Origin of the sequence: Enterobacter sp. 5-4 (assembly GCF_000612205.1) — a bacterium.
In the GTDB taxonomy this organism is placed as follows: Bacteria; Pseudomonadota; Gammaproteobacteria; order Enterobacterales; family Enterobacteriaceae; genus Enterobacter; species Enterobacter roggenkampii.
The window spans coordinates 114,413-170,806 of sequence record NZ_JFHW01000009.1 but is presented as its reverse complement, the minus strand read 5'-3'; the positions used below and the strand labels follow the sequence as shown (position 1 = coordinate 170,806).

57 protein-coding genes (2 of these 57 only partly in view) are annotated in these 56,394 nt (G+C 56.2%); 19 read left to right on the top strand and 38 right to left on the bottom strand.

Features of this window, described 5'->3' with window-relative positions; translation table 11 throughout:
- On the bottom strand, positions 1-655 hold the 5' portion of the coding sequence (gene punC / locus AA74_RS0105215; protein ID WP_025911596.1) for a purine nucleoside transporter PunC. 545 nt of this gene lie to the left of the window's left edge; only the first 655 of its 1,200 coding nucleotides appear in the window; its start codon is at positions 653-655; the stop codon falls past the left edge of the window.
- A 114-nt stretch (positions 656-769) separates the two neighbouring features.
- Here punC and punR point away from each other — a divergent pair, with 114 nt between their 5' ends.
- Positions 770-1,681 carry a DNA-binding transcriptional activator PunR gene (punR, locus tag AA74_RS0105210; RefSeq protein WP_008500598.1) on the top strand — a complete coding sequence of 304 codons (912 nt, stop codon included), beginning with the start codon at positions 770-772 and terminating at the stop codon, positions 1,679-1,681.
- A 17-nt stretch (positions 1,682-1,698) separates the two neighbouring features.
- On the opposite strand, the gene purR is transcribed toward punR, so the two are convergent.
- Positions 1,699-2,724, bottom strand: a complete 1,026-nt coding sequence (purR, locus tag AA74_RS0105205; protein ID WP_014883552.1) for an HTH-type transcriptional repressor PurR — start codon at positions 2,722-2,724, stop codon at positions 1,699-1,701.
- Positions 2,725-3,021: 297 nt separating this feature from the next.
- On the opposite strand from purR, the gene AA74_RS1000000123335 reads away from it, so the two are divergent.
- Entirely contained in the window at positions 3,022-3,111 is a 90-nt protein-coding gene (locus AA74_RS1000000123335) for a YnhF family membrane protein (RefSeq protein WP_008500596.1), read from the top strand.
- 163 nt (positions 3,112-3,274) lie between these two features.
- Complete coding sequence (locus tag AA74_RS0105195) at positions 3,275-4,441, top strand: MFS transporter (protein WP_025911593.1); 1,167 nt, start codon at positions 3,275-3,277, stop codon at positions 4,439-4,441.
- Positions 4,442-4,479: 38 nt separating this feature from the next.
- Here the strand turns inward: AA74_RS0105195 and sodB are convergent, their stop codons facing one another.
- Positions 4,480-5,061 carry a superoxide dismutase [Fe] gene (gene sodB, locus AA74_RS0105190; protein WP_023292633.1) on the bottom strand — a complete coding sequence of 194 codons (582 nt, stop codon included), beginning with the start codon at positions 5,059-5,061 and terminating at the stop codon, positions 4,480-4,482.
- A 122-nt stretch (positions 5,062-5,183) separates the two neighbouring features.
- Positions 5,184-5,957 (bottom strand): C40 family peptidase, encoded by a 774-nt coding sequence (locus tag AA74_RS0105185; RefSeq protein WP_023327204.1) that lies wholly within the window; start codon positions 5,955-5,957, stop codon positions 5,184-5,186.
- A 338-nt stretch (positions 5,958-6,295) separates the two neighbouring features.
- On the opposite strand from AA74_RS0105185, the gene grxD reads away from it, so the two are divergent.
- The gene (gene grxD, locus AA74_RS0105180; protein WP_003832760.1) at positions 6,296-6,643 is read left to right on the top strand and encodes a monothiol glutaredoxin 4; all 348 of its coding nucleotides are present in this window, start codon (positions 6,296-6,298) and stop codon (positions 6,641-6,643) included.
- Between the two features lie 75 nt (positions 6,644-6,718).
- On the opposite strand, the gene rnt is transcribed toward grxD, so the two are convergent.
- From rnt to eptA, 5 genes are all read right to left on the bottom strand, one after another.
- Positions 6,719-7,378: a ribonuclease T gene (gene rnt / locus AA74_RS0105175; protein WP_008500592.1), complete on the bottom strand. Its 660-nt coding sequence runs from the start codon at positions 7,376-7,378 to the stop codon at positions 6,719-6,721.
- 95 nt (positions 7,379-7,473) lie between these two features.
- The gene (gloA, locus tag AA74_RS0105170; RefSeq protein ID WP_025911584.1) at positions 7,474-7,881 is read right to left on the bottom strand and encodes a lactoylglutathione lyase; all 408 of its coding nucleotides are present in this window, start codon (positions 7,879-7,881) and stop codon (positions 7,474-7,476) included.
- 100 nt (positions 7,882-7,981) lie between these two features.
- Positions 7,982-9,079 carry an alkene reductase gene (locus AA74_RS0105165; RefSeq protein WP_021241129.1) on the bottom strand — a complete coding sequence of 366 codons (1,098 nt, stop codon included), beginning with the start codon at positions 9,077-9,079 and terminating at the stop codon, positions 7,982-7,984.
- Between the two features lie 54 nt (positions 9,080-9,133).
- A complete protein-coding gene (locus AA74_RS0105160; protein ID WP_025911581.1) occupies positions 9,134-9,733 on the bottom strand; it encodes a TetR/AcrR family transcriptional regulator in 600 nt (199 codons plus the stop codon).
- Between the two features lie 41 nt (positions 9,734-9,774).
- Positions 9,775-11,400: a phosphoethanolamine transferase EptA gene (eptA, locus tag AA74_RS0105155; protein WP_025911578.1), complete on the bottom strand. Its 1,626-nt coding sequence runs from the start codon at positions 11,398-11,400 to the stop codon at positions 9,775-9,777.
- 149 nt (positions 11,401-11,549) lie between these two features.
- On the opposite strand from eptA, the gene AA74_RS0105150 reads away from it, so the two are divergent.
- The 3 genes from AA74_RS0105150 to sodC all read left to right on the top strand — a co-directional run bounded on the left by AA74_RS0105150 (position 11,550) and on the right by sodC (position 13,333).
- Positions 11,550-11,789, top strand: coding sequence for a DUF1289 domain-containing protein (locus AA74_RS0105150; RefSeq protein ID WP_008500587.1), 240 nt, complete (start codon positions 11,550-11,552; stop codon positions 11,787-11,789).
- Positions 11,790-11,837: 48 nt separating this feature from the next.
- The gene (locus tag AA74_RS0105145) at positions 11,838-12,734 is read left to right on the top strand and encodes an aldo/keto reductase family oxidoreductase (RefSeq protein WP_021241132.1); all 897 of its coding nucleotides are present in this window, start codon (positions 11,838-11,840) and stop codon (positions 12,732-12,734) included.
- 80 nt (positions 12,735-12,814) lie between these two features.
- The gene (sodC, locus tag AA74_RS0105140) at positions 12,815-13,333 is read left to right on the top strand and encodes a superoxide dismutase [Cu-Zn] SodC (RefSeq protein WP_008500584.1); all 519 of its coding nucleotides are present in this window, start codon (positions 12,815-12,817) and stop codon (positions 13,331-13,333) included.
- On the opposite strand, the gene AA74_RS0105135 is transcribed toward sodC, so the two are convergent.
- The 3 genes from AA74_RS0105135 to AA74_RS0105125 are packed head-to-tail and all read right to left on the bottom strand — an operon-like array spanning position 13,312 to position 16,444.
- Positions 13,312-15,345: an FUSC family protein gene (locus AA74_RS0105135; RefSeq protein ID WP_023292628.1), complete on the bottom strand. Its 2,034-nt coding sequence runs from the start codon at positions 15,343-15,345 to the stop codon at positions 13,312-13,314. The two genes, sodC and AA74_RS0105135, sit on opposite strands and share 22 nt — an antisense overlap.
- Positions 15,345-16,205 carry an HlyD family secretion protein gene (locus AA74_RS0105130; protein ID WP_023292627.1) on the bottom strand — a complete coding sequence of 287 codons (861 nt, stop codon included), beginning with the start codon at positions 16,203-16,205 and terminating at the stop codon, positions 15,345-15,347. The genes AA74_RS0105135 and AA74_RS0105130 overlap by 1 nt, the downstream gene beginning before the upstream one ends.
- A gap of 2 nt (positions 16,206-16,207) precedes the next feature.
- Positions 16,208-16,444, bottom strand: coding sequence for a DUF1656 domain-containing protein (locus tag AA74_RS0105125; protein WP_008500581.1), 237 nt, complete (start codon positions 16,442-16,444; stop codon positions 16,208-16,210).
- 186 nt (positions 16,445-16,630) lie between these two features.
- Here AA74_RS0105125 and slyA point away from each other — a divergent pair, with 186 nt between their 5' ends.
- Positions 16,631-17,071 carry a transcriptional regulator SlyA gene (gene slyA / locus AA74_RS0105120; protein ID WP_021241135.1) on the top strand — a complete coding sequence of 147 codons (441 nt, stop codon included), beginning with the start codon at positions 16,631-16,633 and terminating at the stop codon, positions 17,069-17,071.
- A 35-nt stretch (positions 17,072-17,106) separates the two neighbouring features.
- On the opposite strand, the gene AA74_RS0105115 is transcribed toward slyA, so the two are convergent.
- Both AA74_RS0105115 and slyB read right to left on the bottom strand, forming a co-directional pair.
- Entirely contained in the window at positions 17,107-18,468 is a 1,362-nt protein-coding gene (locus AA74_RS0105115; protein ID WP_025911574.1) for a GGDEF domain-containing protein, read from the bottom strand.
- 199 nt (positions 18,469-18,667) lie between these two features.
- A complete protein-coding gene (gene slyB, locus AA74_RS0105110) occupies positions 18,668-19,135 on the bottom strand; it encodes an outer membrane lipoprotein SlyB (RefSeq protein ID WP_008500578.1) in 468 nt (155 codons plus the stop codon).
- A 255-nt stretch (positions 19,136-19,390) separates the two neighbouring features.
- Here slyB and anmK point away from each other — a divergent pair, with 255 nt between their 5' ends.
- The 5 genes from anmK (at position 19,391) to pdxY (ending at position 23,973) form a co-directional block, all read left to right on the top strand.
- Complete coding sequence (anmK, locus tag AA74_RS0105105) at positions 19,391-20,515, top strand: anhydro-N-acetylmuramic acid kinase (protein WP_025911573.1); 1,125 nt, start codon at positions 19,391-19,393, stop codon at positions 20,513-20,515.
- A gap of 87 nt (positions 20,516-20,602) precedes the next feature.
- Positions 20,603-20,932: a C-type lysozyme inhibitor gene (gene mliC, locus AA74_RS0105100; protein WP_085930290.1), complete on the top strand. Its 330-nt coding sequence runs from the start codon at positions 20,603-20,605 to the stop codon at positions 20,930-20,932.
- Between the two features lie 57 nt (positions 20,933-20,989).
- Complete coding sequence (gene pdxH, locus AA74_RS0105095; protein WP_008500575.1) at positions 20,990-21,646, top strand: pyridoxamine 5'-phosphate oxidase; 657 nt, start codon at positions 20,990-20,992, stop codon at positions 21,644-21,646.
- A 125-nt stretch (positions 21,647-21,771) separates the two neighbouring features.
- Positions 21,772-23,046, top strand: coding sequence for a tyrosine--tRNA ligase (tyrS, locus tag AA74_RS0105090; RefSeq protein WP_023335449.1), 1,275 nt, complete (start codon positions 21,772-21,774; stop codon positions 23,044-23,046).
- Positions 23,047-23,112: 66 nt separating this feature from the next.
- On the top strand, positions 23,113-23,973 hold the full coding sequence (gene pdxY, locus AA74_RS0105085) for a pyridoxal kinase PdxY (RefSeq protein ID WP_025911567.1): 861 nt from the start codon (positions 23,113-23,115) through the stop codon (positions 23,971-23,973).
- A 76-nt stretch (positions 23,974-24,049) separates the two neighbouring features.
- Here pdxY and gstA read toward each other — a convergent pair whose 3' ends face one another.
- From gstA to blr, 12 genes are all read right to left on the bottom strand, one after another.
- Positions 24,050-24,655, bottom strand: coding sequence for a glutathione transferase GstA (gene gstA, locus AA74_RS0105080; RefSeq protein ID WP_008500572.1), 606 nt, complete (start codon positions 24,653-24,655; stop codon positions 24,050-24,052).
- Between the two features lie 105 nt (positions 24,656-24,760).
- A complete protein-coding gene (dtpA, locus tag AA74_RS0105075; RefSeq protein ID WP_008500571.1) occupies positions 24,761-26,269 on the bottom strand; it encodes a dipeptide/tripeptide permease DtpA in 1,509 nt (502 codons plus the stop codon).
- A 592-nt stretch (positions 26,270-26,861) separates the two neighbouring features.
- On the bottom strand, positions 26,862-27,497 hold the full coding sequence (gene nth / locus AA74_RS0105070) for an endonuclease III (protein WP_008500570.1): 636 nt from the start codon (positions 27,495-27,497) through the stop codon (positions 26,862-26,864).
- Positions 27,494-28,180: an electron transport complex subunit E gene (locus tag AA74_RS0105065; RefSeq protein ID WP_008500569.1), complete on the bottom strand. Its 687-nt coding sequence runs from the start codon at positions 28,178-28,180 to the stop codon at positions 27,494-27,496. Before AA74_RS0105065 ends, nth begins: the two co-directional genes overlap by 4 nt.
- 2 nt (positions 28,181-28,182) lie before the next feature.
- Complete coding sequence (rsxG, locus tag AA74_RS0105060; protein WP_023327216.1) at positions 28,183-28,803, bottom strand: electron transport complex subunit RsxG; 621 nt, start codon at positions 28,801-28,803, stop codon at positions 28,183-28,185.
- 10 nt (positions 28,804-28,813) lie between these two features.
- The gene (gene rsxD / locus AA74_RS0105055; protein ID WP_008500567.1) at positions 28,814-29,866 is read right to left on the bottom strand and encodes an electron transport complex subunit RsxD; all 1,053 of its coding nucleotides are present in this window, start codon (positions 29,864-29,866) and stop codon (positions 28,814-28,816) included.
- Positions 29,867-31,888, bottom strand: a complete 2,022-nt coding sequence (gene rsxC / locus AA74_RS0105050; protein WP_025911562.1) for an electron transport complex subunit RsxC — start codon at positions 31,886-31,888, stop codon at positions 29,867-29,869.
- Positions 31,881-32,459 (bottom strand): electron transport complex subunit RsxB, encoded by a 579-nt coding sequence (gene rsxB, locus AA74_RS0105045; RefSeq protein WP_008500565.1) that lies wholly within the window; start codon positions 32,457-32,459, stop codon positions 31,881-31,883. Before rsxB ends, rsxC begins: the two co-directional genes overlap by 8 nt.
- Entirely contained in the window at positions 32,459-33,040 is a 582-nt protein-coding gene (gene rsxA / locus AA74_RS0105040; protein WP_008500564.1) for an electron transport complex subunit RsxA, read from the bottom strand. Before rsxA ends, rsxB begins: the two co-directional genes overlap by 1 nt.
- A 76-nt stretch (positions 33,041-33,116) precedes the next feature.
- Complete coding sequence (locus AA74_RS0105035; RefSeq protein WP_021241142.1) at positions 33,117-33,557, bottom strand: DUF2569 domain-containing protein; 441 nt, start codon at positions 33,555-33,557, stop codon at positions 33,117-33,119.
- Positions 33,558-33,643: 86 nt separating this feature from the next.
- Entirely contained in the window at positions 33,644-33,859 is a 216-nt protein-coding gene (ydgT, locus tag AA74_RS0105030; RefSeq protein WP_006174966.1) for a transcription modulator YdgT, read from the bottom strand.
- Positions 33,860-34,090: 231 nt separating this feature from the next.
- On the bottom strand, positions 34,091-34,216 hold the full coding sequence (blr, locus tag AA74_RS0105025; protein ID WP_168112406.1) for a division septum protein Blr: 126 nt from the start codon (positions 34,214-34,216) through the stop codon (positions 34,091-34,093).
- 243 nt (positions 34,217-34,459) lie between these two features.
- Between blr and AA74_RS0105020 the strand changes: the two genes are divergently transcribed.
- A complete protein-coding gene (locus tag AA74_RS0105020) occupies positions 34,460-35,500 on the top strand; it encodes an oxidoreductase (protein WP_025911557.1) in 1,041 nt (346 codons plus the stop codon).
- Positions 35,501-35,555: 55 nt separating this feature from the next.
- Here the strand turns inward: AA74_RS0105020 and add are convergent, their stop codons facing one another.
- The 3 genes from add to malX all read right to left on the bottom strand — a co-directional run bounded on the left by add (position 35,556) and on the right by malX (position 39,467).
- Positions 35,556-36,557 carry an adenosine deaminase gene (add, locus tag AA74_RS0105015; RefSeq protein WP_025911554.1) on the bottom strand — a complete coding sequence of 334 codons (1,002 nt, stop codon included), beginning with the start codon at positions 36,555-36,557 and terminating at the stop codon, positions 35,556-35,558.
- Positions 36,558-36,653: 96 nt separating this feature from the next.
- Positions 36,654-37,826 carry a MalY/PatB family protein gene (locus AA74_RS0105010; RefSeq protein ID WP_025911551.1) on the bottom strand — a complete coding sequence of 391 codons (1,173 nt, stop codon included), beginning with the start codon at positions 37,824-37,826 and terminating at the stop codon, positions 36,654-36,656.
- A 48-nt stretch (positions 37,827-37,874) separates the two neighbouring features.
- A complete protein-coding gene (gene malX / locus AA74_RS0105005) occupies positions 37,875-39,467 on the bottom strand; it encodes a maltose/glucose-specific PTS transporter subunit IIBC (protein ID WP_025911550.1) in 1,593 nt (530 codons plus the stop codon).
- A 179-nt stretch (positions 39,468-39,646) separates the two neighbouring features.
- Here malX and AA74_RS0105000 point away from each other — a divergent pair, with 179 nt between their 5' ends.
- The gene (locus tag AA74_RS0105000) at positions 39,647-40,675 is read left to right on the top strand and encodes a Mal regulon transcriptional regulator MalI (RefSeq protein WP_021241148.1); all 1,029 of its coding nucleotides are present in this window, start codon (positions 39,647-39,649) and stop codon (positions 40,673-40,675) included.
- A 114-nt stretch (positions 40,676-40,789) separates the two neighbouring features.
- Here the strand turns inward: AA74_RS0105000 and AA74_RS0104995 are convergent, their stop codons facing one another.
- Positions 40,790-42,322, bottom strand: a complete 1,533-nt coding sequence (locus tag AA74_RS0104995; protein WP_008500557.1) for a YdgA family protein — start codon at positions 42,320-42,322, stop codon at positions 40,790-40,792.
- A gap of 99 nt (positions 42,323-42,421) precedes the next feature.
- Positions 42,422-43,597, bottom strand: coding sequence for a mannose-6-phosphate isomerase (gene manA, locus AA74_RS0104990; RefSeq protein ID WP_023618540.1), 1,176 nt, complete (start codon positions 43,595-43,597; stop codon positions 42,422-42,424).
- 199 nt (positions 43,598-43,796) lie between these two features.
- Between manA and fumA the strand changes: the two genes are divergently transcribed.
- Positions 43,797-45,443: a class I fumarate hydratase FumA gene (fumA, locus tag AA74_RS0104985; protein ID WP_025911544.1), complete on the top strand. Its 1,647-nt coding sequence runs from the start codon at positions 43,797-43,799 to the stop codon at positions 45,441-45,443.
- A gap of 183 nt (positions 45,444-45,626) precedes the next feature.
- Complete coding sequence (gene fumC, locus AA74_RS0104980) at positions 45,627-47,021, top strand: class II fumarate hydratase (protein WP_025911542.1); 1,395 nt, start codon at positions 45,627-45,629, stop codon at positions 47,019-47,021.
- On the opposite strand, the gene tus is transcribed toward fumC, so the two are convergent.
- The 4 genes from tus to rstA form a co-directional block, all read right to left on the bottom strand.
- Positions 47,022-47,951: a DNA replication terminus site-binding protein gene (gene tus / locus AA74_RS0104975; RefSeq protein WP_025911540.1), complete on the bottom strand. Its 930-nt coding sequence runs from the start codon at positions 47,949-47,951 to the stop codon at positions 47,022-47,024.
- A gap of 73 nt (positions 47,952-48,024) precedes the next feature.
- Positions 48,025-49,323, bottom strand: coding sequence for a two-component system sensor histidine kinase RstB (rstB, locus tag AA74_RS0104970; RefSeq protein ID WP_008500552.1), 1,299 nt, complete (start codon positions 49,321-49,323; stop codon positions 48,025-48,027).
- Positions 49,324-49,398: 75 nt separating this feature from the next.
- On the bottom strand, positions 49,399-49,659 hold the full coding sequence (locus AA74_RS0104965) for a hypothetical protein (protein ID WP_008500551.1): 261 nt from the start codon (positions 49,657-49,659) through the stop codon (positions 49,399-49,401).
- Positions 49,660-49,903: 244 nt separating this feature from the next.
- Positions 49,904-50,620 (bottom strand): two-component system response regulator RstA, encoded by a 717-nt coding sequence (gene rstA, locus AA74_RS0104960; protein WP_021241154.1) that lies wholly within the window; start codon positions 50,618-50,620, stop codon positions 49,904-49,906.
- 128 nt (positions 50,621-50,748) lie between these two features.
- On the opposite strand from rstA, the gene AA74_RS0104955 reads away from it, so the two are divergent.
- Positions 50,749-51,084: a GlpM family protein gene (locus tag AA74_RS0104955; protein ID WP_021241155.1), complete on the top strand. Its 336-nt coding sequence runs from the start codon at positions 50,749-50,751 to the stop codon at positions 51,082-51,084.
- On the opposite strand, the gene folM is transcribed toward AA74_RS0104955, so the two are convergent.
- The 3 genes from folM to ydgH all read right to left on the bottom strand — a co-directional run bounded on the left by folM (position 51,081) and on the right by ydgH (position 54,354).
- The gene (gene folM, locus AA74_RS0104950) at positions 51,081-51,803 is read right to left on the bottom strand and encodes a dihydromonapterin reductase (protein ID WP_008500548.1); all 723 of its coding nucleotides are present in this window, start codon (positions 51,801-51,803) and stop codon (positions 51,081-51,083) included. The genes AA74_RS0104955 and folM overlap by 4 nt on opposite strands.
- A 39-nt stretch (positions 51,804-51,842) precedes the next feature.
- Complete coding sequence (locus tag AA74_RS0104945; RefSeq protein WP_008500547.1) at positions 51,843-53,225, bottom strand: amino acid permease; 1,383 nt, start codon at positions 53,223-53,225, stop codon at positions 51,843-51,845.
- A 184-nt stretch (positions 53,226-53,409) separates the two neighbouring features.
- Complete coding sequence (gene ydgH / locus AA74_RS0104940; RefSeq protein ID WP_023327293.1) at positions 53,410-54,354, bottom strand: DUF1471 family protein YdgH; 945 nt, start codon at positions 54,352-54,354, stop codon at positions 53,410-53,412.
- Between the two features lie 535 nt (positions 54,355-54,889).
- Here ydgH and pntA point away from each other — a divergent pair.
- On the top strand, positions 54,890-56,394 hold the 5' portion of the coding sequence (gene pntA / locus AA74_RS0104935) for a Re/Si-specific NAD(P)(+) transhydrogenase subunit alpha (protein WP_025911534.1). The gene runs 25 nt beyond the window's last position; 1,505 of the gene's 1,530 nt are visible here — the first part of the coding sequence; its start codon is at positions 54,890-54,892; the stop codon falls past the right edge of the window.

Sequence of the window (56,394 nt, the reverse complement as noted above, 5' to 3'; positions counted from 1 at the left end):
TGGCCGAACAGGCGGCATAAATCAGGACATTCCCGCGATACGCTTTGGCGCTCAGCAGGGAGGTGAAGGTAATCGGCGTCGCGTCGGCATGCGCCTCTTTTTTATGCGCGGGCTTAAGGACAAACGCCGGCAGCATCAGCACCAGCGTGATGGCAAACAGCGTGGCAAAAATGGCCTGCCAGTCAAAGTGCGCGAGGATCCAGCTGCCCAGCAGCGGAGCCAGGGCAGGGGAGAGGCCCACCAGCGGCATAATGGTGGCGAAAATACGGTTTGTGCGGTTAGCCGGGTAGTAGTCGGTCACCAGCGCCTGCCAGGTCACCGCCGCAGCACAGACGCCCACGGCCTGAACGAAGCGCAGCACCAGCAGCCAGGTAGCATCGCGCACCCACAGCATCCCCAGGCAGCCCACGGCAAAAATGGCCAGACCCAGCAGCAGCACCGGTTTACGGCCGAAGCGATCCGAGAGCGGTCCCCAGAGCAGCTGTGCGAAAGCAAAACCGGCAAGGAACAGGCTCAGGCTGGCGCTGATGGCCGCCGCAGGGGTTTGCAGGTCTTCCTGCATCGCGGCAAACGCGGGCAGGTACATGTCGGTGGCCAAAAAGCCCAGCACGCTTAAGCCGCCGAGCCAGACTAAAAATCCTTTCCTGGGTTGCATTCTTTTATTCTCCTGAGGAGGCAGGTGTACGTTGGCGCAGAGTGTAGGGAGTGCAAAGCGGCTTGTGAAACGCTAATATTTGGCGGGTGCATTCAAATTTTTTGCAGGCAGAAAATGTGGTCAGATTATTCTCTTGAAGTGGTCGATGCTGTTGCGCGTAACGGCAGCTTTAGCGGTGCAGCGCAGGAGTTGCACCGCGTCCCTTCGGCCATCAGCTACACGGTGCGTCAGCTTGAGGAGTGGCTGGCGGTTCCGCTGTTTGAACGGCGGCATCGCGACGTGGAATTAACGCCCGCCGGAGCATGGTTTTTGAAAGAAGGGCGTTCTGTTATCAAAAAAATGCAGATCACCCGCGAACAGTGTCAGCAGATCGCCAACGGCTGGCGGGGGCATCTCGCCATCGCGGTAGATAACATCGTGAAGCCGGAACGCACCCGACAAATGATCGTGGATTTCTATCGTCATTTCTCTGACGTCGAGCTACGGGTCTCGCAGGAGGTGTTCAACGGCGTCTGGGATGCGCTGGCGGACGGCAGGGCGGAGATGGCGATTGGCGCGACGCAGGCGATCCCGGTCGGGGGACGTTACGCCTTTCGCGACATGGGTATGCTGAGCTGGAAATGCGTGGTGGCCAGCGATCATCCTCTGGCAGCGATGGAAGGTCCGCTGAGCGACGATACGCTGCGCAACTGGCCGTCGCTGGTGCTGGAGGATACGTCCCGTTCATTGCCCAAGCGTATCACCTGGCTTCTGGACAACCAGCGGCGGGTGGTGGCCCCTGACTGGGAATCATCGGCGACGTGCCTCAGCGCCGGGCTGTGCGTCGCGATGGTGCCCGCTCATTTTGCGCGTCCGCGCATCGATACCGGAGAATGGGTTGAACTGACGCTAGAGAATCCGTTCCCGGACGCGGCCTGCTGCCTGACCTGGCAACAAAATGATGTCTCGCCCGCCATGGCCTGGCTGCTGGATTATCTGGGAGACAGCGAAACTCTAAACCGGGAATGGTTACGGGAGCCAGCGTAGCTGGCCCCGTCAAAGGATTAACGGCGGTAGTCGCGGAACGGACCGTCCGCAACGGAACGGCGTTCAATCAGGCGCGGGTGAACTTCAATGGACTGCGACTCTTCGCGTTTGTTGACGATCCTGTCCAACAGCATATTGAAGGCCGTTTCGCCCAGCGAATCTTTTGGCTGGTGAATGGTTGTCAGCGCCGGGGTGAAGAAGCGCGCGTTACGCACGTTGTCATACCCGATCACGGAAATATCCTGCGGTACGCGCAGACCCAGCTCATCGGCGGCGCAGAGTGCGCCCATGGCCATGATGTCACCGCCGCAGAAAACGGCGGTCGGGCGGTGCTGCTGGGAAACGATCTGCTGCATCGCGCGGTAGCCTGATTCCGGCTCAAAGTCGCCCTGCACGATCCAGTTTTCCGGCACGGTGATGAGCGCTTCTTCCATTGCTTTCATAAAACCGGCCAGACGGCCCGCGCCGGTGTTACGCTCCAGCGGACCGGGGATCACGCCAATCTCGCGGTGACCGCGTTCGATCAGGTAACGACCCGCCATGTAACCGCCTTCGAAGGCGTTGTCGATAACGGAGTCGGTGAAGTCCGCGCGCGCTTCACCCCAGTCCATGACCACCATGGGGATATGGCGATACTCTTCCAGCATCGACAGCACGGATTCCGGGTACTCGGAACACATGACCAGCAGGCCATCGACGCGCTTTTGCGCCATCATCGACAGGTAGGCGCGCTGTTTTTCTATGCTGTTCCACGCGTTGCCCAGAATCAGGGTATAGCCTTTCTGGAAGCAGTTCTTCTCTACCGCTTCAATGATCTCGGCAAAATAGGCCGCTTCACTGCTGGTCGCCAGCAATCCAATGGATTTGGTGTGATTAACCTTGAGGCTGCGCGCAACCGCACTTGGCGAATAGTGCAGCTCTTTGATCGCTGCCCAGACGGCGTTGCGCGTCTCTTCCGCCACGAAGCGGGTTTTGTTAATTACATGTGATACGGTTGTAGTGGAAACGTTTGCGCGTTTTGCTACGTCTTTAATTGTTGCCATTAAATGTCACTCCAGACCATATCCTAAACTCCTGAAAAACTTGAAGGTAAACGTTTGCCTTCTCTCACCCTTATCACGCAATCTTGAATTGCGGCACGCCGGGAAAACGACACGGGACGTCAGGAGGGGGTCAATGGCCGGTACGCTAATAAATTTAGCGTGGAATTTTGTCCTATCTTGATGAAAAGGGGAAGAGGTAAAGTGTTTATCAGCCTAAATCCAGGAAGATTTTTGACGTAAATTATGCAAAAATGAGCAGGCTCACTTTTCGTGGGGGGATTAAAAGGAGAAAAATTGATGAGTTCCGATCTGAAGTTTTCGCTGTTCACCACCGTGGTTGTGCTGGCTCTGATTGTCGCGGCGGGTCTGACGGCCGCGCTGCACTGATTTACGCGGAGGGAGAGCCTTCTCCCTCCCGCTCACCTCGATTGTTACTCCTAAGGCAAAAATCTTTTGCCATTTTGTTAACTTCTCATTTTTTGTGATTGATGTCATGCTTTCCGCTTCTTTGTTCTGTGTCACCACATGACACGGCATCCGGAGTTGACGCATGAAAATCAATTTTCCCCTGCTGGCCCTGGCGATTGGCGCTTTTGGGATTGGCACCACTGAATTTTCCCCGATGGGGTTACTGCCCGTCATCGCCCGCGGCGTGGACGTCTCGATCCCTGCGGCCGGCATGTTAATCAGCGCCTACGCCATTGGCGTGATGGTGGGGGCGCCGCTGATGACGCTTCTTCTTTCACACCGCGCGCGCCGCAATGCGCTGATTTTCCTGATGGCGATTTTCACCCTCGGCAACGTGCTTTCGGCCATTTCGCCGGACTACACCACGTTGATGCTGTCGCGTATTCTGACCAGCCTTAACCACGGCGCGTTCTTTGGGCTGGGGTCGGTTGTGGCGGCAAGCGTGGTGCCGAAACACAAGCAGGCCAGCGCCGTAGCCACCATGTTTATGGGCCTGACCATCGCTAACATCGGCGGCGTTCCTGCGGCAACCTGGCTGGGCGAGGTCATTGGCTGGCGGATGTCCTTCCTGGCGACGGCCGGACTGGGCGTGGTCGCGATGGTGGCCTTGTTCTTCTCCCTGCCAAAGGGCAGTGCCGGAGAACGTCCGGAAGTGCGTAAGGAGCTGGCGGTGCTGATGCGCCCGCAGGTGCTCTCCGCGCTGCTGACCACCGTGCTGGGGGCAGGGGCGATGTTTACCCTCTACACCTATATTTCACCGGTGTTGCACGATATCACCCACGCAACGCCTCTCTTCGTTACCGCGATGCTGGTGCTGATTGGCGTGGGCTTCTCGATTGGCAACTATCTCGGCGGGAAATTTGCCGACCGTTCCGTGAGCGGAACGCTGAAGGGCTTCTTAACCCTGCTGATTGTTATCATGATCGCCATTCCGTGGCTGGCGCGCAACGAGTTTGGTGCCGCGATCGCAATGGTCGTCTGGGGGGCTGCAACGTTCGCGGTGGTGCCACCGCTGCAGATGCGCGTGATGCGTGTCGCGCATGAAGCGCCGGGCCTCTCATCCTCGGTCAATATTGGTGCTTTCAACCTGGGCAATGCGCTCGGTGCGGCGGCCGGTGGGGCCGCGATATCCGGTGGGCTGGGGTACAGTTTTGTGCCGGTGATGGGGGCGATTATTGCCGCGCTCGGTCTGCTGCTGGTGATGATGTCGGGTCGTAAACAGCCAGAAGCAGCCTGCGCTGCGGAATAAACCAAAAACGCAGAAGGGCGAACCCTTCTGCGTGTCTCTTACGCGGCGAAGTTCTTCGCCACAAAGTCCCAGTTAACCAGTGCCCAGAAGTGCTCCAGGTAGTTAGGGCGCGCGTTACGGTAATCGATGTAGTAAGCGTGTTCCCATACGTCCACGGTCATCAGCGGCTTCGCGCTGGTGGTCAGCGGGGTGCCTGCGTTAGAGGTAGACACGATAGCCAGTTTGCCATCCGCCTCTTTGACCAGCCACGTCCAGCCTGAACCGAAGTTCTTGATGGCGGCATCGGTGAACTTCGCTTTGAATTCCGCGAAGCTGCCAAAGGCGGCGTTGATGGCGGTAGCCAGTTCACCGACAGGTTCGCCACCGGCGTTTGGCGCCAGGCAGTGCCAGTAGAAGGTGTGGTTCCACACCTGAGCGGCGTTGTTGAATACGCCACCCTCAGAACTGCGCACGATCTCTTCCAGCGTTTTGCCTTCAAAATCGGTGCCCTTGATCAGGTTATTCAGGTTGGTGACGTACGTCTGGTGATGCTTGCCGTAGTGATATTCCAGGGTTTCCGCAGAAATGTGCGGGGCCAGGGCGTCTTTTGCATACGGTAGTGCAGGTAATTCGAACGACATTGCTTCTCTCCTTATTGTATTTTGTGTTGCCAATAACCACACAGACAACAAGGACAGGATAGCAAATTGAAAGGGTATGCAAAAGAGGAACTTACCCTGCCACGGGTGTGGCAGGGCAGGGGTTAGCGAATGGTTTTCGGCGTCATCACGCGACGCGCGCCGACGTAATGGCGCACCCAGTAGTCTTCACTGAGCGAGGTGATCTGAATATCCTGGCCGCTACGCGGTGACTGGATGAATTTTCCGTTGCCGACATAGACGCCAACGTGGTCAGCCGTCCCGCGGCCCTGCGTGCGGAAGAAGACCAGATCGCCGTTCTCCAGCTCTCCACGGTTGACCGGGGACGCGTCGCGCAGGTGGTACATTTCGTTGGCGGTGCGCGGAATGCGGAACTTGACCAGATCTTTATAGGCGTAATAGACGAGGCCGCTGCAGTCAAAACCGGTACGCGGTGAAGTCCCGCCCCAGTGATACGGTTTGCCGATCTGCCCCATCAGCTTGTTCATTGCGGTTTTTTGCGCTTTCTGGACGCGTACTTTATGCACTTCCGCTATTTTGGTGACCTTGGTGCATTTCGCCTTATGGCCTTTACGCGCGATGCATTTTTCAGTCACGAGGTTAGCGGCGGTTTGCGAAGCTTTACTTTTGGCGGTGTGGGCAGTGCGGGAAGAGGTGGTTTTCGTCTTGCTGGAAGCGGTTTTTTTAGTCTGTGTGTTTGTCTTTTTCTTGTCGTTCTTAGCGGTGGTTTTTTTCTTACGTTCTGTGGCTTTCACCAGATGGTTTTTTTGTACAGCAGAATGCCGCGCCTGCTGAGAGGCGTTTGCCACTGGCGTGAAGGTGAGTGAAGTAAACAGTAAAGCACAGAGCGTGATCGAGATTTTATTTATCCGCGCCACTGGGCAGTCCCCTGATAAATGCAGGTCATCAATAATACCCGCGTGTGATTTACAAAGCCCGTCGATTCTAATCCATAAAAAGCCAGAAAGTTAATAGCATTTTTCAATCTACGATCCTGTTTCGTTAGCAAGTGCAAAAAAATTCATCGTTCTGTCGTACATTTGCCCATTCCCTAAGCAAAACCCTGGCTGACGCAGGGGTAAACACCATTTGCAATGCAACTTTTCATCACTCGGAGTAGAATGTCTATACGTGACAAAAATGTTATTTTCCGATGCCAGTCTGAACCGCTACAATGTCAGACGAATGCCGTAACAGAAGTTAAAGGAAGCAAGACATGAGCACCACTATTGAAAAAATCCAGCGCCAGATCGCTGAAAACCCGATTCTGCTGTATATGAAAGGTTCTCCAAAGCTGCCAAGCTGCGGCTTCTCCGCGCAAGCGGTTCAGGCGCTGTCTGCCTGTGGTGAGCGTTTTGCTTACGTTGATATCCTGCAGAACCCGGACATCCGCGCTGAGCTGCCTAAGTATGCGAACTGGCCGACCTTCCCACAGCTGTGGGTAGACGGTGAACTGGTTGGCGGCTGCGATATCCTGATTGAAATGTATCAGCGCGGCGAACTGCAGCAGCTGATCAAAGAAACCGCGGCGAAGTACAAAACGGAAGAGCCGGACGCAGAGTAATTTTCTGCGGAAATAAAAAAGCGACCTGCTATGTGGTCGCTTTTTTTTTGTCGGGTGGCGCCGCGCTTACCCGACCTACGATTGGCGCTCGGCCTCATCATCCATCGGCAGCGGCCAGCCGCCCAGACGCTTCCAGCGGTTGACGATCTCACAGAACAGCTCTGCGGTACGCTCTGTGTCATACAGCGCGGAGTGCGCCTGCGTGCCGTCGAACGGAATGCCAGCCGTAATACAGGCCTTTGATAAAACCGTTTGTCCCAGCGCCAGGCCGCTCAGCGCGGCGGTATCGAAGGTCACAAACGGGTGGAAGGGGTTGCGCTTGAGCGCGGCCCGCTCGGCGGCGGCCATGGTAAAGCTGTGATCGAAGGTGGCGTTATGAGCCACCATAATGGCGCGGCTGCAGTTGCTCTCCTTCATGCCTTTGCGCACCATTTTAAAAATGGCGTGCAGCGCATCATATTCACTGACGGCACCGCGCAGCGGGTTATGCGGATCGATACCGTTAAACGCCAGCGCTTCCGGCTGTAAATTTGCCCCTTCGAAAGGTTCAACGTGGAAATGCAGCGTGGTGTCCGGTGTAAGCCAGCCCTGTTCATCCATCTTCAGCGTGATGGCGGCAATTTCGAGCAGCGCATCGGTTTTAGCGTTAAATCCGGCTGTTTCTACATCAATGACAACGGGATAAAAACCACGAAAACGGTCGCACAGACCGCTAAATTGAGCGTTATCGGACATCAGGGTCTCTTACATGGGGAAAAAGCAGAGCGCATTATGGCAAATTTTGCGGGGTGATGCAGTAAAACTACGGGCGCACGTTGCGCCCTGAGGGATCAGTTGCCCAGACCGCGACCGGCGTCTTTGGCTTCAATCAGCTCGATTTTGTAACCGTCCGGATCTTCCACAAACGCAATCACGGTGGTGCCGCCTTTTACCGGGCCCGCTTCGCGCGTAACGTTACCGCCATTTTTGCGAATGCGTTCGCACGCGTCAGCTGCGTTGACCACTTCCAGCGCGATATGGCCGTAGGCCGTGCCCAGCTCATAGCTGTCAACGCCCCAGTTGTAGGTCAGCTCGATCACCGCTTCATCCGTTTCCGGGCCGTAACCCACGAATGCCAGCGAGTATTTGTATTCCGGGTTTTCGCTGGTGCGCAGCAGCTTCATGCCCAGGACGTTAGTGTAGAAATCGATTGAACGTTGCAGGTCGCCAACGCGCAGCATGGTGTGAAGTAGGCGCATAATTTCCTCATTAACCAATGGAATAAAAAAGCTTTTTGAACAGAAACGATGTTTTAGTATAGCGGCGAAGTGTCGCCGCTATCAATGAACAATGGCGAGATTACAGAGAAGGGTAGTCGGTGTAGCCTTCCGCGCCGCCGCCGTAGAAGCTTTCCGGACGCTGCGGGTTGAGTGCCGCTTTTTTCTGCAGACGAGCAACCAGATCCGGGTTGGCGATGTAGTCGCGGCCAAACGCGACGGCATCGATCAGCCCTTTATTGATCAGATCTTCGGCTTTCTCAGGCGTATAAGCACCTGCACCGATGATCACGCCGTGGAAGCGCTCGCGCACTTTCTGGCGGAAGGCTTCAGTGTAAGGCTTACCGCCAGCCCAGTCAGGCTCGGACATGTGCAGATAGGCAATACCGCGCTTGGCCAGCTCGTCAATCAGATAGAGCGCGTCCGCTTCCTCGTTCGGGCCGTTGTCGACGTTCTGGAAAGACCCGATTGGGGAAACGCGAATGCCGATACGGTCCGGGCTCCACTCCTTGCATACCGCATCCACCACTTCCAGCACCAGACGGGCGCGGTTTTCGACGCTGCCGCCGTACTGATCGGTGCGATGGTTTGACGACGGTGACAGGAACTGGTGCAGCAGATAGCCATGCGCGGAGTGCAGCTCAATCAGATCAAAACCGGCTTCACGGGCGTTGGCCACGGCCTGTCGGAAGTCGTTAACAATCCCCGGGATTTCGTCCAGCTCCAGCGCGCGTGGCATAGAGGTATCCACGCGGATCGCATTGCCGTTTTCATCGCGCAGGGACGTACGGGTATTGGCGCTCAGGGCCGACGCGGAGACCGGTGCCTGACCGCCAGGCTGGATGCTGCTGTGAGAGATTCGACCGGTATGCCACAGCTGAACCGCAATGCGGCCCTCTTCAGCGTGAACGCCTGCGGTAATTTTCTGCCATGCGGCAATCTGCTCCGGGCTATGGAGGCCCGGCGCACCGGCGTAACCCTTCGCCTGAGCAGAGATCTGCGTGGCTTCCGTGATGATCAGGCCAGAGCTTGCGCGTTGACGGTAGTATTCGCCCATCAGCGGGGTTGGGATGTCACCCGGCTCAATGCTGCGCAGACGGGTCAGCGGAGCCATGAACACGCGGTTTGGCGCCGTGACGGCACCCACTTTCAATGGGGTAAACAGTTTTTCAGCTGACATAAAGACTCCTGAGTAGACCAGTCGACTAGTAATAAAGTAAATAAAAAGCGCCCGTTATACGTCAGGCGCAGTAATGCTGTTTTTCACATGTGCCAGCGCGCTTTCGAGCGGCAAGGCACTGCGCGAAATTTTTGCCTGCAGGTTGGCCCCTAACCACAGGGAATAGAGCACCTGAGACTGCATTAAGGGGTCGCCGGTAAAGGCCAGCGTTTTTTCGTCGCGGCCTTTTTCCAGCGCCTGCGCCAGCAGGGCGATCACGCCGCGGGCACCCTTATCCATCGCCGAGCGCATATCTTCGGAAAGATCGCACACCTCGGCAGACAGCTTGACCGTCAGGCATCCGCTGATAATGCCCTGCTGACAGAACTGGTTCAGCGTTTCCTGATAGTAGTTCAGAACACGATCCCGATAGTTTCCTTCACCCGACGCAAAGTGGGTCGCCAGACGCTGGTGGTAGCCCGCGTAATGACGCTCCAGCATTGCCACGCCAAAGGCTTCTTTGGACCGGAAGTAGTGATAAAACGACCCCTTCGGTACCTCAGCGGTTTTTAATAACTCGCTCAACCCCATACCGGTAAACCCGCGATGCATGCAAAGACGCTCGCCGGTTGCCAGGAGATGATCGCGGGTATCGTGTTCAGTATTTCTGCTCATGGCCGCACTCTAATAGACCGTTCGGTCTAATGCAAGCGAGTTTATTGCCGACATGCGCTCAGAATATCCAGCTGCTGTTGATAAACGTTTGATTTCACGTCCATCATACCCAGTACGGTCGAGAACAAATTGTCCTGGGAAACCGCATTTTTTGCAGCGTGGTCGCGTAAACACTGTTCATTGATGCCAAAGTTTTTCGCGTAGTCGGGTGACAGCCAGAACATAAACGGAATGTGCGTTTGCTGCTCCGGCGCCAGCATGTACGGCGTACCGTGCAGATAAATGCCGCTTTCACCCAGTGACTCACCGTGATCCGAGAGATAAATCAGGGCGGTGTTCATGCTTGCCTTGCGCGCTTTCAGGGCATCAATGGTTTTGCTGACCATGCTGTCGGTATACAGGATGGTGTTGTCATAGGTATTCATCAGCGCCTGATGGTCGCAATCCTGAATTTCATTGGTGTCGCAGGTTGGGGTAAATTTACGGAAAGTGTCCGGGTAACGGCGATAGTATGCCGGACCGTGGCTCCCCATCAGGTGGATAACCAGCACCGTGTCCTGCTTCAGACCATCCAGCACGTTGTCCAGACGGTAGAAATTCACATCATCAATACAGGATTTGTCTTTGCAGAACTGATCCAGATTCCACTGCGTCATATCGGTATGCGGTACGCGATCGCAGGCGCCTTTACAGCCGCCGTCGTTGTCGCGCCAGAGCAGGTTGATCCCCGCATGCTTGAGCACATCGAGCAGGCCTTCCTGATGGTGAGCCAGGTCGGCATCGTATTTGCTGCGCGTCATGCCCGAGAACATGCACGGAACGGAAACGGCGGTTTCAGTGCCGCATGAGGAGGCCTGCGGGAAGTTAATCACATCCTGCTTTTTCAGCTCCGGGTTCGTTTCACGATCGTAACCATTCAGGGAGTAGTTCGCCGCGCGAGAGGCTTCCCCAACGACCAGCACCAGAACGGTTTTCTTTTGCTGGCCGGAAATCAACGGTCCTTTATGGGCATCTTCGCCAATCCGCACCAGCGTTTGATCGCCGGCAAACCAGCGCATTTTGCTGTACTTCACCACGGCGCTGACATAGTTGGCCGGGGTCACCATTTTGACGATGCTTTTGTTGTTGCGAAACAGCGACGCGTAATCTTTATAAAACAGCGCCGCAATCAGGATAATCACCAGCAGGGCACCGAGCATCGCGGCGACGCGCGTCAGCAGGGCATACCACCATTTCCCGGTACGAATGCGGGTCAACGCCAGCACCACGGAGGGAACGAGGCCTGCGATAACAATCCACAGAATCATCTGCGGGGTCACCAGGGCTGTCGCTTCCTGAGAGTTGGTTTCGAACACGTTCACAATCATGTTCTGATCGATCACCGCGCCGTAGGTGTACATAAAGTAGGTGGCCGCGGCGCATCCGACCGTTAAGACGATCAGCAGCGGCTTACGGATATAGGGGATATTCAGCAGGCTAAAGACAATCACCCAGCCGCAAAACAGCACCAGCGGTACGGACGCGGCAAAGAGGATGTCGTGCAGGTGCGCAGGGGCAATAATGGCCCAGCTGCGCTGGATAAACAGCCCATTAATCAACGTAAAAAAGAGTGCACAGCCCAGAGTAAATTTAATGTCGTTACATTGTAACTTTTTGATTAACCACATCGATCGGTAAACCTGTCATTGTCATGATGGGCCGAGTATAAAGAAGGAAGATTAGTGAAACCTTAATGCCACAAATCTGTGGTAAAGGCCTTGCACGTGGCGCGTTTAGCGTCTTCACTGTAGGTGAGAGTGGTTATCCGGAGGTGAGTGTGGCAGAGCAGCTGGAGTTTTTCCCCATCCAGAGCCCGTGCCGGGGGATTTGTCAGGTGGATGAACGCGGATATTGCCGCGGGTGCATGCGTACCCGCGACGAGCGTTTTAACTGGCAAAACTTTAGCGACACGCAAAAGCAGGAGGTGTTACGCCTCTGCCGACAGCGTCTTCTGCGCAAAATACGCGCAAACAAAGCCGGTGAGACCGAAGAACCCCAGCAACCTTCACTTTTTTAACACGGTAATTGCGTATACTCATGACATCACGTCCTTGAGGAAAATGTTATGGTTCAGCGAATTACCCTTGCCCCCCAGGGGCCAGAATTCTCCCGTTTTGTGATGGGCTACTGGCGCCTGATGGACTGGAATATGTCCCCCCTCCAGCTGGCGAGCTTTATTGAAGAGCATATCGATCTGGGCGTTACCACGGTCGACCATGCGGATATTTACGGTGGCTATCAGTGTGAAGCTGCATTCGGCGAGGCGCTCAAGCTGGTTCCGGCACTCCGCGACCGCATGGAGATCGTCACGAAGTGCGGGATTGCCACCACGGCAAAACCGGAACACGCCCTTGGGCATTACATCACCGACAGCGCGCATATCATCAAGAGCGCTGAGCAGTCGCTGGTCAACCTGGCGACCGACCGTATCGACCTGCTGTTAATCCACCGTCCGGACCCGCTCATGGATGCCGATGAGGTGGCAGAAGCCTTCCTGAACCTGCATCAGAGCGGCAAAGTGCGTCACTTTGGCGTTTCCAACTTTACCCCTGCGCAGTTTGCGCTGCTTCAGTCTCGTCTGCCGTTTACCCTGGCCACCAACCAGGTGGAGATCTCCCCGGTACACCAGCCGCTGCTGCTGGACGGTACGCTTGACCAGCTGCAGCAGCTGCGCATTCGCCCGATGGCCTGGTCATGCCTGGGAGGCGGACGCCTGTTCAATGATGATGAATTCCAGCCGCTGCGTAACGAGCTGGACACCATCGCCCGCGAACTGAACGCGGAGAGCATCGAACAGGTGGTTTACGCCTGGATCCTGCGTCTGCCGTCAAAACCGCTGCCGATTATTGGTTCTGGCAAAATTGAACGCGTGCGTTCTGCACTGGCCGCTGAAGAGCTGCAGATGACCCGCCAGCAGTGGTTCCGCATCCGCAAGGCTGCGCTGGGTTACGACGTGCCATAAACCGCCAGAAGATGACTTTCCGGTGAAATCTTTGCCCCTGGTATACACTTAAGGGGCAAAAAATAACCAGCGGAGGTCATATGAAGCGTTTTGCTCTGGCAATGGTCGCGCTGGTTGTTTGCGCAGGGGCGCAGGCAGCCAGCGACGAAGTGGAAATGAATCTCGTCACCTCTCAGGGTGTGGGTCAGTCCATCGGTACGGTGAAAATCACGGAAACCGATAAAGGACTGGAGTTCGCTCCCAACCTCAAAGCACTCCCTCCCGGTGAGCATGGTTTTCATGTTCACGCCAAAGGAAGCTGTCAGCCCGCGTTAAAAGAGGGGAAACCGTCGGCTGCGGAAGCGGCAGGCGGTCACCTTGACCCGCAACACTCCGGCAAGCATGAGGGCCCGGAAGGCATGGGACATCTGGGCGATCTGCCCGTGCTGGTGGTCAATAACGACGGTAAAGCCACCGATCCCGTTGTCGCGCCGCGTCTGAAAAAGCTGGATGAGGTGAAAGGCAAAGCGCTGATGATCCACGTCGGCGGCGACAATATGTCCGATCAGCCTAAACCGCTTGGCGGCGGCGGGGCGCGTTATGCCTGCGGCGTGATCTGATCCCCAATCGTACCCGGCGGTGGTGCCTGTTCCAGCTGCGACAGCGAGCAGTGTAGCCGCCAGATTATCGAGGCCAAATCGCGGGCGGCGGGGAGATGATGTCGTGCAAGCGTATCGCAGATCCGCTGCAGTTCATTCAGCGTGGCTTCCAGCGGCCGCTGCTGGACCCCGCGTTCGCTCATGACATCGCGCAGCAGGGAGATGCAAACGTCACGCACCTGCGACAGCGGGTCGGAACGCGTTTCCCACCCGCGAAGCTGCCAGACCACGTGCGAGCAGTTCAGCAGCACCACGCCCCAGCGCAGCAGCCAGCGCCGGGAAAGCGCGTCCTGGCTGTTATTGAGCTGGCTGACGTGATGATAAACCAGCGATTCATATTCACTCTCACGAAGATGCGGTTTGCGGCTGAGCTGATCGACAAACCCCCGGCGTAACTCCCGGATATGCCTGCGGCTTTTGCGGGCATCGGAGCCGGGACGCAGCACCGCGAAGGCCAGCCACGCCAGCCCCACGCCGAGGATCTTTGCGAGGTTGTCATTGAGAAAATCGGCGTAATCGTACACCGGTGGATTCGTCACGGAGATAAACGAGCCCATAAAGACAATCAGCTGTCCCCACAGTCCCGCCAGCTTCGGCATCTGCAGCTTGAGTAGCTGCATGGTGGTCAACAGCGGAAAGAGGAACAGCAGGAACTGCCAGAGATCGCTTATCTGCACCATCAGGCCAAACTTCACCACAAAACTGAACAGCGACAGCAGCACCAGGGTGCGCAGCAGGAGCGTCAGCGAGTTAAACGGCGAGGCCGCGACGGAGTAAAGCACGCAGCTGATGGCGGCGAGCGTCAGGGCCGCCGTACCGGACTCCCACTGCGTGGTGATACTCCACGCGCCCACCAGCATCAGCGCGCAAAAGGTGCGAAAACCGCTCCACAGCGCCTCCAGGTAGTCAGTATGGCGGGCGAGAGCCGGGCTCCCGGGAACGTTGAACTCCGTAACCGGGGTGGCGTTCTCTACCGCGTTAATCCAGCGGCTGCTGCGCAGGTAGAGGCGGCAAAAGTAATTCAACCGCTGCCAGAAGGCGCGATGGCGATAATCATATTCATCCACCGGGGCGAGCGGGGCGATTATTCGCGCGACCGTGTAGATGTCTGCATCCGGGCGCGCAAGGGTCGCGAGCAGCGTTTCAATCACCGCGCGCGTGTTTTCCGGCGGCGTTGGCCAGTTGAGCAGCATCCGGCGCAGGCTGGAGATGGCGCTGGTCATGCGCAGCTGCTGGTGCAGTAAATAATTAAGCAGGGTGTTCTGACGGCGAAAGCGGTAGTGGCTCCAGAACGCCTGAATACGCAGCAGATTCATTGTCAGGATCTGTCCTATCACCTTTTCATGGGCGAGACGGATCTCATCGCTGGTATCCGGTTGCCACAGCAGGCTCGCGTGTTCAAGCAACCGGGTGTGCATGGTTTTAAGGGCGGTGATGAGTGCGGTGCCGTCGGAAGTGCTGGGGAGGATCATCATCATAAATCCGCCGCAGAGGATCCCGACAATCACTTCGCAGACGCGCGCCTGTGCAATATCCCACAGCTCGGTGGTATCGAGCACATTCACCACCGGGAAGGCAATAATGGCGGCGGTATAGCCCGCCAGCTGGAAAGCGTAGGCGACGTTGTTGGTGAAATGGGCGCAGGCCCAGGTACAGCATCCCAGCCATGCCGCCATGCTCAGCAGGAACAGCCATGGGTCGTTCAGAGTGTGGCCGGCGATAATTAACGCCGCCGTGGCACCCAGCAGGCTGCCGGCGATACGCCCAAGGCTTTTACTGATCACCCCACCAACGGTGGGAAAACTCACCACTGCGGCAGAGGTCATCGCCCAGTACGGCTCATCCAGGTTCAGGTAATAGGCGACGGTCAGCGCCAGACACATGGCAATGCCGTTACGCAGCGCGTAGCGCCACTGAGGACGCGTCGCTTTCATCCACGGCGAGTTTTGCCAGGAGAGCGCCTGCAGTTTCATTAAGGGGTTCCGATGGAGACAGTGCAGGTGGTGCCGGATACCAGCGTGATGCCCTGCGGTAAATGGTCAAACTCCACGCGAACAGGCACGCGTTGAGCGAGACGCACCCAGGGGACGTTCGGCTTGATATCCGGCACCAGGCCGGAATCTGTTTCAACGCTTTGATCGTAAATGGCGCGACCAATGCTGGAGACGTGACCCTGTAACCTTTGCGAGCCGCTGTACAGCGTAATCGCAGCTGGCGATCCCTCGCGAATATGCCGAAGCTTGGTCTCTTCGAAGTAGCCCACTACGTAGAAGGAGTGGCTGTCGACCAGGGCGAAAACGGGCTGTCCCGTGGTGGCATAGTTACCCACGCGGGCGGAAAGGTTGGTCACCCATCCATCGACAGGGGCGGTAATCACGGTTTGGGTCAGCTCCCACTGCGCCTGCTTCAGCGTCGCCTCAGCCACGTTGACGCTCGCCTGCATCGCCTTAACGTTGAGGTTGGCGGTGTCTAAATCTTCCGCGGAGATGTAGTTTTGCGACAGGTGACGGCGGCGGTTGGCCTCGTTGTTGGCCTTTGCCAGATCAGACTGGGCTTTTGCCAGCTGCGCCTGGGCATTCAGAATCGCGATATGGTACGGGGTGTCGTCGATTCGGAATAAAACCTCTCCCTTTTTAACGTACTGGTTATCCTTAACCAGCAGCGACGTAATGCTTCCCGATACCTGCGGGGTAATGCTGACCTGCTCAGCGCGAATCTTACCGTCACGCGTCCAGGGTGACTGCATGTAATAATTCCAGAGCCACCATCCGGCGACCAGCGCAAGGACCAGAACAAACAGGGTGGAAAAGTACTTCAGCGTTTTCAGGGGCATAGTCACCACACGATCAGAACAGCAAGGCCCAGGCATACACAGAGGGCAAACAGGGAAAGATCCATCAGCATGGGATGCCAGATTTCGCCGGAATACATCCAGTCGCGAAGCAGGCGATGCGCGATGAGCCAGAGAATAAAGCCCACCAGCACGGCCTTAAACAGAGGGGGAAAGTAGACTGACGCACCGAAGATCAGGTCCTGGAGGGGTAAACCCTCTGAGCGATGAAAAAAGGTCACGAGCAGAGATCCTTTGCAGTGAACAGAATGCCGTGTTGGCTTGTCTGAGTATGAAGAAGCATCACAATTCAGTGTAAGTCATACTTTTGAGTTAGATGAATGCAGTATTGCATTTGTTTTGCCATTACAAATGCTGCACACTATTCTAAAATCAGTATAATAACTTAGCAAGCTAATTATAAGGAGATGAAATTGGAATCGCCATTAGGTTCTGATCTGGCAAGGTTGGTACGCGTCTGGCGTGCTCTGATTGACCATCGCCTGAAACCTCTGGAATTGACGCAGACGCATTGGGTCACGCTGCACAACATTCATCAGCTGCCGCCCGACCAGTCGCAAATTCAACTGGCAAAAGCGATAGGCATTGAGCAACCGTCACTGGTGCGCACGCTTGACCAGCTGGAAGAGAAGGGGCTGATCTCCCGACAAACCTGCGCCAGCGATCGTCGCGCCAAGCGGATAAAACTCACTGAGAAAGCGGCGCCTATCATTACTGAAATGGAAGCTGTGATTACCAAAACGCGCGGTGAAATCCTTTCAGGCGTTTCACCGGCGGAGCTGGAAATGCTCATTAGCCTCATTGCTCGCCTTGAGCAAAACATCCATGAGCTACAGTCTCGCGACTGATCAACACTAAGGCCTTGCAGCAGCAAGGCCTTTTTTTATTTAAAGACCACCACTCGATTACGGCCTGTCTCCTTCGCTTCATACATCGCCTTGTCGGCACTCTCCACGCACGCTTCTGCGGTCACGGTCGATGACGTCGCCGTAAATACTCCCATGCTGATGGTAATCGGCTCAGGTAGCTGCCCTCCGCTGCTGGTTTTATCAAAGCTGCTTAGCTTCAACCGAATACGTTCCGCCACCTGGTGGGCTGCATCTGAAGAGGTGTTGGCCAGCATCAGCACAAACTCCTCACCGCCGATTCGAGCCGCGATGTCCTGCGGGCGTACGGAATCCATCAGCAGATTGGCGACAAACTGTAAGACTTTGTCTCCCTGAAGGTGGCCATAGTTATCGTTGATACGCTTGAAGCGGTCGAGATCGCTGACGATAACCGAAACTGGGCGGCTGGGTTTCGCCATGTCCAGCGCCTGGTTTAACGATTCATAAAAATAGCTGCGGTTATACAGGCGCGTAAGCGGATCGCGAATCGAATTTTGATATGACTGCTGATATTTTAAATGGGAATCACGGTACAGCATGAAGACGTCGTAGAGCAGTACAAAAATAATCATCAGCGTAGCGACGGTTTCAAATAGCCGGGCGCGATACCACGATATATCTTCAGCATGTCCGCCTACTAACAGCATGGCGAGCGTGACGATATAGCAAACGCACAGGAAATTTCCGCCTACCCAGAATAAATTGCGCACGCGCGTGACAAACATCAGCGTTACTAATGAAACCACCCAGAAGACAATTAAAGAAATATTTATGCATTGGCTCCAGAGCACCATAAACTGACGGGTTTCGTTATCAACCAGGTCAATGGATAACAAGGGCGAGTGACTGGAATATATCCAGGCCAGTCCCACAACACAGGCGGTAAAGAGAAACGCCCCGCTCACAATTGAGATATGCGCCAACCGTGAAAAAGGGTAATCGCGCGTAGGATAGAGTACTGCCGCAACGATGAACAACACCGCCATTAAAAAGTGGCGGAACATAAAGTAGATCATCGCATCGTTGTAGTTCACGACGTTGAACTGATAGAGGTTCAGCCATGCTGGAAAGCTGGACAGCGTTCCGACCATCAACAGTGCCGAACCGGCAAAGGCAAAGGCGATCGCAATCAGATAGAGCCGCCGCTTATCACACCAGTATTTCATTGCCATAAAGCAGGCAATAAACAGGTGAAACACGAGTAAAAAAATGGTGAGCGTAGGGAACAAAAGAGGCGAGAAGGAGGGAACCCATTCAACCACTTTTGAAAAGAGAGCTTGTAATATTCCGATGACGACAAGGCAACCGAAACAGAACGAGATATAACGACCTTTTAGACAACGACTATTCGCAAGCATATAAGTTTTTACAAAATGAGAAATAAATCATGAAGAGGTAATTGCGAAGAGTCTAAGCAAGTAATGCAATAAATACTTTGCGCGGAGACAATATACGATGAGATTAAATATTTGTGGAGCGAATATATTTTGTAAAAATATTCGTATAAGTGATGTATATTGTAAATGGATGTGGCCCAATGGCCACATCCATTTTTAATTATCGTGGAGAAACGGTCACCTGGCTTCCGTTGCTTGCCAGCACAACGCGCTGACCTGCGGAGAAGCGGGTGCTGCCTTGTTTCTGAACAACCATAATGGTGCTGCCGTCGTCTTTACGAATTTCCAGCTCGACGCCCTGGGTTTTGTTCATCGCACCCTGAACACCCTGGCCTGCTACACCACCGGCTACTGCGCCTGCGGCTGTTGCCAGAGAACGGCCCGTACCGCCGCCGACGGTATTACCCAGGAAACCACCCAGAACGGCACCGCCGATGGCGCCCATCACGTTGTTTTCATCACCACCCTGAATCTGTACAGGGCGTGCGTTAACAACGGTACCGTAAGTCACGTTCTGAACCTGTTTCGCTTCAGAAGCGCTATAAACGTCGCCAGAAAGTGAACTGTCATTCACACAGCCAGCCAGAGTTAAACCAATCAGCGAAACGCCCAGTACACGTAAAATCATTTGAATCTCCTGTTCACCAAAAACGCCCGATGGGGGGCATCCGTTATGGCTAAATTATATGGCATAAGGGGCCATCGTTCATATCTTTGCACTAACAATAGGAAAATTGTACTTGAATTTGACTTAACGAGACATAAACAGGATCCGCCCACGCTACCCGTCTGACATTGTTAAAAAATATTATTGCCGGATGGCAAAGCGACGCCGTTTATGGTTGAGTGGATATCCTTAGCCCACGCAACGTAAGGAAAGCGCATGAAATCGGGTCGCTACATTGGTGTGATGTCAGGCACCAGTCTGGATGGGGTAGATGTCGTTCTGGCCGCCATTGATGAGAACATGGTGGCGCAGCAGGCGAGCCTGACCTGGCCAATCCCCATTTCACTGAAAGAGGATATTCTCAGTATCTGTCAGGGGCAGCAGCTGACCCTTTCGCAGCTTGGACAGCTGGATGTCAGCCTGGGGGCGCTGTTTGCAGATGCGGTGCAGGCTTTGATGCAAAAAGAACATCTTCGTCCGCAGGATGTGGTGGCCATCGGGTGTCACGGACAAACGGTCTGGCATGAACCCATCGGCGATGCCCCGCACACCCTGCAAATCGGCGATAACAACCAGATTGTGGCGAAGACGGGCGTCACGGTGGTCGGCGATTTCCGTCGTCGCGATATTGCCCTTGGCGGACAGGGCGCACCGCTGGTGCCCGCGTTTCATCAGGCACTACTGGCGCACCCTTCAGAACGGCGTATGGTGCTCAACATTGGTGGGATCGCCAATCTGTCGATGCTTATTCCGGGGCAGCCGGTCCGCGGCTACGATACCGGCCCGGGCAATATGTTAATGGATGCCTGGATCTGGCGTCAGTGCGGGCAACCGTATGATAAAAACGCGGAGTGGGCGAGTGAGGGTAAGGTGATTCTCCCGCTGCTGCAGTCCATGTTGAGCGATCCTTATTTTGCCTTACCGGCACCGAAAAGCACGGGGCGTGAATACTTCAACTTTGGCTGGCTTGAGCGCCAGCTGGCGTCTTTCCCGGCGCTCGCGCCCCAGGATGTTCAGGCGACGCTTGCCGAGCTTACGGCCGTGTCGATTTCTGAACAGGTGCTGCTTAGCGGCGGATGTGAACGCCTGCTGGTGTGCGGCGGGGGAAGCCGTAACCCGCTGGTGATGGCGCGTCTTGCGGGGCTACTGCCGGGTACCGAAGTGTCGACGACCGATGAGGCCGGCATCAGCGGGGATGATATGGAGGCGCTGGCCTTTGCCTGGCTTGCCTGGCGCACCGTTGCCGGGCTGCCGGGCAATTTACCGTCGGTAACCGGCGCGCGCGAGGCGAGCGTGCTAGGGGCGATTTTCCCGGCAAATCCGCGTCATAATCAGAGTTAACTGAAATTCAGCGCGGCGCGTCGTCGTTAGAATGGAACGAAACAGGGGGGCAGCCATGCCCTCCAGGACCAGGATAGTCTTCGGAATATGCCCATGAAAAAACTTCTTCTTATTGCCGCCCCTTTGCTGCTGTCAGGATGCAGCGTCTACAACCAGCTCGTTGAGCGCATGCAGACCGATACCCTGGAGTATCGCTGCGACGAAAAACCGCTGACCGTGAAGCTGAACAATCCGCGCCAGGAAGCCAGTTTTGTTTACGACAATAAATTGCTGACGCTGAAGCAGGGCATTTCGGCCTCGGGCGCACGCTACACCGACGGTATCTATGTCTTCTGGTCGAAAGGCGACAGCGCCACGGTCTACAAACGCGACCGTATTGTGCTGAACAATTGCCAGCTCGAAAATCCGAAGCGTTGAGATTTTTACAGGGGCGGCGCACAATAGCGCCACCCACTCTCAATGTCAGCTAACGCCATGTCAGATAACGACGAACTGCAGCAAATTGCGCATCTGCGCCGTGAATACACCAAAGGCGGCCTGCGTCGCCAGGATCTTCCCGCTGAACCCCTTGTGCTTTTTGAACGCTGGCTGAAACAGGCCTGCGAAGCGAAACTTGCCGACCCAACGGCGATGGTTGTCGCAACGGTAGATGAAAACGGTCAACCGTATCAGCGTATCGTATTGCTCAAGCATTATGACGAGAAAGGGCTGGTGTTCTATACCAACCTTGGCAGCCGCAAAGCGCACCATCTGGAAAACAATCCGCGTATCAGCCTGCTGTTCCCGTGGCACATGCTGGAACGTCAGGTCATGGTGACCGGCAAAGCGGAACGTCTCTCGACGCTGGAAGTGGTGAAGTATTTCCACAGTCGTCCGCGTGACAGCCAGATTGGCGCCTGGGTATCAAAACAGTCCAGCCGCATTTCCGCCCGCGGCGTGCTGGAAAGTAAATTCCTCGAGCTGAAGCAGAAGTTCCAGCAGGGTGAAATCCCGCTGCCGAGCTTCTGGGGTGGTTTCCGCATCCCGATTGAGCAAATCGAGTTCTGGCAGGGGGGCGAACATCGCCTGCACGACCGCTTTTTATACCAGCGCGAGAATGGCGGCTGGAAAATCGACAGACTGGCGCCGTAATCCCCGAAATTTGTTGATTTAAGCGCTAGCGCACACCGCGCTTGCGCTTTATTCTATGGTCCTTTCGCATCAGGCGAAAAGTCGTGTACCGGCAAAGGTGCAGTCGTTTATACATGGAGAATTTGATGGCAAGCAGTAACTTGATTAAACAATTGCAAGAGCGGGGCCTCGTGGCCCAGGTGACGGACGAGGAAGCGTTAGCAGAGCGACTGGCGCAAGGCCCGATCGCGCTCTATTGCGGCTTCGATCCCACCGCTGACAGCTTGCATTTGGGGCATCTTGTTCCATTGTTATGCCTGAAACGCTTCCAGATGGCGGGCCATAAGCCTGTTGCCCTGGTGGGCGGCGCGACCGGTCTGATTGGTGACCCAAGCTTCAAAGCCGCTGAGCGTAAACTGAACACCGAAGATACCGTGCAGGAGTGGGTCGATAAGATCCGCAAACAGGTTGCACCGTTCCTCGACTTCAACTGTGGCGATAACGCCGCGATTGCCGCGAACAACTACGACTGGTTTGGCAGCATGAACGTGCTGACCTTCCTGCGTGACATCGGCAAGCACTTCTCTGTTAACCAGATGATTAACAAAGAGGCCGTGAAGCAGCGTCTGAACCGTGACGACCAGGGTATCTCCTTTACCGAGTTCTCCTACAACCTGCTGCAGGGGTATGACTTTGCCTGCCTGAACAAACTGCACGGTGTTTCCCTGCAGATTGGCGGTTCTGACCAGTGGGGTAATATTACCTCCGGTATCGACCTGACCCGTCGCCTGCACCAGAATCAGGTCTTTGGTCTGACCGTTCCGCTGATCACTAAAGCAGACGGCACCAAATTCGGTAAGACGGAAGGCGGTGCGGTATGGCTCGATCCGAAGAAAACCAGCCCGTACAAATTCTACCAGTTCTGGATCAACACGGCGGACGCCGATGTTTACCGCTTCCTGAAGTTCTTCACCTTTATGGACATTGAAGAGATCAACGCGCTGGAAGAAGAAGACAAGAACAGCGGTAAAGCGCCGCGCGCGCAGTACGTGCTGGCAGATGAAGTGACCAAACTGGTTCACGGTGAAGAAGGTCTGGCCGCGGCAAAACGCATTACCGCAAGCCTGTTCAACGGTACCCTGAGCGATCTGAGCGAAGCGGACTTCGAACAGCTGGCGCAGGACGGCGTGCCAATGGTTGAGATGGAGAAAGGGGCTGACCTGATGCAGGCGCTGGTGGATTCTGAGCTGCAGCCTTCCCGCGGTCAGGCGCGTAAAACCATCGCCTCAAACGCGATCACCATCAACGGTGAAAAGCAGGCTGACCCGGAATACACCTTTGTTGATGGCGACCGTCTGTATGGCCGCTACACCCTGCTGCGTCGCGGTAAGAAAAACTACTGCCTTGTCTGCTGGAAATAATTAACAGTCTCGAGGGGCGTGGGAAACCACGCCCCTTTTGTTTTTTCAGGGTTTGGTAAGCATAAAATGAAGAACATCCTCGCCATTCAGTCCCACGTTGTTTTTGGACATGCTGGCAACAGCGCTGCGGAATTCCCGATGCGCCGCCTCGGCGTCAACGTCTGGCCCCTCAATACCGTTCAGTTCTCTAACCACACGCAGTATGGCAAATGGACCGGCTGCGTGATGCCGCCTTCGCACCTCACCGAGGTTGTGCAGGGCATTGCCGATATCGACCAGCTCAAGCGCTGTGACGCCGTATTGAGCGGTTATCTTGGTTCAGCGGAGCAGGGGGAACATATCCTCGGCATCGTGCGTCAGGTAAAGGCTGCCAACCCGTCGGCAAAATACTTCTGCGACCCCGTTATGGGCCATCCGGAAAAAGGCTGTATCGTGGCGCCAGGCGTGGCAGAATTCCACGTTCGCCATGCGCTGCCCGCCAGCGATATCATTGCGCCAAACCTGGTCGAACTGGAAATTCTCTGCGAGCATCCGGTTAACAGCGTAAAAGAGGCCGTAAGCGCGTCACGCGAGCTGATCGCGCAGGGGCCTGAGGTTGTGCTGGTAAAACACCTCGCGCGCGCAGGGCTAAGCCAGGATCGCTTTGAGATGCTGCTGGTGACGAAAGAGGATGCCTGGCATATCAGCCGCCCGCTGGTGGATTTTGGCACGCGTCAGCCGGTGGGCGTGGGCGATGTGACCAGCGGACTGCTGCTGGTGAAACTGCTTCAGGGTGCAACGGTGAGGGACGCGCTGGAGCACGTTACGGCAGCGGTGTACGAAATTATGATTGCGACGAAAGAGATGCAGGAATATGAACTGCAGGTGGTCGCGGCACAGGATCGTATCGCGAAGCCGGAGCACTATTTCAGCGCAACCCAGCTTTAAACGATGCCAGGTGGCGCTGCGCTTACCCGGCCTACAAAACCCGTAGGCCCGTGCCAGCGCAGCGCCGCCGGCGATATTAGTTAAGACCTTCCGCTTTCAGCGCTGCAGCCACCGCAGGACGTTCAGCCACGCGTTTCATATACGATGCAATGTGGTCTAACCCTTCCAGATTCAGCTTAACCGCACGTGCCCAGCGCAGCACGGTGAACAGGTACGCATCAGCGATCGTGAAGCGCGAGCCGCCAATCCACTGTTCGTCTTTCAGCGATTCGTTAACGTACTGCAGCTTTTTCTCCAGCAGGGCGCGCAGGGTCGGCTTAAACTCTTCCGGCGTATCCGGGCGGAACAGCGGCGTAAAGCCTTTGTGCAGCTCGGTGGCAATGTAGTTCAGCCATTCCAGCGTTTTATAGCGAGAAATCGTACTGACCGGGGCCAGCAGCTGGCGATCGGGCACGCTATCGGCCAGGAACTGCATAATCGCCACGCCTTCGGTCAGCAGGGTACCGTCATCCAGCAGGAGCGCCGGAACCTGTCCTTTCGGGTTAATGGCAAGAAAGTCATCGCCGTTTTCCAGACGTTTTTTCATCAGATCAACGCCATCCAGCGTGAAATCTTTGCCGCTCTCGCGCAGGGTGATATGGGAAGCAAGAGAGCACGCGCCCGGTTTGTAGAACAGTTTCATCGGTAACTCCTTTTCGCTGAGGTTTCAGCTATGTTAGTGCGCAAACGGATAAAAAAAAAGCCGCTAATCAATTAGCGGCTTCTGGTCAGTCGTTTCTCACGGATTTCACGCAGTAGCGGTTTTGGTCGCCTTAGCGGTCTTGTCGTCGTCCTGAGTCATGCGATTCAGTTTCGGTGCGGTCAGCAGCATCAGAGCGGCAATAACGGCAGTCGCGATACCAATCTGCATGAACACGGTACCGTAGACGTTCAGGGAAACCAGTGGGTCAGTGACGTTTTCCGGCACGGCCATCAGGTTCGCAATCTTACCGGCGATAATTGCTGCACCGGCAGTGGTCAGGAACCAGCTACCCATAATGAAGCCCATCAGACGCTGCGGAACCAGCTGTGCAACCATTGCCAGACCCAGACCAGAGATCATCAGTTCGCCGATAGACTGCAGCGCGTAGCTCAGGATCAGCCAGTTAACGGATACGATACCGGCGTCGGTAGCAAATTTGGTACCCAGCGGCAGCACCAGGAACGCGCCGGAACACAGCACCATACCGATAGCAAACTTGTGCGGCATTGGCAGACGGTCGCCCATCTTGTTATAGATCGCGGCCAGAATCGGGCTACCAATCATGATCCAGAACGGGTTCAGTGCCTGATACTGCTCCGGTTCGAACGCGATGCCCAGAATAGAGTGCTCAACGTTACGAATGGCGAAGAAGTTCAGAGAGGTTGGCATCTGGCTGTACAGCACGAAGAAGATAATCGCTTCCAGCATCAGAATGAAGGCCACGATCATCTTACGACGGGCAGCACCCTGCATAGCGAATGCTTCTTTCGCGAAGATAACCACGATACCCAGCGCCACAACGCCCAGAACGGCACGTGCGATACCCTGGTTGTGCAGCAGCCAGGTAGCGATGGCCGCCAGGACCACAACGCCTACGATGGTCGCCAGCAGTTTGCCCATATGCACAGGCTCGAAGTCTGGTTTTGAACCGTAGTTTTTAACCCAGCTGCGGCAGAACAGGAAGTTCACCACGGTGATCAGCATACCGACGAAGCTCAGCGCAAACGCCACGCTCCAGCCGAATTTCGCTGCGAGCCATGGGGTTGCCAGCATCGAGAAGAACGAACCGATGTTGATGGACATGTAGTACATGGTAAATGCACCGTCCAGACGAGGATCGTCTTTGCTGTAGCAGGTAGAGAGCAGGGAAGACGGGTTCGCTTTGAACAGACCGTTACCCACGGCGATCGTGGCCATGCCCATATACACGACAGCGGCATCATGCCCTGACCATGCTACCAGTCCATAGCCAATCGCCAGAACAATGGCGCCCAGCATAATGACGCGCTTAGTACCCAGAACTTTATCACCCAGCCAGCCGCCGATAGCAACCAGACCATAGACCAGGGCACTGAAGGAGGAGAACAGCGTGATGGAATCGGCTTCGGACATACCCAGCTGTTTCACCAGGTAAACCGCCATGATCCCTTGCAGGCCGTAGTAACCAAAACGCTCCCATAACTCGATAGAGAAGATGAGATAGAACGCTTTAGGTTGTTTAAAAGCGTTCAGACTCACGCTTTCATCTGTTGGTTTATTGTTTGCAGTCGACACATATACCTCTTTTTTTACATCCCATATTAACGGGGGTGTTCATAGCGTGATGGCCGTAGTCCATACGCCTTATAGTTATATTGGGAGGAGAAACGGCGGGTAATGTTCACTATCCTGCCCCATCTGGCAATACGTTTGTAATAATCTGTTACATATATCCTGGGTGGTATAATCGTCGGTTCATGCAAATGTTATTCAGCGTTAAATTTCATACGCTGAGTAAAGGTAGTTTTTTCGACTGGTAATCACCGGTCAGTACGGGCTGTTGGCGATATGTTCTGCTATTTGCCGCTTGTGGCAGTGATATAGCCCATATTCTGAAAAATAGCTGGTCTTATCGTCGGCAAAGAAAGAGGAGTGTCTTGTCAGATAAAGGGTTTAGGTCGATTTTGACAACAAAAATACAACATGAAGTTATCAGGGTGATCGCGATCACAGATGTATAGAAATTTTCGGCTATGAAAAAAGTATTAACCTGTTTCAGCGTTAAAGAGCCGAATAAGTGACAGGTGAGGCGAAACGAAAGGCGGACAAATAACGGTCAAAAGAAGAGCGTTTGAAAGCCCTTCTTTAGCCAGGGGTTTGAGATGCCTCAGGGGTACACTTTTTCTTTATATTCGCAGAGATCTTCAATAATGCAGGAGCCGCAGCGAGGCTTACGGGCAATACACGTGTAACGACCGTGCAGAATCAGCCAGTGATGGCAGTCAACCTTAAATTCCGCCGGAACCACTTTCAGCAGCTTCTCTTCGACCTGCTCGACATTTTTCCCCGGCGCGAAGTTGGTCCGGTTAGAGACGCGAAAGATATGCGTATCGACGGCGATAGTGGGCCAGCCAAACGCGGTATTGAGCACCACGTTCGCCGTTTTACGCCCCACGCCCGGCAAGGCTTCCAGCGCAGCGCGGTCTTCCGGCACTTCGCCTCCGTGCTGCTCCAGCAGGATCCGGCAGGTCTTGATGACGTTCTCGGCTTTGCTGTTAAACAGGCCGATGGTTTTGATATAGGACTTCACGCCTTCCACGCCCAGCTCCAGCATGGCCTTCGGCGTATTGGCGACCGGATAGAGCAGGGCGGTGGCTTTATTGACGCTCACGTCGGTAGCCTGTGCAGAGAGCAACACGGCGATCAGCAGCTCAAACGGGGAGGTAAAATTCAGCTCCGTCGTCGGGTGCGGGTTCTCGTCCCGCAGACGGGTCAGGATCGCAATGCGCTTTTCTTTATTCATGAGGCCTTCTCGGGTGTCCCTTCCAGAACGCTGCGCTCAGCCGCGCGGCGCTTACGTTTCTCGTCAATCAGGTATTTTATCGCCAGCATCATGCCAAGACCAATAAACGCGCCAGGCGGCAGCATCGCCAGCAGGAATGGCGTATCGGTGTGGAACACTTCAATGCGCAGCGCTTTGGCCCAGCCGCCCAGCAGCGCATCAGCGCCGTCAAACAGCGTACCGTTGCCGAGGATCTCGCGCAGCGAGCCCAGCACGAACATGGCGCAGGTGGCACCCATGCCAATAGAAAAACCGTCCAGCGCCGACATGGCCGGACTGTTTTTCACCGCAAAGGCTTCCGCACGCCCGACCACGATACAGTTGGTGACGATAAGGGGAATGAAGATCCCGAGCGACTGGTACAGACCGAACGCGTAGGCGTTAATCAGCATCTGAACAATACTGACCACCGACGCAATGATCATGACGTAAATAGGAATACGAATTTCCGACGGCGTCCAGCGGCGCAGGGCAGAGATGGAGAGGTTGGTCAGGGTCAATACCAGCGTGGTTGCCAGACCCAGACCGAGCGCGTTGGTGGCGGTGGATGTCACCGCCAGCAGTGGGCACATCCCCAGAAGCTGAACCAGCGCGGAGTTGTTTTTCCACAACCCCTGGACAATAACCTCTTTAACCTGGCTCATGATTACTCCTCACAGGCCGGAAGATTGTTGATTTGCGCGGGCAGCGTTTCAGCGTACAGCCCGGCTCGTTTTACGGCATTCACCACCGCACGTGGGGTGATGGTCGCCCCGGTGAACTGGTCGAACTCGCCGCCATCTTTCTTCACCGCAAACGCGGTGTCATCTTCACCATGGATCACTTTACCGGCAAAGTGCAAAATCCAGTCGCTCAGACGGGTTTCAATTTTATCGCCAAGACCCGGCGTTTCATGGTGTTCCGTCACGCGGGTGCCCAGTATGGTGCCGGAGAAATCGCTGCCCACAAGCAGCTGAATGGCACCGGAATAGCCGTCAGGCGCCGTCGCTTCCATCACCGCGCCGACCGGTTTATCCCCTTTGCGGGCAATAAAGAGGCGGTGCGGGCCTTTCCCAAGCTGCGGCGCGTCTACCACAAAGCAGCTTTTTTGCAGGTCGTTATCGTAGAAGTCGGACGGGATCACCTGATCGAACAGCGCCTTTTGCTGCTTCGAGGCCTGCTCTTCGATGGTCGTTTTGGTCAGCGCATTTACCAGCGCCGTCAGCCCTGTCAGGACCGCGGCGAAGACAGCCAGCGTGACGCCGTGTTTTTGCATCGTTTTGAACATGGCGAGACCCTTAGCGATGACCGTACACGCGCGGACGCGTGTAATAGTCGATGAGCGGAACGGTAATGTTGGCAAGCAGGACGGCAAAAGCCACGCCGTCCGGGTACCCGCCAAAGCTGCGGATGAGCCAGACCAGCAGGCCTGCCAGCGCGCCGAAGATCAGGCGCCCGCGGTTAGTCGTTGAGGCCGTCACCGGATCCGTCAGGATAAAGAAGGCACCCAGCATGGTTGCCCCGGAGAGCAGGTGCAGCTGCGGGCTGGCCAGTGATTCAGGAGAGAATACCCAGCCCAGCGTGGCGCAGACCGCCAGCGTCACGAGGAAGCTGACCGGAATATGCCAGCGGATGGCTTTCTGCTGCAGCAGGAACAGGCCGCCCAGCAGATACGCCAGGTTGACCCACTGCCAGCCGGCACCCGCCAGTACGCCGCTGTAGATGGCGGATTTCATGATCTGCTCAACGCTGTGTCCGGCATGCAGGGACGTTTTAAAGGTATCAAGCGGCGTCGCCTGGCTGATCCCGTCCACGCCCATGCGCAGCGCGTTCATATCGGCACCGAGCGCCGTATGGCCGGTAAAGATCACGTGCAGAGCATCCATGAAGCCCGGAACCGTGGCCGCAATCTCGTGCGGTGGCAGCCAGCTGGTCATCTGTACCGGGAAGGAGATCAGCAGCACCACGTAGCCGATCATCGCCGGGTTAAACGGGTTATGGCCGAGTCCGCCATACAGCTGTTTGGCAATGATCACGGCAAACACGGTGCCGAGGACCACCATCCACCATGGAGCAAACGGCGGGATACTGATCGCCAGCAGCAGCCCGGTCAGCAGCGCGGAGTTATCGGCCAGAATGCGGGAGACCGCCGCCTTGCGCAGCTTAAGGACAAGGGCTTCCGCCGCTAAGGCGCTGGCACAGCCCAGGATTATCTGGAACAGGGTTCCCCAGCCGAAAAACCAGCACTGAACGGCAATGCCCGGCAGCGCCGCCAGGCAGACCAGCATCATAATGCGCGATGTCTGGCGCTGATTGTGGGTGTAAGGGGAGCTTGCGATTCTGAAAACCATTTAATCCTCGTTAACTGCTTGCTGTGCGGCTTTCTTTGCCTGAACGCGCGCAATGGCGGCGGCGACGGCGGCTTTGCGCGGGTCATCGTTGGCGGCCTGCGGTTGCTCATCCTGCTGCGCCGCTTTGCGGGCTTTAGCGCGGGCAATCGCCGCTTCGACGGCGGCTTTACGCGGATCGACCGGCGCGTCGGGTTCTGCGGTTGGCGTCTGCTGCGCCGCTTTGCGGGCTTTGGCACGGGCAATCGCTGCCTCAACGGCCGCTTTGCGAGGGTCGACCGCTTCCTGCTCAACCACCACGTTCTGTTCGCCGGCTTTGCGCGCTTTAGCGCGGGCTATCGCCGCCTCAACGGCGGCTTTACGCGGGTCGATCTCCGTCTCTGCCTGGACCGTTTGCGCTTTTTCAGCCTGACGGGCGCGAGCCTGAGCTTTACGCGCTTCACGCGCCGCAATGGCTTCGCTGTTGTCCGGCTTCTCGCCGGCTGGGATCACCACAGGCTGCGCCGCGGTCGCTTTTTTCTCGCGAACGCGAGCCAGTGCGGCAGTAATCGCATCCTGATCTTTCTCGCCGGGCTGAACGGCGGCCTGCTTATGGCGCTCCTGACGGGCGATTTTCTCGCGTTCCAGTCGCGCCTGGCGCGCTTCAAAGCGTGCCTTGGCTTCCGCCGCGCGTTTTTCTTCCATGGAGATGGCATAAATTTCCGCCTTCTCCTGGCGGAAATACTGCACCAGAGGAATGTTGCTAGGGCAGACCCAGGCGCAGGCGCCGCATTCGATGCAGTCGGCCAGGTTATGGGCTGTCGCCTTGTCGTGCAGCTGGCCTTTGCTGTACCAGTACAGCTGCTGCGGAAGTAGATCCGCCGGGCAGGCGTCGGCACAGGCGCTGCAGCGAATACAGCCTTTTTCTTCCTGCTCTTCACCCATCTCGGTCGGGGAAGGGGCGAGCAGGCAGTTGGTGATTTTCACTACCGGCACATCGAGCCACGGCAGGGTAAAGCCCATCAGCGGGCCGCCCATGATCACCATCTGGTCGCTGGCCGGGCAAAACTCAGCCTGCTCCAGCAGGTGACGCACCGGCGTACCCAGACGCGCCCAGACGTTGCCCGGACGAGAGACCGCTTCCCCGGTCAGCGTTACCACGCGTTCGGTCAGCGGCTCGCCGTCGATCACCGCGCGCTTCACGGCGTACGCGGTCCCGACGTTCTGCATCAGCACGCCGATATCTGAAGAGCGTCCGCCGTGCGGAACCTGCTTGCCGGTGAGAATTTGCGTCAGCTGTTTAGCACCGCCAGAGGGGTATTTGGTCGGGATAACGCGCAGGCTAATATCGTGACTGCCCGCCAGCACGGCGCGCAGCATTGAGATAGCCTGCGGTTTATTGTCTTCGATACCGATCAGCACTTCTCGCGGCTGCAGAATGTGCGCGAGGATGCGGATGCCTTCCACCACCTGGGCGGCGCAGTCCTGCATCAGACGATCGTCGGCGGTGATGTACGGTTCGCATTCGGCGGCGTTGATAATCAGCGTCTGAATGTTATCGCCACCGCCGCGCAGCTTGACGCCGGTCGGGAAGCCTGCGCCGCCGAGGCCAGCAACGCCGAACTGATGAATGCGCTCGATAAGCGCCTCGCGGCTGCGGGAGCGGTAGTCGCTCCAGCCATCGCGGTCGATCCAGCGGTCTTCGCCGTCGGCTTCAATAATCACGCTCAGCTCTGAGAGCGCTGACGGATGCGGCACCGTATGAGGAGCGATGGCGACCACCTTACCGGAGGTGGGGGCGTGCACCGGCAGCATACGTCCGCGACCAGAGGTCAGCGGCTGACCGCGAAGAACCGTATCGCCTTCTTTCACGCACAGCTCACCCTCAGCGCCAATGTGCTGCTTGAGCGGCATGACGAAACGGGTCGCCAGCGGTATTTGACGCAGCGGCGTGCCGTTAGACTGGGTTTTCATCTCTGGTGGGTGAATACCGCCGTCAAAGTCCCAAATCTTCTCTTTTCTGAAAGCAGAAAATAACTTAAGCATGTTGTTCCACAGGAATATTGCGAACCGGAATGGTTTGAAGATCCCATTTCCAGCTTTCGGTAGTCGTTTCAACCGGGCGCAGCTCGATACATTGCGTCGGGCAGGGGGCTACGCAGAGGTTACAGCCGGTGCACAGGTCCGCCACCACGGTGTGCATGGCGCGCGTTGCGCCAACAATGGCGTCGACCGGGCAGGCCTGAATACATTTGGTACAGCCGATGCAGTTCGCTTCGTCGATCACGGCCAGCGCGCGGACCGGCTCCTGCACGTCCGCGTCGCCATCAACCGGCTGCGGATCAACGTTAAGCAGGGCGGCAATTTTCAGCATGACTGCTTCGCCGCCGGGGGCGCAGCGGTTAATTTTTTCGCCCTGGATGCCTACCGCTTCAGCGTAAGGGCGGCAGCCCGGGTAGCCACACTGCCCGCACTGGCTTTGCGGCAGAAGCTCATCAATTTTCTCAACAACGGGATCGTCCTCTACCGCGAAACGGCGGGAGGCGTAACCCAGGATAAGGCCAAACACCAACCCCAGGACGCTGATAGAGGCGATGGCAATCCAGATAGCATTCATTACAACTTCACCAGACCACTAAAGCCCATAAAGGCCAGAGACATTAAACCGGCGGTGACCAGCGCAATCGCGTTACCGCGGAAGGGCGCAGGAATATCCGCTGCTGCCAGACGCTCGCGAATAGAGGCAAACAGCACCATGACCAGAGAGAAACCGACAGCCGCAGAAAAACCATACAGCGCCGATTGCATAAAGTTATGACCCAGGTTGATGTTCAGCAGCGCCACGCCGAGAACGGCGCAGTTAGTGGTGATCAGCGGCAGGAAGATGCCCAGCAGGCGATAGAGCGCCGGGCTGGTTTTGCGCACCACCATTTCGGTAAACTGCACCACCACCGCGATAACCAGAATAAAGGCCAGCGTACGGAGATAGGTTAACCCCAGCGGGATGAGGATCCAGGTATCAATCCACCACGCGCAGATGGACGCCAGCGTCATGACGAAGGTCGTCGCCAGCCCCATACCCATTGCCGTTTCCAGCTTTTTGGAAACGCCCATAAACGGGCACAGGCCAAGGAACTTCACCAGAACGAAGTTGTTAACCAGCACGGTGCCGACAAAGAGCAGTAAGTAATCGGTCATTATTTAGCCTGAAATAAAAAAGCCGCCTATTATCGGACAAACCCAGGCAGGCGACAACAGGTTATCTGTAGGGTTATTACGGGTTCACGAAGGTGTTTTTCACCCGCGTCGAACGCTTGAAGTAGGGCACCAGCAGCGCCGCGGCCAGCAACGGGAAAAGCAGCTGACGAACGGCCAGCGCGTCTGAAACGGGCGAAAAAGCAAACGCCTTCACCGCCAGCAGGACCGAAACCAGCAGCCAGATAATGTAGTGCTTAGGCACATTCTTACGGCGCTTAAAGAAGGCGATGGTCAGCCACAGCGTGTAGTACCACATCCCGATCGCGAAAACGAACGACACAAACCACAAAGCAATATTAAGCACGCTTTGCGACAACAGAGTCTGAATGGCGTGAGGGGTAATCAGTGCGGTGGTATAAAGCAGCAGCGCAAGTGATGCGCTTAATAAGGCAACCAGCAGCCATGCCAGTGGGGCGATTAACCAGCCTCCAATGCGTTCTCCAGGCGTTGCGGTCATGAACTCTCCCATAATCTGCGCGAAATGTTGTACAGCCAGTTGGCAGGGCGGAGAGTATATAACATTTCGCGCGGATGGCTACTCTCTTATAAAACGTAACGCCACACGGACTTTGGCACTTCGCCGACGTTGAACAAACGGCCACCGGAGACCAGCTCCGCACGGCGATGGTCAGCGGCGCGATACATATTAATGATTTCCTGATTATCCGACAGGGTGTAGTTCAGATGGTCAAACAGTTTTTCCAGGCTCTCAAGCGAATTGATCTTGCGAAATTTTAATAAATAGTCCTGAACTGTCATATTAATAAGTTTCCATATAAAAGTGAGTAATACCAGTTAAGGTAATTCGTTCGAATAATAAACGGATTAATAAAGACGTAAACAGCCCACTCAGGTAACGCGACGAAATTAGGAGTTTTCTTTGCTGAAATTCAGGCATCAGACGATGCCTGGAAGAGAAGGTTAACCGTGTTCACGGGGGCTGGCAATAAGTAACTGACATATTATGTCACTCTTTATTGCAGTAACCGGTTACTTAGGTTGAGCGACGGTGACAGGCTCCGGCGGCTGGTAGTTATCGATATGGCTGGCAACGCCCAGCAAAATGACCGACACCCCAAGGACAATCCATCCCGCTAATTCAATGATTCGATTAATAATTGACGTCATGATGTGTAATTGTACTTTATCCATAAAGACAGGGCGCAAATGTTACAGCGACGTTTCTCTGGCGGCAAGGGCTTTGGGAACGGTTCCCTTAAACAAAATCAGTAGGTTAATACTATGTAACAAAAACAATCCGTATAACCTGCTATTTTACGTCATACGGCACATTATTAATCCGTGCTAATGCCAGACTAGCCAGTGTGAAATAAGAACGACTTAAAAGAGGATGACACTATGAGTGATAATATCCGCGTTGGGCTTATTGGTTACGGGTACGCGAGCAAAACGTTCCATGCGCCTCTGATAGCCGGGACGCCGGGGATGGCGCTGGCGGCGGTATCCAGCAGCGACGCTGCTAAAGTCCATGCAGACTGGCCTTCTGTGCCGGTTGTCTCCGAACCAAAACATCTTTTCAACGATCCAAACATTGATTTAATCGTCATTCCCACGCCGAACGATACCCACTTTCCGCTGGCAAAGGCCGCGTTGGAAGCCGGGAAGCATGTGGTTGTCGATAAACCCTTTACCGTGACACTGTCACAGGCTCGCGAGCTGGATGCGCTGGCAAAGAGTCTGGGCAGGCTGCTGTCGGTGTTCCATAACCGCCGCTGGGACAGTGATTTTCTGACGGTAAAACGGCTTCTGAGTGAAGGTACGTTAGGGGAGATCCTCTTTTTTGAGTCGCACTTTGACCGCTTTCGCCCGCAGGTACGAAACCGCTGGCGCGAGCAGGCCGGTCCTGGCAGCGGTATCTGGTATGATTTAGCCCCGCATCTGCTGGATCAGGCCGTCAATCTCTTTGGTCTGCCGGTGAGCATGACGGTCGATCTGGCCCAGCTCAGGCCCGGTGCGCAGACGACCGATTACTTCCACGCGGTGCTCAGTTACCCGCAGCGGCGAATTGTGCTGCACGGGACGATGGTCGCGGCGGCAGAATCTGCCCGTTACATTATTCACGGCACGCGCGGCAGCTACGTGAAGTTTGGTCTCGATCCGCAGGAAGACAGGCTGAAAAACGGTGAGCGTCTGCCGCAGGAAGACTGGGGCTATGATATGCGCGACGGCGTCGTCACGCGGGTGGAAGGCGACGAGCTGGTCGAAGAGACCTTGCTGACGATACCGGGTAACTATCCGGCGTATTATGCCGCTATCCGCGATGCGCTGAACGGCACGGGAGAGAATCCGGTTCCGGCCAGCCAGGCAATACAGATTATGGAGCTGATTGAGCTGGGGATCGAATCTGCCAAACATCGCGCGACGCTCTGTCTGGCATAAGTTTTTGACGTTGTTGTTGGCCGGGTAAGGCGTAGCCGCCACCCGGCAAAGGGGGTTACGCGGTTGCCACCTTATCCCGCAGCGCCTGCTTCTCTGCAGGCGTCAGGAAGGCGATCTCCAGCCCGTTGATCTGCGCCTGACGGATCTGCTCGCGGCTCAACCCCGCCTGCGGAGCTGCGATGTTGTACTCGTGAATGATATCCACGCCCTGAACCGCCGGATCGTCCGTATTCAGCGAGGCCAGCACGCCGTGTTCAAGGAACGTTTTCAGCGGGTGCTGCGACAGCGATGCTACGGTGCTGGTCTGAATGTTAGACGTCAGGCACGACTCAATCCCGATACGCTGCTCCGCCAGGAAATCCATCAGGACGCGGTCTTCTACCGCCTTCACGCCGTGACCGATACGTTCGGCGCCCAGCTCGCGGATGGCCTGCCAGATGCTTTCCGGGCCAGCCGCTTCACCCGCGTGCACGGTAATGTGCCAGCCGGCATCGCGCGCGCGGTTGAAGTGGGAGAGGAACAGGCTGCCCGGGAAGCCCAGCTCGTCACCGGCGAGATCGACGGCGGTGATGGCATCACGATGGGCCAGCAGCGCTTCCAGCTCCTGCAGGCAGGCGGCTTCACCGAAGGTACGGCTCATGATGCCGATCAGGCGAGCCTGAACGTCGAAGGTTTTACACCCTTCGCGGACGCCTTCAATGACGGCTTCCACGACGCCTGCAACGGGCAGGTTGTGGGTCATCGCCATGTAGCCCGGCGAGAAGCGCAGCTCGACGTAGTGCAGGCCGTTGCGGGCGGCATCTTCGATGTTCTCAAACGCCACGCGGCGGCAGGCATCCAGCGACGCCAGCATTTTCACGCCCCAGTCGAGTTTGCTCAGGAAGCTGACCAGGTCCGGTTCATTAGAGGTCACCTGTACGTGAGGGATCAGGGACTCAAGGGTCTGAGCAGGAAGCGTTAAATTGAACTGGCGGCCAAGATCGAGGATGGTTTGGGCACGAATGTTACCGTCAAGGTGACGATGAATATCAGTTAAAGGCAGGCGTGTATCAATCATGGTCGCACTCTTTTCTGGTTAAAGTGCGCCATATTATAAAAACAAAACGGGGTAAAAAGCTATTTGCGCAAGGGAATATTCCGTTGCGCAAATTGATTACAGAAGCGTATTAATGCCGGCAATCAGGCGTTGAACCCCTTGCTCGAGCTTGCTGCGCGGGCAGCCTGCATTCAGGCGTACGAAGCCATTTCCCTCTTTTCCATAGGTATATCCCGGCATGATGGCGACCTTTTGCTGCTCAATCAGCACTTTTTGCAGCGCCCGATCGTCAATATTCAGCGGACGCAGATCGATCCAGGCCAGATAGGTCGCTTCCGGCGGCTGCCAGTTGAGTTTCGGAAAAGCGCGGTTTACTTCCTGAGCGATATACAACAGATTCTCTTCCAGATAACCCCGCAGGGCATCCAGCCACGGGCCCCCTTGCTGATAGGCGGCGATATGCGCCGTTAGCGCCAGCACGGAAGGGGAAGAGAGCCCGTCCCGACCTTTTAACGCGCTGAGATAGCCGTTACGGCTCTCTTCATCGCCGATCAGGCCATAAGCCCCCGTCAGCGCCGGAATGTTAAAGCTTTTCGAACCGGAGGTCAGAAGCGCCCATTTGCTCCGCGCCACTGCGGTCCACGGCGTGTGACGATGTTCTCCCCACACCATGTCCATATGGATTTCATCGCTGATAACCGCCACGTCATAGCGCTCGCAGAGTTCCGCCATCTGCGTCAATTCATCCCGCGTCCAGACCTTGCCGGTCGGATTCTGCGGGCTGCACAGCAGCAAAATTTTGTTTTCCGGTTTCGCCAGCACCGCTTCGAGGGCTGCCATATTGCCCTGCCAGCCAGCGGCCTGTTTTTCCATTTCAACCGCCACAACACGACGCCCGTTACCCTCTATGGCTTTGTAAAAGGCATCGTATGCCGGGGTGTGAACCACCACGCCGTCGCCGGGTTTTGACCAGAGGCGAATCAGTTCCGAGACCATGTAGATGACGGAGGGGCCATAAACCACGCTTTCGGTATCAATTCGGATGTTAAAGCGCTGCTGGAACCAGTGTGCGACGGCGGCGAGAAACTCGTCGTTTTTCCAGCGGCTATAGCCAAACACGCCGTGATGAATGCGCTGTTGCAGCGCGTCGGTTATGCAGGGGGCGGTGGCGAAATCCATATCCGAGATGGTGAAGGGCAGCAGATCCGCCGCGCCAAAGCGGTCGGCGACATAGTCCCACTGCGTACACCAGGTGCCGTGTCGATCCACGACGGTTGAGAAATCAAACATGCTTTAATCCTTAACGTAAAACCCCCTCATGGTGAGGGGGCTGAGGCATCAGGCTTCTACTGTTCGCATCAGGGTCGCCAGCTCATCTTTCACTGACTGTACCTGTGGGCCGATAACCACCTGCAAATTGTGCTGGTTTAACTGTACCACGCCGATGGCCCGGTTGGCCTTGAGGGCGTTGGTATCCACTTTTGACATATCCGCCACCGACAAACGCAGGCGGGTAATGCAGTTATCCAGCGAGGTGATGTTATCCGCACCGCCCAGCGCCGCCAGAATGGCAGGGGTGTTATAGCCGGATTTGCCCACGGTACCGGCAACCGCCTGTTCAACGCTGGTGGCCGTATCAATATCGCGTCCTGGCGTTTTCAGGTTAAAACGGGTGATGGCGAAGCGGAAGATCCCGTAGTACACTGCAAACCAGATTGCCGCCACGACAGGGACCAGATACCACTTAGTCGACAGGCCGTGCAGGATCCCGAACACCACGAAGTCGATCACGTTGCCGTCAGTGTTGCCGATGGTGACGCCCAGCACCGCCATCACGGTGAAGCCCAGACCGGTCAGCACCGCGTGAATCAGATACAGCACCGGTGCGACGAACAGGAACAGGAACTCGATAGGCTCGGTGGTACCGCCCACGACGCAGGCGATCACGCCGGAAATCAGCAGGCCTTTAATTTTATGACGGTTTTCCGGGCGCGCGCAGTGATACATTGCCAGCGCAGCACCCGGCAGGCCGCCGAGGAAGGCAGGCATTTTACCCTGAGACAGGAAGCGGGTTGCGCTTTCGGAGAAGCCGTGTGTCGTCGGGCAGCTCAGCTGCGCCTGGAAGATAGTCAGCGCGCCGCTCACGTCGTGACCGCACACCTCCATGGTGCCGCCCGCTTCGGTGAAGCGAATCAGGGCCACCAGGATATGCTGCAGGCCAAACGGCAGCAGCAGACGCTCGCCGGTGCCGAAAATCATCGGACCAAAATCTCCCGCACCGTTAATGATGCGGCCAATGCCGTTGATGCCCAGCGCAAAGACCGGCCAAATCAGCGGAATAATCAGACCAAACAGACCCATAACGACCAGGGTCACGATCGGGACAAAGCGGGTGCCGCCGAAGAAGGCCAGGGCATCCGGCAGGCGGATATTGTGGAAGCGCTCGTGCAGCATCCAGATAATTACCCCGGCGATCACCGCCCCGAGGATCCCGGTGTCGATGGACTGAATACCAATCACGCTCTGAATGTTGTTGGCCTTCAGAACGGCGGCGTCGGTGGTCGGCAGTATGCCTTTTGCGGTCAGCCAGAAGTTAACCGCCAGGTTCATCACCGCGTAGCCCACAAAACCGGCAAACGCCGCGACGCCTTTGTTCTCGCGGGCCAGGCCCAGCGGGATTGCAATACAGAACATCACGGGCAGGAAACTGAAGGCAAAGGAGCCGACTTTACTCATCCAGATAAAGATCGCCTGCAGCACGGGCGCGCCGAGGAAGGGGATCAGCGTGATGACGTCTTTACTGCTGAGCGAACTGCCGATCCCGAGCATGATCCCGCAGAACGAGAGAAGCGCCACGGGCAGCATAAAGGTTTTACCCAGTTGCTGGAAAAATTCCCACAGCGATATTTTTTGTGCTGCTTTCGCCGTCATAAAACGACTCCTTTATTGTTAAAATCAGTTTGTCTGCTTCAATGCTGCGAGAAGATAAAACGTTTTATCAAATTTTAGTGCGCGCTAAATCACATTCTCAGGCTTTTACTGGTAGTATAAAGATAACGTATTGATAAAACGTTTTACCGATCTCATTTTTCAGGGAGTCACGCCAACACATGGCTGTAGCGAAAAAAGTCACCATCAACGACGTCGCGCTGGCGGCGGGGGTTTCCGTCAGCACCGTTTCTCTGGTACTGAGCGGAAAAGGGCGCATCTCTCCCGCGACCGGTCAGCGGGTGAACGAGGCGGTTGAGCAGTTGGGCTTTGTGCGAAACCGTCAGGCGTCGGCGCTGCGCGGCGGGCAAAGCGGGGTGATTGGCCTGATTGTCCGTGACCTGACGTCACCTTTTTATGCGGAGCTGACCGCCGGCTTAACCGAAGCGCTTGAAGCGCAGGGGCGGATGGTCTTTCTGCTTCACGGCGGTCGCGAGGCCGATCAGCTGCTTTCCCGGCTCGATATGCTGCTGAATCAGGGTGTGGACGGGGTGATCGTCGCCGGGGCGTCGGGCGTGGGCAGCGAGCTGTGCGAGCGCGCCGCTGAAAAAGGCGTGCCGCTGGTGTTTGCTTCACGCGCCAGCTATCTCGATGAAGCCGATACGCTGCGCCCGGATAACATGCAGGCGGCGCAAATGCTGACCGAGCATCTTATTCGTCGCGGCCATCAGCGCATTGCCTGGCTGGGCGGCAAAAGCTCGTCCCTGACCCGCGCCGAACGGGTCGGCGGCTACTGCGCGACGCTGATTAAATATGGCCTGCCGTTCCACAGCGAGTGGGTTGTTGAGTGTGAGTCCAGCCAGAAGATGGCGGCGGAAGCGATAGGCGCGCTGCTGCGCAGCAGCCCGACCATCAGCGCCGTCATTTGCTATAACGATGTGATCGCCATGGGCGCCTGGTTTGGCCTGATCCGCGCCGGGCGTCAGAGCGGCGAGGGCGGGGTGGAAACCTTCTTCGGCCACCAGGTGGCGCTGGGGGCGTTCGCCGACGTCGGTGAAAACGCGCTCGACGATCTGCCGATCGTCTGGGCCACGACCCCAGCGCGGGAGATGGGCTACACCCTGGCGGACAGGATCATGCAGCGCATCGACAATACGGATGTTCAGGCCGGGCACCAGATTGTGGCGGCGCGGTTAGTGACGGTGAAATAATATCGCCCGGCGTCGCTGCGCTTGCGCGGGCCTACAACGGCCCGGAATCGTAGGCCGGGTAAGCGTCAGCGCCACCCGGCAATAAAAAACCCCTCATGCGAGGGGTTTTGACGTTTACTGCTGCGGTGCCGCCGGTTCGGCTGGCGCTGCCGGTTCAGCCGGTTCCGGCATCCCCAGAGCAGGCATGCCAAACATGCCGACAAAATCCTCCAGCGGCATTTTGTCGCCGTTGAGCGTGACCTGGCCGTTGGCGTACTGCAGGCTGGTGGAAATCGTGTTGTTGTCCACCTTCGTGATGCGGAACATCTGGCCCATGGCCGCCAGACCTTTCACCTGCTGGTTCGCCAGCTTGCCGGCATCTTCATCGCCGTAGCCTTCCAGCTTCGCAATCTGGGTCATAAACTCGGTCGCCATATCCATCGGGATGGTCAGCTTGCTGTCGAGCGACTTCACGCTGCGATCCACTTCCTGCGCCAGCGTCTGCGGTTCACCCGTGGCGGTGGCCGGATCCTTCAGGAACAGCGACAGGTTAAAGCTGGTTTCGCCTTTGCTGTTTTTCCAGCTCAGCGGCGCAACGGTGATCACCGGCTCGCCTTTCAGCAGGATCGGCAGGTTGTTGAACAGCACCGCCATCGCCTGCTGCTGGTACACTTCCGGGTTCTGCTGCAGCGCGGCATCGGTCAGCAGCGCCTGGCTCTCTTTGCTGTATTTCTGGCTAAATTCGTGCCACGCCTGGCCGTCGATGTTGCCGATCTTCAGCGACAGTTTGCCGGTGCCCAGATCCTGATTCTGCACTTTCAGGCTCTTCAGCGTGTAATCCAGCTGGGTATTGATGCTCTTACCGTCTTTGGACACGTCGGATTTGCCGTTGACGTCCATGCCTTCCAGCACGGCCATCTCTTTGCCTTCAACCGCAATGGCGACTTTATCGAGAGACAGTTTCTGATCGCCGATACGCTCTTTAAAATCGGTCATGCGGCTGTTGCCGTCGGCCTTCAGGTTGTTGAAGGTGAGCTGAACTTTTTGATTGTATTCGTTCACGGCGTTGACCAGGCCACTTTCCGCTTCACCCGTCAGGGAGAACACGTTCCCGTCGCGGTCCGCGTCAAGTTTGAAGTGACCACCGCTAAAGGCGACTTTCTCATTCTCTTTCTCGTAGTTCAGCGCTTTCAGCGCGATATCGGAACTGGTGTCACCGGCATAGCTGATGCGGGTGTCGATTTCGAAAGGTGAGGTATTTTTTGCGAGGTCGAACAGCGGTTTGGTGACGTCGTTATTCACCAGGACCGTGTGAACGGACGCCATTGACGGGATCAGGTTAAACGACTTTAGCTGCGCCAGCGGGAAGGGACCGTGGCTCACCACTTCATCCAGCACCACGCTCTGACCTGGTTTCAGCCAGCCGTTCTCCGTACCGGCAACCGGCTTCACCACTACCTGCATACGGCTGGTAAACACGCCGCGCTCATAATTTTGATAGCTCAGCTCAAGGCCCGCTTCCGGCGCGCTGCGCTTAATCTCTCCGTTAGCCTGCGCCACCATCTCAGCCAGGCGTCCTTCCAGCTGTTTCCCGGTAAACCAGGAGGCACCCGTCCAGACCACGCCTAACGCTACAATCACTCCTACCGCTACGACCGATTTTTTCATTGCGACTATCCCTAAAATGAAACCAGGCGGTAAAAACCGCCTGGAGATATTAAGCCTGCAACTAGCTTAGCAAGAGTTGTTAAAAAATTCAGTAAGTGCTTAAAGCTTATTGAAAACGCGCGCCAGTCGACCGGTGCCGCTTACGCTAACCGGAGACTCATTGGCTGCAACGAATGCTGATTCACCGGGCTTAAGCACCAGACGCTGTTCGCCTTTGTGCAGCGTCGCTTCGCCTTCCACGCAGAACAGGATCGCCGCACTTTCCTGTGCGATGGTCGTTTCTGTCTGGCTCAGGTCGTGCAGGGAGAAAGCAAAATCCTCAACCGGAATCGGGAAGTCCAGCTCTGCGCCGTTTTTCACCGGCTGAGTCAGCAGCTCCGCGGCGGGTTTCGCCACGAACTTGACGTTGGCAACCAGCTCGGGGATGTCGATGTATTTCGGCGTCAGGCCCGCGCGCAGCACGTTGTCAGAGTTGGCCATCACCTCCAGCGCCACGCCCTGCAGATAGGCGTGCGGGGTTTCCGCGAACAGGAACATTGCTTCACCCGGATTCAGCTTCACCACGTTCAGCAGCAGAGGGGAGAACAGGCCGCTGTCGTCCGGATAGAACTGCGCAATAAGACGGATGGTCTCCCACGGTTCACCTTGCTGGCTCTCCAGGGCCGCTTTCAGCACCGCCAGGGCGTGGGATTTCTCTTCACCCTGCATGTTCAGCAGGCTGGCAAACAGCTGGCTTAGCGCCTCAGCGTTCGGGTTTTCAAGGAAATGCGCGATAGCGTTATTGGCACCCGCGACCGGCTGCAGCAGGGAGATAATCTCTGAAAATTCGCGGAACGCGTTCATCGCCAGGAACGGCGTCAGCGCGAACACCAGCTCCGGCTTGTGGTTAGGATCTTTGTAGTTACGCTCGGCGGCGTCTAACGGAATACCCGCCGCGTTCTCTTTCGCAAAGCCGATTTCAGACGCTTGCTTGTTCGGATGAACCTGGATGGAGAGCGGCTGGTCAGCGCACAGTACTTTAAACAGGAACGGCAGTTCGCCAAAGCGCTGAGCCACCTTGTCGCCCAGCAGCGCGGCTTTATCGGCGTCAATTACGTCACGCAGGCTGCGTGCCTGGCCGCTGGCGTCTTCAATTTTTGAGCTGCTCTTCGGGTGCGCCCCCATCCACAGTTCTGCCATCGGCAGGTTGTTTGGGTTCGCGATACCGTAGAGATCCGTTAACGCAGTTTTACTTCCCCAGGCGTAGTTTTGCACTGAGTTAATGAGTTTTTGCATTATCAAGCCCTGATTCAAATGTGGAATAAACTCCGGGTATTAAAGCAATAAACCACATGGAAGTAACCTGTGGATGTAAAAAGTCGTACTAGTCTCAGTTTTTGTTAAAAAATTGTGTAGGATAAGCTGACTCGCTTTTAAGCCGGGCAGCGGAACATCTGCCCTGAATAAACAGACCGAAGCAGTAAGTGAGAGACCAATGTCGAATAAACCCTTCCATTATCAGGATCCTTTCCCCCTCAGTAAGGATCAGACCGAGTATTACCTGTTAACCCGCGATCACGTCTCCGTCTCTGAGTTTGAAGGACAAGAGATCCTCAAGGTGGATCCGCAGGCGCTGACGCTGCTGGCGCAGCACGCTTTCCACGACGCCTCGTTTATGCTCCGTCCTGCACACCAGCAGCAGGTGGCCGATATTCTGAGCGACCCGGAAGCCAGCGAAAACGACAAGTACGTTGCCCTGCAGTTCCTGCGTAACTCCGATATCGCGGCGAAAGGCATTCTGCCTACCTGCCAGGATACCGGCACGGCGATCATCGTCGGTAAAAAAGGCCAGCGCGTCTGGACCGGCGGCGGCGATGAAGCGGCGCTGGCGCACGGCGTATATAACACCTACACCGAAGACAACCTGCGCTATTCGCAAAACGCGGCGCTGGACATGTACAAAGAGGTCAACACCGGTACCAACCTGCCTGCACAGATTGACATCTACAGCGTCGACGGGGATGAGTACAAATTCCTCTGCATCGCCAAAGGCGGCGGTTCGGCCAACAAAACCTATCTCTATCAGGAGACCAAAGCGCTGCTCACCCCGGGCAAGCTGAAGAACTACCTGGTTGAGAAGATGCGCACCCTCGGCACCGCGGCGTGCCCGCCGTACCATATCGCGTTTGTGATTGGCGGTACCTCGGCGGAAAGCACGCTGAAGACCGTGAAGCTGGCCTCAACTAAATACTACGATGGCCTGCCAACCGAAGGTAACGAGCACGGCCAGGCGTTCCGCGACGTGCAGCTTGAGCAGGAGCTGCTGGAAGAAGCGCGCAATCTGGGCCTCGGCGCGCAGTTTGGCGGCAAATACTTCGCCCACGACGTGCGCGTGATCCGTCTGCCGCGTCACGGTGCATCCTGTCCGGTCGGGATGGGCGTCTCCTGCTCTGCGGATCGCAACATCAAGGCCAAGATCAACCGCGAAGGCGTGTGGATCGAAAAACTGGAAAACAACCCGGGTAAATACATTCCGGAAGCGCTGCGCAAAGCGGGCGAGGGGGAAGCGGTTCGCGTTGACCTGAACCGTCCGATGAAAGAGATCCTGGCGCAGCTGTCTCAGTATCCGGTCTCGACCCGTCTCTCCCTGAACGGCACGATTATCGTGGGCCGCGACATTGCGCACGCGAAGCTGAAAGAGCGTCTGGACAACGGCGAAGGGCTGCCGCAGTACATTAAAGATCACCCAATCTACTACGCGGGACCGGCGAAAACGCCTGAAGGTTATGCCTCTGGTTCATTAGGCCCAACCACGGCGGGCCGTATGGACTCGTACGTCGACCAGCTGCAGGCTAACGGCGGCAGCATGATCATGCTGGCGAAAGGCAACCGCAGCCAGCAGGTAACGGACGCCTGCCACAAGCACGGCGGCTTCTACCTCGGCAGCATCGGCGGCCCGGCTGCGGTGCTGGCGCAGGGCAGCATCAAGAGCCTGGAGTGCGTGGAATACCCGGAACTGGGCATGGAAGCGATCTGGAAAATTGAGGTGGAAGACTTCCCGGCGTTTATCCTCGTGGATGACAAAGGCAACGACTTCTTCAAACAGATCCAGTCTTCTCAGTGTTCGGCGTGTGTGAAGTAGTCTGAAGAAAATGCCGGGTGGCGCTGACGCTTACCCGGCCTACATTCTCGTAGGTCGGGTAAGGCGAAGCCGCCACCCGACACCAAAAAGAGCGCACAAAGCGCCATACCGTTTCTCAGAAGTCATCAATACTTATCCCTTAAGCATGTGAGCAATCCCGACAGTGTTATCAAGGAGAAAGTAATGACCACGGTACGCCATGAGAAAGACTCGATGGGCGCCATCGACGTCCCGGCCGACAAGCTATGGGGCGCGCAAACCCAGCGTTCGCTGGAGCATTTCCGTATCTCGACTGAAAAAATGCCCGTTTCGCTGATTCAGGCGCTGGCGCTCACCAAACGCGCAGCCGCGAAGGTAAACCAGGATTTGGGCCTGCTGGCGGCAGACAAGGCCACCGCCATCATAAATGCCGCTGACGAAGTGCTGGCGGGCAAGCATCCCGACGAATTTCCCCTCGCCATCTGGCAGACCGGTTCCGGCACCCAGAGCAACATGAACATGAACGAAGTGCTGGCGAACCGGGCCAGCGAACTGCTGGGCGGCGTGCGCGGCATGGAGCGCAAGGTCCACCCGAACGATGACGTCAACAAGAGCCAGAGTTCTAACGACGTCTTCCCCACGGCCATGCACGTGGCGGCGGTGATTGCTATCCGCGAGCAGCTTATCCCCCAGCTCAACGTCCTCAAATCCACGCTCAACGAGAAAGCGCAGGCCTTCCGCGACATCGTCAAAATTGGCCGTACGCACCTGCAGGACGCCACGCCGCTGACGCTCGGCCAGGAGATTTCCGGCTGGGTGGCGATGCTGGAACACAACCTGAAGCATATTGAAAACAGCCTGCCGCACCTGGCGGAGCTGGCGCTCGGCGGCACGGCGGTCGGCACCGGGTTAAACACCCATCCGGAGTATGCAGTGCGCGTGGCGGAGGAGCTTGCGGCCATAACCGGACAGCCGTTCGTCACGGCGCCCAACAAGTTCGAAGCGCTGGCGACCTGCGATGCGCTGGTCCACACCCACGGCGCGCTGAAAGGGCTGGCGGCGTCGCTAATGAAAATCGCCAACGACGTGCGCTGGCTGGCCTCGGGCCCGCGCTGCGGCATCGGTGAAATCAGCATTCCGGAAAACGAGCCGGGCAGCTCCATCATGCCGGGTAAAGTCAACCCGACCCAGTGCGAAGCCATGACTATGCTCTGCTGTCAGGTACTGGGCAACGACGTGGCCGTCAACCTGGGCGGTGCATCCGGCAACTTCGAACTCAACGTCTATCGCCCGATGGTGATCCACAACGTTCTGCAATCGATTCGTCTGCTGGCGGATGGGATGGAGAGCTTTAACGAACACTGCGCGGTGGGGATCGAGCCAAACCGCGAGCGCATCAGCCAGCTGCTGAACGAGTCGCTGATGTTGGTGACCGCGCTCAATACCCACATTGGCTACGATAAAGCCGCCGAGATCGCCAAAAAAGCGCATAAGGAGGGGCTGACGCTGAAAGCCTCCGCCCTGGCGCTGGGCTATCTGACGGAGGCGGAGTTTGATGCCTGGGTGCGCCCTGAGGCGATGGTTGGCAGTCTGAAATAATCAACTCGCCACGTACAGGTGCAGTCGCGGAATAATGACCTGAAGCGGCTGCGCCTGAGGTCGGTAACGGTGCTGGACATTTTCAGCATCGTAATTCAGCAACTCACCAATATCCGGCACGATAGCCCCCTGGTCGGCATCATAGAGCGCAATCAGCGGCGTCGGACAGGCGTACTGCACCTGTTTTTGCTGACCGGAATACCAGACGCGGGCGATAGGCTGCACCTTCACCGGGCGCTTAATTTTGAGGCGGGTATCCGCAGGCAGCGAGGCGATACTGTGGTACTCCTGCTCCAGGCGCTCGATCCACTGCTCACGCGACCACGGCGCGACGGTGCGCGGCGTCTTCAGGCTCTTTTCCAGCTGCGCCAGAATTTCATCCCGGGTGAAGTTTTTAATGATCTGCTTATTCGCCCAGCCGAAGCGCAGCGTGGCGGGATGGCGCAGAACCGTCAGCGTGCGATAGGCATTCAGGGTAATTAACCCCGGAAGCTGACGGTGCACCCACTCAAACCGGGCGGCGGGGGCCAGGCCCGACTCTTCGGTAACGATCTTCTCAAATGCCGCTTTCAGACTGTTGATATGGGCAATCTGGCTTTCCAGCGCCTCGCGCGCTACTGCATCGGTTTGCAGACAGATCACGCCCGGCAGCCGCACGGCCGCCTTGCTGCTGCGCTGTTCAGACTGCTGCTGGATAAAAAGATGGCGATAGTGTTTCATCGCCAGCTCCAGTGCGGCCTTGCCGATGTGCTGCTTCACGTCGATGGTGTCCAGCGGATCGTGCTCGGCCCCTTTGGCCACCTCGGGCAGGGTAAAGACGCGCGCGGCCAGCAGGCGGCAGGTCTGCAAACGTTCTGTCAGGGTCAGCAGCTCGTGTTCTATTTCCCGAAACGTGCTGTTCAGCCGTTCGATAAGATCGTAGGTCGCCATAAGCACTCTCATTAGTTACAACATACTTATCATATAGCACAGCACGCCGGGTCAGGCCAGCGTGCGGTTGAAGTCAGGCAGGGACGGGAAGGGCGATGTTATGGTACACCGGCCAGCTAAAGCAGAAGCGCGCGCCGCCGAGCTCGCTCTCTTCGCAATGCACCGTGCCGCCCATCGCCTGCGCGATAGAGTGGACGATTGCTAGCCCCAGACCGCATCCGCCGGTGGCGCGATCGCGGCTGGGATCGAGGCGGACAAACGGTTCAAACACGGTTTCGCGTGCTTCCGGGGCAATCCCCGGTCCGTCATCCTCTACCGTCAGGCGGGCCTGATTGCCCTGCAGATCCAGCCCAATCTGCAGCGTACTTTCGCTGTAGCGCATGGCGTTGTTCATCAGATTGTCCAGCACGCGCTCCATCAGGCGCATATCGAGCGCGCCGTAGTCACCCGGCGTGACGCGCGTCAACAGCGTGCGCTGCGGGTTCACGCTCTGAACGTCGTCAATGTGGGTTTGCAGCCAGGCGGGCAGATCGGGCGTGCTGAGGTTTAGCTCGTTTTGCGGGCGATCGAGGCGCGCGTAGGTCAGCAGCTCCTCAATCAGCGCTTCAAGCTGGCCAATGTCGCGGTTAAGCGCCTGAGACTCCGCTTCCGTCAGGTTCTCGCTCATCTCCAGACGATAGCGCAGGCGCACCAGCGGCGTGCGCAGCTCGTGCGCGATCCCGTCGATCAGCTGCTTCTTGCTGGCGATAAGGGCATTGATGTTATCGGCCATCTGGTTAAAGGCCACGCCCAGACGTTCAAAGCTGGAACCGCTGTCGAAGTGAATACGCTCTGTAAAATGCCCCTCGCCAAAACGCTGCGCGGCGGATTCGAGTTTCAGCATGTCCTGCCAGTGCGGGCGCATCCAGATAAAAACCGGAAACGCGAGTGAAATGGCGATAAAGGCCATCAGCGCCATGTCCAGCAGGCGCATCTGATGCAGATAATAGAGATAGGGCACCGGCCCGACGGCCAGCACGTAATGGCTGCGCGGAATTCGCTGGATAAAGGTGTATTTCTCATCCAGCGCGACGATATCCCCGTCGCGCAGACGCTGCATGGCGGGCGGGTCCAGATCGAAATCTTTCAACGGCTCAATGCGTAAATCGAATGACAGATTGAGATCCAGCTCTTTCAGGGTTTTCGCCCAGTCGTGTGGCGGGATCTCTCTCAGCTCGCTGCGCATCAGATAAAGCGAGCTTTTCATCAGGTCGTCCAGAGACTGCCTGCCCGCACGTTCGGCGGTAAATTTATACACCAGCCCGACCAGCATGGTCATCACCAGGAAGCAGACAAACAGTAAAAGATAAAACTGCACAAACAGCTTTTTCATTGGATCTCACCGCAAAAACGCTATGTGCAGAATATACATGAAAACCCTTCGAGTTTTTCACGTCTGTCGAGCGTGTTAGACGGCTTTCGCGCTGTTTTTTACCTTGGCGATGAATTTTTCCGTCACGGCCAGGCCTTCTGCAATGTGCGTATCAATCACATCCGTTCCGTATTCGCTGATGAGATCCAGCAGTATTTCGTAAGACTGGATGAGTTCCAGCAGGTCAAAGAGCGCTTTTTGATCGGTGCGTGAGGGGGAGGCGTGGTTCAGGGTTGCCTGATTAACAATCCACTCAAGATTGGTTTTTATCGCTTCTACCTGACCGTAGCTATACATAATTTATGAGCTTAAATCCTCATTTCAAGATTTATTGGAGAGATGTCGTGAAAGCTTCACGGCGAAAATGAGTAAAACAATCGCAAGAGCGGGGCGAGCTGAAGAAAGGAGAGTCGAGAAAGTAATTATGGAATAGTTTGCGTGCTTAGCAAGTTAATTGTTGCGCAAACCTAAAAATAAACGCGCGAAAGAAGGGCATTGTCGCGTAATGCCTTTATTTCGCGCAGGTTATCCTGTCCGGCGATCAGGTTTCCCACGCATGTGGGGCAAACAGATAGCCCTTATTACGCACGGTTTTAATACGGTAGGGCTCGGTGGCGTTATCCTGCAGTTTTTTGCGCAGACGCGAAATCGCCACGTCCACGCTGCGGTCCATTCCGTCATAGCTTACGCCACGCAGGTTTTTCAGCAGCGCGTCACGGTCCATGATCTGCCCGGCATGCGTTGCCAGCTCCCACAGCAGGTCAAAATCTGCGGTGGAAAGGGCGATAAGCTCGCCAGAGAGCAGCACTTGACGGTTAATCGGATCAATAGACAGCGTACCGAAGCGCATCGCTTTGTGCGGCGTCAGAGACGGCGCCGGTGCTTCGCGTTCGATGCTGGCGTGCTGGCGTAAATGGAGGCGCAGGCGAGCGAGCAGGACGGCTGGCGGTGTGGTTTTCAGAATGTAATCATTGGCACCCATCTCCAGCGACAAAATATGGTTCATATCGCTGTCCAGTGAGGTGAGCAGGACGATAGGGCCCTCCCACCGGGCGCGCAGGTCGCGGCAGAGCGTCATGCCGTCTTTGCCCGGCAACATGATATCCAGCAGCACCAGATCCGGGTTTTCACGGACGACCACCTCTTCGGCACGATCGCCACGAGGTTCAACAATGACGTCCATATCATGTTTACCCAGATAGGCGGCGATCAGCTGCCCGACTTCGGGTTCGTCTTCAACATAAACAATCTTATTCATACAGCGTCTGTTTTCGTGAAAAAAGCCAACATACACCGCGAAACCTTAACCTTCCATTAATCTTTCAAAATTAACGCCGGTTCCGTTATTCTGGCCCATAGGGTGAGTTGATTATTATAAGGAAAACGATGGCTCTGGTGATCAAAGCCGCGCTGGGTGCGCTGGTGGTGTTGCTGATTGGCATTCTGGCAAAAACGAAAAACTACTATATTGCCGGGCTGATCCCTCTCTTCCCGACCTTTGCACTCATTGCCCACTATATTGTGGCGTCCGAACGCGGCACGGAAGCGTTACGCACGACCATCGTGTTTGGCATGTGGTCAATCATCCCGTATTTTCTCTATCTGCTTTCGCTGTGGTATTTCACCGGTTTTCTGCGTCTTCCCCTGGCGCTGGGCGGGGCGGTGGTCTGCTGGGGGCTCAGCGCCTGGGTGTTAATTTTCTTCTGGAGCCGCTTTCACTAGCGCAGCGGTCGGCCGCCGTCCACGGCAAAGGTTCTGCCGGTGACGTAGCAACTGGTGAGCAGGTAATCCACGAGGTCGATGACCTCTTTCTCGCCTGGGGCAATTTTCATCAGCGATTTATTCAGCGCCTGCTGGCGATACTCCGCATCATCGTTTTCGTTGAATAAGATCATTGCCGGGGCGATGGCGTTCACCTTCACCTCGGGGGCGAGCTTGCGGGCAAACGAGCGGGTCATGTTATCCAGCGCGGCTTTACTGGCCGCATAGGCAATGTGCTTGTCGCTGCCGCGCTCCACCACATAATCCGTGAAGTGAATGATGTCGCCCGCAGCATGCCCGTGGCCGCGGAGCAGATCCTGCAGAGCGTGGTTAAGCAGATAAGGGGCATTGACGTGGATCTGCAGCATGGCGGAGAGCGTTTCGCTGAGTGACGTACCCGGCTTTTCGGCCTGCCATGCGCTGGCGTTATGGAGCACGGCGCGCAGACCCGTTGTGGTGGATTTCACCTTTTCCGCAAAGGCCAGAATGCCTTCATCGGTTGAAAAATCAGCCTGAATGCAAACCGCCCCGGCTTTGCGCAGCCCTTCAATCGACGGGTATTCCGTGCGGTAGCTGACAATGACCGGATGGCGAAGGTTGAGAAAATGATGGGCGAGGGCGAGGCCGATACGGCGGCCTCCGCCGGTGATCAGTATGGGGCGAAGCGGTGCATTTCCCATCGTATTCTCCTTTACAGTTCAACAATGGGAAAGGCGATGCTATCCCACTAACATCCAGGTTGCCGGCACGGCAGCAACCAGTAACAGTCCAATTAAGGCCATCTCACGGCGTTTCAGCGCGTTCTCCAGCTGATGCGTGCGGCGGGCGTAGATGAACACCAGCAGACCCGGTGCGTACAGCACCACCGACAGCAGCAGATGCATAGGTCCGGAAGCATACAACAACCACAGGCCGTAAATACAGGCTCCGACACCCACGACATAATGCGCCGGGCGTGTGGCAATTTTTAACAGATACGCACCCACTAAGAAATAGGGTACCAGAATCATCTCCGAGGCGATGGTCAGCAGCGTGTTATAGTCTGAACCTGTGAGCCAGATCAGCACCAGACAGATCTGAACGCTGATGTTGGTCAGCCAGAGTGAGGCAGACGGCGCGCTGTTTTGGTTTTGACGCGCAAACAGGCGTGGAAACGCCTTGTGCGTCGCGGCCAGGAAAGGCACTTCAGCCGCCATGATGGTCCAGCTCAGGTAGGCTCCGCAGACGGAGATGATAAGGCCAGCGGCAATCACCACGTCGCCCCAGGAGCCGAGCATTTTCACCATCAGGCCCGCCATTGACGGATTACGCATTTCAGCCAGTTCAGGACGCGCCACCACGCCCAGCGACAGCAGCGTCACCAGCAGATAGACCCCGAGCGCGGCCAGTACCGCCAGCAGCGTGGCGCGGCCCACATCGCGTTTATTTCGGGCCCGGGCGGAAACCACAACCGCGCCTTCAACACCGATGAACACCCACAGGGTAATCAGCATCGTGTTTTTCACCTGCTCCCAGACGGGGACGCCCAGCGCAACGCCGCTGAAATCGAGCGTGAACACGTCCATGCGGAATGCAATGAAGGCCAGAACGATAAACAGGCCGAGCGGAACCAGTTTCGCGAGCGTCGCCACCAGGTTAATGCTGGCGGCCGTTTGTACGCCACGCAGCACCAGCCAGTGGACGAACCACAGTAACACCGAGGCGCCCACAATAGACTGCCAGGTATTCCCGTCGCCAAACAGGCGCAGCTCAGGCGTATCGGTAAAGAAACTGAGGGCCGAGAAAACGATCACCAGATAGGAGACGTTGGCGATCACCGCACACAGCCAGTATCCCCAGGCCGAACAGAAGCCAATCAGCTCGCCGAAACCTTCCCGGGCATAGGTGAAAATGCCGCCGTCCAGATCCGGGCGAATGCGCGTCAGCAGCAGCATGGCGAAGGCCAGCAGCAATATTCCGACACCCGTAATGCCCCAGCCAATGATGAGGGCAGACGGGCTGGCGACGGCCGCCATATTTTGCGGCAAACTGAATACGCCCGCACCCAGCATTGAGCTTAAAACGAGTGCAGTCAGAGCACTCAGGCCAAGTTTCTTTTCCATTGGCTTCCTGTTATGAAAGGTCAAAATCCAGAATAATTATTTCGCTCAGGCGCATAAAAATGGTGGATCACACTAAGGCGCGGGATTTTACGGAGTGTAACGAAAGCATGCAATGACGTGTGGCAGAAATTCAAAAAAAGTAACAAAAAAGGCGGCATTGCGCCGCCTTTTTTAAACGATTTTGTTACTTGTACAGATCGGCGCTGATGGTCACGTTGTTACCACGTTCCTGCCACTGGCGGGTGATGTGGTAGAACTTCGCCCCTTTCTTCGCCGCACGCTTCGCGACCTGGTAAGAGACTTCCGTCATGTTGCCGTAGTTGCCGGTAAATTTGATGCTGTCGAACGGCACCATCTGCGCGGCAGTGGCGTTGTTCAGCTCTTCAACTTTGGTACCGTCTGGCAGCGTAACCGAATAACGGCCACCTTTCGTGGACTGCGTTTCAAAGAAACGGCCCACTTCAGCGCTTGGCGTAGCCGTCGTTGCGACGCCTGGGATTTCCACTTTCTTCGCTTCTTCGCCGCCTTTCGCTATCGCCGCGCGACCGGCTTCTGAGTTTGCCGGAATCGCATCCGGGCTCTGCAGAACACGTTTCTTCGCATCTTCTTTATAGATGAACGCGGTAATACGCTGGTTGCCGCCCTGGTTAGCATCGACCTGACGCACGATGTAGAAAGCGTAGGCCCCTTTCTCTTTCGCGGCTTTGGTGATGGCATCGTTCACTTCAGGCTGGCTGCGGTAAAAGCCCTGAACGGTGACGGTGTCGTACGGTTCCAGCGCAATTGCCTGATCTTTCGGCAGTTCAACAACACCGTTAATCACGCGGTTTTTCGGTGCGTCAGCTTTTGGCGCGTTGTCCTTATACAGCGCAATGGTCACGCGCTGGTTACCGCTGTTGCCGTTATCAGACTGGTCAACAACATAAAACGAGGCTGCCCCGTTTTTATCAGCGGCCTTTGATGCAGCGGCGACGGCGTCGCCAATAGAATTATAACGACCCACAATGACCTTATGGTCAAAAGGTTTTAACGCTGCCGCTTGCTCCGGCGTTAACTCTGTTGCGGCATTCGCAGACAGGGCGGTCGCGGAGAGAAGTGCGGACGCCAGGAGTGTGTTCTTAAGCTTCATAAAAATGATCCTTCGCCTTGCGCAAACCATGTACTGGTATTGTTGTTAATTTGAGACGGTCCCGATTATGGCATTTAAAACCCGTCGCTGTCTGCGCCATTTTTCACTGCCTGTGCTCACTGAATCACCTTATTCGATAACATTTAGTGATATGTTGAAAAAACACGCGTTTGACAAGTAAAACTGATAAAGCTTATGACTTTTACAAGTTAATTTAATGTTAATAAGTTGTTCTCTTATGGCGCTATATCATGTTTTTACCGCTTCGCTTGCGCGAATTATCGGTTCTGGCGATGAATTTAAGGTAAATATCACTGTCAGTGACGCCGATCGCTTATTTTTCACAGATAAAGTAAGAAATAGTGTTTTCTGGCGGTAGATCACGGCCGCTATTTTCAGTAGGTTATAGACAGTTTGTTACTGTTTTATTTTCCGGGGTGAATTGTGTCTCATTGCTTGCGTGATGGCGAAAAATGATACAAACCGCGGGCACTTATCGTTAAACCATCATCAAAAACCGATGGAAGGGAAAACTATGCGTATTGGGGTACCAAAAGAACGGTTAGCCAATGAAACCCGCGTAGCGGCAACACCGAAAACGGTGGAGCAACTGCTTAAGCTGGGTTTTACCGTCGCAGTTGAAAGCGGCGCGGGCAAACTGGCGAGTTTCGATGACGAGGCCTTTATTCAGGCTGGCGCGGAAGTGGTGGACAGTGCCGACGTGTGGCAGTCGCCGGTTATTCTGAAGGTCAACGCACCGGAAGAGAGGGAGATTGCGCTGCTGAATCCGGGCACCACGCTGGTGAGCTTTATCTGGCCTGCGCAAAATCCTGAGCTGATGGAAAAACTGGCCGCGCGCGGCGTCACCGTGATGGCGATGGACTCCGTGCCGCGTATTTCGCGAGCCCAGTCGCTGGACGCCTTAAGTTCGATGGCAAACATTGCGGGCTACCGCGCCATCGTTGAAGCGGCCCACGAATTTGGTCGCTTCTTTACCGGTCAGATCACCGCGGCGGGTAAAGTCCCTCCGGCGAAGGTGATGGTGATTGGCGCGGGCGTGGCGGGACTTGCTGCCATCGGTGCGGCAAACAGCCTGGGCGCTATCGTTCGCGCGTTTGATACCCGTCCTGAAGTGAAGGAACAGGTCCAGAGTATGGGTGCCGAATTCCTTGAGCTGGACTTCAAGGAAGAAGCGGGTAGCGGTGATGGTTATGCGAAGGTGATGTCCGAAGCCTTTATCAAAGCCGAAATGGAACTCTTCGCCGCGCAGGCGAAAGATGTCGACATCATTGTGACCACCGCGCTTATCCCTGGTAAACCGGCGCCGAAGCTGATTACCCGTGAGATGGTGGACTCCATGAAGCCGGGCAGCGTGATTGTCGACCTGGCCGCGCAAAACGGCGGCAACTGCGAATATACCGTAGCGAATCAGGTGACCACGACCGCAAACGGCGTGAAGGTGATCGGCTATACCGATCTGCCGGGTCGCCTGCCGACGCAATCGTCTCAGCTGTACGGCACCAACCTCGTCAACCTGCTGAAGCTGCTTTGCAAAGAGAAAGACGGCAACATCACCGTCGATTTTGACGACTTGGTGGTGCGCGGTGTGACCGTGGTGCGTGAAGGTGAAATTACCTGGCCTGCGCCACCGATTCAGGTTTCGGCCCAGCCTCAGGCAGCGCCTAAAGCGGCGCCAGAACCAAAAGAACCTGCCAAACCGGCTTCCCCGTGGCGCAAATACGCGATCATGGCGCTGGTGATTATTCTGTTCGGCTGGCTGGCTGACGTCGCGCCGAAAGAGTTCCTCGGCCACTTTACCGTCTTCGCGCTCTCCTGCGTCGTGGGCTACTACGTGGTGTGGAACGTCTCCCATGCGCTGCATACGCCGCTGATGTCGGTGACCAACGCCATCTCCGGGATCATCGTGGTGGGGGCGTTACTGCAGATTGGCCACGGCGGCTGGATCAGCTTCCTGAGCTTTATCGCGGTGCTGATCGCCAGTATCAATATTTTCGGTGGTTTCACCGTGACTCAGCGCAT

Excerpts from the sequence above, each read along its gene's own strand:
- slyA (WP_021241135.1), top strand. The coding sequence starts at position 16,631 with ATGAAATTGGAATCGCCATTAGGTTCTGATCTGGCAAGGTTGGTACGC.
- sodB (WP_023292633.1), bottom strand. The coding sequence starts at position 5,061 with ATGTCGTTCGAATTACCTGCACTACCGTATGCAAAAGACGCCCTGGCC.
- AA74_RS0105000 (WP_021241148.1), top strand. The coding sequence starts at position 39,647 with ATGGCTGTAGCGAAAAAAGTCACCATCAACGACGTCGCGCTGGCGGCG.
- ydgT (WP_006174966.1), bottom strand. The coding sequence starts at position 33,859 with ATGACAGTTCAGGACTATTTATTAAAATTTCGCAAGATCAATTCGCTT.
- AA74_RS0105165 (WP_021241129.1), bottom strand. The coding sequence starts at position 9,079 with ATGTCAGCTGAAAAACTGTTTACCCCATTGAAAGTGGGTGCCGTCACG.
- add (WP_025911554.1), bottom strand. The coding sequence starts at position 36,557 with ATGATTGATACACGCCTGCCTTTAACTGATATTCATCGTCACCTTGAC.
- fumC (WP_025911542.1), top strand. The coding sequence starts at position 45,627 with ATGACCACGGTACGCCATGAGAAAGACTCGATGGGCGCCATCGACGTC.
- fumA (WP_025911544.1), top strand. The coding sequence starts at position 43,797 with ATGTCGAATAAACCCTTCCATTATCAGGATCCTTTCCCCCTCAGTAAG.
- AA74_RS0104965 (WP_008500551.1), bottom strand. The coding sequence starts at position 49,659 with ATGTATAGCTACGGTCAGGTAGAAGCGATAAAAACCAATCTTGAGTGG.
- tus (WP_025911540.1), bottom strand. The coding sequence starts at position 47,951 with ATGGCGACCTACGATCTTATCGAACGGCTGAACAGCACGTTTCGGGAA.
- rsxG (WP_023327216.1), bottom strand. The coding sequence starts at position 28,803 with ATGTTCAAAACGATGCAAAAACACGGCGTCACGCTGGCTGTCTTCGCC.
- AA74_RS0104995 (WP_008500557.1), bottom strand. The coding sequence starts at position 42,322 with ATGAAAAAATCGGTCGTAGCGGTAGGAGTGATTGTAGCGTTAGGCGTG.
- rsxB (WP_008500565.1), bottom strand. The coding sequence starts at position 32,459 with ATGAATGCTATCTGGATTGCCATCGCCTCTATCAGCGTCCTGGGGTTG.
- punR (WP_008500598.1), top strand. The coding sequence starts at position 770 with ATGTGGTCAGATTATTCTCTTGAAGTGGTCGATGCTGTTGCGCGTAAC.
- folM (WP_008500548.1), bottom strand. The coding sequence starts at position 51,803 with ATGGGAAATGCACCGCTTCGCCCCATACTGATCACCGGCGGAGGCCGC.
- sodC (WP_008500584.1), top strand. The coding sequence starts at position 12,815 with ATGAAGCGTTTTGCTCTGGCAATGGTCGCGCTGGTTGTTTGCGCAGGG.
- mliC (WP_085930290.1), top strand. The coding sequence starts at position 20,603 with ATGCCCATGAAAAAACTTCTTCTTATTGCCGCCCCTTTGCTGCTGTCA.
- AA74_RS0105195 (WP_025911593.1), top strand. The coding sequence starts at position 3,275 with ATGAAAATCAATTTTCCCCTGCTGGCCCTGGCGATTGGCGCTTTTGGG.
- AA74_RS0105135 (WP_023292628.1), bottom strand. The coding sequence starts at position 15,345 with ATGAAACTGCAGGCGCTCTCCTGGCAAAACTCGCCGTGGATGAAAGCG.
- eptA (WP_025911578.1), bottom strand. The coding sequence starts at position 11,400 with ATGTGGTTAATCAAAAAGTTACAATGTAACGACATTAAATTTACTCTG.
- purR (WP_014883552.1), bottom strand. The coding sequence starts at position 2,724 with ATGGCAACAATTAAAGACGTAGCAAAACGCGCAAACGTTTCCACTACA.
- AA74_RS0105160 (WP_025911581.1), bottom strand. The coding sequence starts at position 9,733 with ATGAGCAGAAATACTGAACACGATACCCGCGATCATCTCCTGGCAACC.
- AA74_RS0105130 (WP_023292627.1), bottom strand. The coding sequence starts at position 16,205 with ATGCCCCTGAAAACGCTGAAGTACTTTTCCACCCTGTTTGTTCTGGTC.
- tyrS (WP_023335449.1), top strand. The coding sequence starts at position 21,772 with ATGGCAAGCAGTAACTTGATTAAACAATTGCAAGAGCGGGGCCTCGTG.
- rsxD (WP_008500567.1), bottom strand. The coding sequence starts at position 29,866 with ATGGTTTTCAGAATCGCAAGCTCCCCTTACACCCACAATCAGCGCCAG.
- gloA (WP_025911584.1), bottom strand. The coding sequence starts at position 7,881 with ATGCGCCTACTTCACACCATGCTGCGCGTTGGCGACCTGCAACGTTCA.
- rnt (WP_008500592.1), bottom strand. The coding sequence starts at position 7,378 with ATGTCCGATAACGCTCAATTTAGCGGTCTGTGCGACCGTTTTCGTGGT.
- malX (WP_025911550.1), bottom strand. The coding sequence starts at position 39,467 with ATGACGGCGAAAGCAGCACAAAAAATATCGCTGTGGGAATTTTTCCAG.
- ydgH (WP_023327293.1), bottom strand. The coding sequence starts at position 54,354 with ATGAAGCTTAAGAACACACTCCTGGCGTCCGCACTTCTCTCCGCGACC.
- AA74_RS0105020 (WP_025911557.1), top strand. The coding sequence starts at position 34,460 with ATGAGTGATAATATCCGCGTTGGGCTTATTGGTTACGGGTACGCGAGC.
- AA74_RS0105115 (WP_025911574.1), bottom strand. The coding sequence starts at position 18,468 with ATGCTTGCGAATAGTCGTTGTCTAAAAGGTCGTTATATCTCGTTCTGT.
- anmK (WP_025911573.1), top strand. The coding sequence starts at position 19,391 with ATGAAATCGGGTCGCTACATTGGTGTGATGTCAGGCACCAGTCTGGAT.
- manA (WP_023618540.1), bottom strand. The coding sequence starts at position 43,597 with ATGCAAAAACTCATTAACTCAGTGCAAAACTACGCCTGGGGAAGTAAA.
- AA74_RS1000000123335 (WP_008500596.1), top strand. The coding sequence starts at position 3,022 with ATGAGTTCCGATCTGAAGTTTTCGCTGTTCACCACCGTGGTTGTGCTG.
- AA74_RS0105035 (WP_021241142.1), bottom strand. The coding sequence starts at position 33,557 with ATGACCGCAACGCCTGGAGAACGCATTGGAGGCTGGTTAATCGCCCCA.
- pdxH (WP_008500575.1), top strand. The coding sequence starts at position 20,990 with ATGTCAGATAACGACGAACTGCAGCAAATTGCGCATCTGCGCCGTGAA.
- AA74_RS0105145 (WP_021241132.1), top strand. The coding sequence starts at position 11,838 with ATGGTTCAGCGAATTACCCTTGCCCCCCAGGGGCCAGAATTCTCCCGT.
- AA74_RS0105010 (WP_025911551.1), bottom strand. The coding sequence starts at position 37,826 with ATGTTTGATTTCTCAACCGTCGTGGATCGACACGGCACCTGGTGTACG.
- grxD (WP_003832760.1), top strand. The coding sequence starts at position 6,296 with ATGAGCACCACTATTGAAAAAATCCAGCGCCAGATCGCTGAAAACCCG.
- AA74_RS0104945 (WP_008500547.1), bottom strand. The coding sequence starts at position 53,225 with ATGGAAAAGAAACTTGGCCTGAGTGCTCTGACTGCACTCGTTTTAAGC.
- AA74_RS0105065 (WP_008500569.1), bottom strand. The coding sequence starts at position 28,180 with ATGAGCCAGGTTAAAGAGGTTATTGTCCAGGGGTTGTGGAAAAACAAC.
- rstB (WP_008500552.1), bottom strand. The coding sequence starts at position 49,323 with ATGAAAAAGCTGTTTGTGCAGTTTTATCTTTTACTGTTTGTCTGCTTC.
- slyB (WP_008500578.1), bottom strand. The coding sequence starts at position 19,135 with ATGATTTTACGTGTACTGGGCGTTTCGCTGATTGGTTTAACTCTGGCT.
- AA74_RS0104955 (WP_021241155.1), top strand. The coding sequence starts at position 50,749 with ATGGCTCTGGTGATCAAAGCCGCGCTGGGTGCGCTGGTGGTGTTGCTG.
- rsxA (WP_008500564.1), bottom strand. The coding sequence starts at position 33,040 with ATGACCGATTACTTACTGCTCTTTGTCGGCACCGTGCTGGTTAACAAC.
- rsxC (WP_025911562.1), bottom strand. The coding sequence starts at position 31,888 with ATGCTTAAGTTATTTTCTGCTTTCAGAAAAGAGAAGATTTGGGACTTT.
- nth (WP_008500570.1), bottom strand. The coding sequence starts at position 27,497 with ATGAATAAAGAAAAGCGCATTGCGATCCTGACCCGTCTGCGGGACGAG.
- gstA (WP_008500572.1), bottom strand. The coding sequence starts at position 24,655 with ATGAAACTGTTCTACAAACCGGGCGCGTGCTCTCTTGCTTCCCATATC.
- rstA (WP_021241154.1), bottom strand. The coding sequence starts at position 50,620 with ATGAATAAGATTGTTTATGTTGAAGACGAACCCGAAGTCGGGCAGCTG.
- pdxY (WP_025911567.1), top strand. The coding sequence starts at position 23,113 with ATGAAGAACATCCTCGCCATTCAGTCCCACGTTGTTTTTGGACATGCT.